Below are 54,977 nucleotides of genomic sequence, written 5' to 3' on the forward strand. Positions count from 1 at the left end.
TAATAATAACGTTCCCATTTATGTGAAAAGAAAAAACATTTCTTTGTGAAGTAAGGGCTTGAAAATTAAAATTTAAGACTTATATACAAGAAATAAAATACAGGTTTTGAGGAGAAAAGATTATGGGTAAAATTATTGGTATTGATTTAGGTACAACAAATTCATGTGTTGCTGTAATGGACAATGGTCAAGCAAAAGTATTAGAAAACGCTGAAGGCGATCGTACAACCCCTTCTATTATTGCTTATACACAAGATGGAGAAATCTTAGTTGGCCAACCAGCAAAACGTCAAGCAGTAACCAATCCACAAAATACACTATTTGCAATTAAACGTTTAATTGGTCGTCGTTTTGAAGATACCGAAGTTCAACGTGACGTTAGCATCATGCCATATAAGATCGTAAAAGCTGACAATGGCGATGCATGGGTTGATGTTAAAGGTCAAAAAATTGCACCACCACAAATTTCTGCTGAAGTATTGAAAAAAATGAAGAAAACAGCAGAAGATTATCTTGGTGAAGCGGTGACTGAAGCGGTTATTACTGTACCTGCTTATTTTAACGATGCGCAACGTCAAGCAACTAAAGATGCTGGTCGTATTGCAGGACTTGATGTAAAACGTATCATCAACGAACCAACAGCTGCAGCGCTTGCTTATGGTTTAGATAAAGATGTAGGTAACCGAACTATAGCGGTTTATGACCTTGGTGGTGGTACATTTGATATTTCTATTATCGAAATCGACGACGTTGATGGCGAAAAAACCTTTGAAGTATTAGCAACAAATGGTGATACTCATTTAGGTGGTGAAGATTTTGACTCACGCTTAATCAATTATTTAGTTGACGAATTTAAACGTGAACAAAACTTCGATCTAAAAAATGATCCGCTAGCAATGCAACGATTAAAAGAAGCGGCAGAAAAAGCGAAAATTGAATTATCATCAGCGCAACAAACTGATATTAATTTACCTTATATCACTGCTGATGCAAGTGGTCCAAAACATTTAAATATTAAAGTGACTCGCGCTAAATTAGAATCATTAGTAGAAGATTTAGTTAAACGTTCAATGGATCCTGTAAAAACTGCATTACAAGATGCAGGTCTTTCTGTTTCTGACATTAAAGACGTTATTCTTGTTGGTGGGCAAACTCGTATGCCAATGGTTCAAAAAGCGGTTGCTGACTTCTTTGGTAAAGAGCCACGTAAAGATGTAAACCCTGACGAAGCGGTTGCTGTTGGTGCGGCTGTTCAAGGTGGTGTACTTGGTGGTGATGTTAAAGATGTTTTATTACTTGATGTAACTCCATTGTCTTTAGGTATTGAGACTATGGGTGGTGTAATGACAACTTTAATTGAAAAGAACACAACTATTCCAACAAAACATAGTCAAGTGTTCTCAACAGCTGAAGATAATCAATCAGCAGTAACCATTCATGTATTACAAGGCGAACGTAAACGTGCGGGTGATAACAAATCATTAGGTCAATTCAACCTAGACGGTATTCAACCTGCACCTCGTGGTATGCCACAAATTGAAGTTACTTTTGATATTGATGCTGACGGTATTTTACATGTATCAGCTAAAGACAAAAATACTGGACGTGAACAAAAAATTACGATTAAAGCCTCTTCAGGATTAAGTGAAGAAGAGATTCAAAAAATGGTAAACGACGCAGAAGCAAATGCCGATGCAGACCGTAAATTTGAAGAACTAGCTCAAACTCGTAACCAAGCAGATCATCTAGTTCATTCAACACGTAAACAAGTGACTGAAGCAGGTGATCAGTTATCAGCTGATGATAAAAAAGCAATTGAAGATGCTGTAAGTGCTTTAGAAGTTGCCACTCGTGGCGAAGATAAAGCAGAAATTGAAGCGAAAATTACTGCATTAATGGAAGCTTCTAAAAAATTGCTTGAATTAGCACAACAACAAGCTCAAGCAGCTCAAGGTGCGGAATCAAATAGCGGAAGCTCTACTGCGCAAGATGATGTTGTTGATGCAGACTTCAAAGAAGTTGATGATAATAAAAAATAATCATTAGTTACTATGTTTTTTAATGAGTTATTCCAACAAGTTTTAAACATGTAATACATTAAACGGGCGAGAGGTAACTCAAGCCCGTTTAGTTGTTTATGAAAACAGATAAAAATAAAGGTTAATTATGGCGAAGAAAGATTATTATGAAACATTGGGCGTTAGTAAAAGTGCCAGTGAAAGTGAGATAAAAAAAGCCTATAAACGCCTAGCCATGAAATATCATCCTGATAAAAATCAGGATAACAAAGCTGAAGCTGAAGAAAAATTCAAAGAAGTTAAAGAAGCTTACGAAGTCCTAACCGATCCGCAAAAAAAGGCGGCTTATGATCAATATGGCCATGCTGCTTTTGAACAAGGTCAAGGCGGCGGTGCAGGAGGATTTGGAGGCTTTGGTGGATTTGGCGGCGGAGCTTTTGACGATATATTCAGTGATTTCTTTGGTGGTGGTCGAGGTCGTGGACAAACTGCATCTCGCGGCAATGACTTACAATACAATATCACACTAACATTAGAAGAAGCTGCTGCAGGTGTTAGTAAAGAAATTAAAGTCCCAACATGGGTAAGCTGTGATACTTGCCATGGACAAGGAACCGAAAAGCCTTCTGATGTGGTAACGTGTAACACATGTCATGGTGCTGGTGTTGTACAAATGCGCCAAGGCTTTTTTGCTGTGCAGCAAGAGTGCCCAACTTGTCATGGTCGTGGTAAAGTAGTTAAAAATCCATGTAAAAAATGTCACGGTGAAGGCCGAGTACAAAAAACAAAAACATTATCTGTTACTATTCCTGCTGGTGTTGATACAGGAAATCGTATCCGACTTTCTGGTGAAGGTGAAGCTGGATTAAATGGTGCGCCATCTGGTGATTTATATGTACAAGTACAAGTCAAACCACATGCTATTTTTGAGCGAGATGGTACAAACTTACATTGCGAAATTCCAATCAATATTGTATTAGCATCACTTGGTGGCGAAGTTGAAGTGCCAACACTTAATGGCAAGGTCAGCTTAACAATTCCTGCTGAAACTCAAACAGGAAAAATGTTCCGACTACGAGGCAAAGGCATAAAATCATTGCGTGGTAATGCTGTCGGTGATCTTTACTGCCATGTTGTAGTTGAAACACCAGTTAATTTAACCAGTAAACAAAAAGAGTTACTAAAGGAGTTAGGTGAAAGCTTTAAAGCTGATAAAAACTCTAAACACAGTCCCAAAGAAAAAAGCTTCTTTGACAAAGTGAAAAAGTTTTTTGGTTAATTGGATATAGTAAAAGCACGATTGAACAGTAAAATCACTTGTTCAATCGTGTGTTAGCCAACATTAACACCTCTACACCCATCCCTATTTATTCACAAAAACAAAAAACTTTTAGGCAAAAATTAGTTAATGCAGGTATTAACTTTATTAAAGTTTTTGGTGTTTTTTAGCCAAATTAACCGTTTATGCAATTATTTCGTTTTTACTACGATCCTGTTTTTTGCTTGTGATATTTTTCGGTCAAAATTGCGACATAAAACTTACCGTCAGTTTCTCGGGATAGATGTAAAGCGTAGTTTATAGCTCCATATTTTATCCCCTACTATGTTTTTATATTCTTCTTTACCATATTTTTGGGTTAATTCTTTATAAACTTTCTGCTCTATTTCTGCTGTGTATGTCATTTTTTTATAAACATTGAACACAACTAATTTGGTAGGGTTACGCTCTAAGTCATCTTCAAGTCTAATTGTTAATTTTTCGTCTTGATTGTTGGCATTTAAAGTTATTTCATAGCTTTTGATTGTGCCTTCGATTATCGATTTTTTGCCTATTTTTGATGGCGGTAATCGCATTTTCATTTCACTAATTTTTATGTCATTTTCAGAAAGGTGATATTTGTTTTTGAGTAATTCAACCAGTTCCGGTTCGGTTATTCCAAGCTTAACCCCTGCAAGTTCAAGGTTTTCCGCCTGCTCTTTTGTTAAACCATCAGTCCAACAGGTTGGGATGCAAAATAACAAAGCAAGGCTAAGCTGACAAATATAAAAGTTTTTCAATATGTTAAAATATTTTTCAGAAGGTTAATTTGCTATAACCTTTAAATCTTTTGCAAGAAGTTTATTCGAAAAAATAGCTAGAGCTTTAACAAACAGCAATGCTCTCACTGATTTAAAAAATCAGCTTATTAAGTAACTAAAAATAAGAAACTAAATAAAATACTTGAATAAGTAGTAGATAGGATGTTATGCACTATAATTCTAGATACTGGCAAATCTATGTCTTGAATCTTTTTAGAACATTTTCAAAATAATTTGAAGTTAGCACTAAATTATAACAAGATAATGCTATTGATTTAACACTTTAGTCTGATATTGATAATCATATTGCTGAATATTATATCGTTAATATTTTAATTAATTATCTTATTAGATGATTAATAGTTATAAAATTTAAATGAATATAGTGTATTATTAATACTAGTTTTGTATGATTCTTATTGAGTTGATAGGGTAAAGTATATGTTTTTCAAAAAGTTTTGGAAAAAATCACCACCTGATATTAAAAACACACCAAAAGAGCAACAAAGCACACAAGATTATTTAAGTGCGATGATTCGAGATTTTTGGCAACAAGTAAAAAATTCTGAACAATCTCTTAATGAACTTGATATTTTAGATATAATGAAAAATATTAATAATCTATTAGATGAAAATCAGTTAGATGTCATTGCTGAAATTACTGTAGGGGATACTAAGAAACATAAAATTATTTTTACTGCGGATGGAAAAATTGAACGCTTCGAATATGTAATAGAAATTTTCCGACAAGCACCTGATCTTCAGTTTTTCGAAGTAGAAGCATTTCGTCAGCGCATTAATAATGTAGATACATTTGTTATAACATCTAAAGAGAGTTCTTTTTCATTAGGTGCAACTGATTTATTAATTCAATACAAAGAAAGTCGTCGTAAAATATCTATCGGTATTATGTTTGCTAAGACAGTCCCTGAAGAGATGATAAAACAGGCAGAAACGATGGCATTAATCTATCTCGATCACCTATTAGGTGAATATGATTTTGCTGTTAGAGTAGAAGCTGTTGAGTTTTTAAAGATAGATCAGAGTGCTACCACAATTCCTGCTAACCAATTTGTAACTATTTTTGATCGGTTATGGAAAGAAGATTTAAAACATACCGGTATATTTAATATTCAAGAAGATCAATGGATTGTATTTGAATTAACAGATCTTAAAATGTTAGTGCATCGTAATGAAGCGGCTAATTCTTTGTTAGGAAATGAAAATTATTGTTATGCACTTAATGTTATAGTTGATGTTGATAGTAAAGAGACACTTTCACTTGTTTATGAATTAGAAGATGCTATTAATCTTGCTTTACGTGCTGATGAGAGGGGAATTCATTGCCAAAACAGTTTTAGTGAAGGTGTAAGAAATATGCTATGGTATGTAGGAAATAAACAGTCAGTACTCCAATTAGTTAAACAAATAACAAACCGATATAATACATTATCAGTTAAAATTGAATGTGAGTTCGATCCTTTTTGGTTACAGTACTTACGCTGGGTTGAGTGTTATCAAGCATAAAAAGTATCTATGATTAATGGATACTTTTTTGCACAATAACTATTGTAGCAGGGGATGTTGAGATACTATTCTAAATTTTGTGTATTTACCTGTTAAAGGTGACGGTTTATATGGTTACCAAATTCTGTAATAGATGGACTCAATGCATTTTCCCTGTTTTAGAGGACATAGCACATTTTTTAAAAGCTTGCTGTATTGCTGAAATAGATAACTTTTTAACCGATCGGTCGGGAAAACTTACTTTCATTAGGAAACCACAGCGTAAATGTTTTTCAGCTATATCGTTTAATACCAAAGTAATCATCCAATAACTTAGGTTGATAATAGTAAGAGCTCATGACAATTGGATTGATTTAGTGGCTTGTAGCTCTTTTGCCCATGTTTTTGTTCCTTGATGGGCATACATTCTTTTATGATTTCTTCCTGAAGCTGTGATTTTAAATTTAATTCGGCAAACATCTGTTTAAGTTTGTGATTTTCGGTCTCAAGTTCTTTTAAGCGTTTGATATCTGAACTTTCTACTCCACCGTATTTTTTCCGCTATTTATAAAAGTTAAATTACCCATATCATATTTTCGGCAGTGGTTATAGTATACTACCCATTTTTTAAGCATAACCACCGCTTTCTATTCGCATTACACTCGGAATTATTGCATAATACAGAGCGTATAAACTATAAAAATTGAGTTAGGAATAATTATGGAACTTCTTTGTCCAGCGGGATCTTTACCATCATTAAAAGTGGCTATTGATAATGGCGCTGATGCTGTTTATATTGGTTTGAAAGACGATACCAATGCCCGTCATTTTGCTGGTTTAAATTTTAATGAAAAGCGATTGATTGAAGCTTCAGATTATGTACACAAACACGGCAAAAAATTGCATATTGCTATTAATACTTTTGCCCATCCAGAAAATTTTCAGCGTTGGCAATATGCGGTTGATACTGCGGCTAATATTGGTGCTGATGCTTTAATTATTGCCGATCTTGCTATGCTTGATTATGCGGCTGAAAAATACCCTAATCTTGAGCGTCATGTTTCTGTACAAGCGTCGTCGACCAATGAAGAGTCGATTAAGTTTTACTATAATAATTTTCAGGTACATCGCATTGTTTTACCTCGCGTACTTTCGATGCATCAAGTTAAACAGTTATCGCAAGTTTCACCCGTTCCGCTTGAAGTGTTTGCTTTTGGTAGTTTGTGTATTATGGCGGAAGGTCGATGTTATTTGTCATCTTACTTAACTGGCCAATCCCCTAATACCGTTGGCGCTTGTTCGCCTGCCAAATTTGTTCGTTGGGAAGAAACCGAGAAAGGACTGGAGTCAAGACTGAATAATGTGTTAATTGATTGTCATAAGAAAGGTGAGAATGCTGGCTATCCAACACTATGTAAAGGTCGTTATTTTGTTGGAGATGAGCTTTATCATCCGATCGAGGAGCCAACAAGTTTGAATACCATTGAGCTATTGCCTGAACTGTTTGCCGCAAATATTGCATCAGTCAAAATAGAAGGCCGTCAGCGTAGCCCTGCTTATGTTGAGCAAGTCACTAAAGTGTGGCGACAAGCCATCGATCGCTATAAAGCCAATCCGCAATCATTCCAAGCCGAACAACGCTGGATCGATACGCTTGGTTCGGTGTCAGAAGGCACACAAACAACATTAGGCGCTTATCACCGTAAATGGCAATAAGGTGTGAGTTAGCAATAGGTAATGTGCTAACAGCATCAACGTAAATCATTGAGAAAGATCTAACATAAATATAGTGAGCAAAACCATGAAATACGCATTAGGACCAGTGCTTTATTATTGGCCTAAAACTGAAACAGAAGCGTTTTATTACGCCGCTAAAGAGAGTCAAGCGGATATTATTTATATGGGCGAAACGGTTTGTACCAAGCGCCGTGAAATGAAAGTACCAAACTGGATTGAATTAGCAAAAGAGATTGCTAAATCTGGTAAACAGGTAGTGCTTTCTACATTAGCTTTACTTGAAGCACCATCAGAATTAAATGACTTACGGCAATTGGTTAATAATGGGGAGTTTTTAGTCGAAGCAAACGATTTAGCTGCCATTAATGTTGCGCATGAGCATAAATTACCCTTTGTTGCAGGTCCGGCTATTAACTGTTATAACGCTTTAACTTTAAAATTATTACAAAAACAAGGTATGGTTCGCTGGTGTATGCCGGTTGAACTTTCTCGTGATTGGTTGAGTAATGTGCTTAAACAGTTTGAGAGTTTAAATATCGCACGAAATTTTGAAGTTGAAGTGTTTAGTTATGGTTATTTACCTTTAGCTTATTCAGCTCGCTGTTTTACCGCAAGATCGGAAGATAAGCCTAAAGATAAATGCGAAACTTGTTGTATTAAGTATCCTGTTGGACGTGAGGTGTTTTCACAAGAACAACAGAAAGTATTTGTGTTAAACGGTATTCAGACTCAAAGCGGTTATTGTTACAATTTGGGAAATAATCTAAAAGAGATGAAAGGGTTGGTTGATATCGTTAGGATTTCACCACTTGGTATTGAAACACTTGATATTATTAAGCAATTTAAAGCTAACGAAGATGGATTAAATCCACTACAAATTGAACATAACCGAGATTGTAATGGTTACTGGAATGGGATTGCCGGACTTGAACTTACCCAATAAGCATTTTCTGCCTGAACAGTTTCGGGTAAGTTTTCCTGCACTTAATAGTGAAAGCGTATATCTTGATTCGGCAGCAACAGCACTTAAACCACTAGCAATGATTGATGCGACACTTGCGTATTATGCCCAGAATACTGCTACTGCAAAACGTAGTTTACACCAAGATGCTTTGCAAGTAACTGCAAAAATTGATAAGGCAAGACAAAATGTTGCCGATTTGGTTCACGCTAATAGTAGTGCTGAAATTATCTGGACACGAGGTGCAACCGAGTCAATTAACTTAATTGCGCAAAGCTATGCTCGATCGTTGTTACAACCCAATGATGAAATTATTGTGAGTGAATTAGAGCATCATAGTAATTTGTTACCTTGGTTGATTGTGGCTAAGCAAACGGGGGCTAAAGTCGTTAAGTGGTCGTCGGATGTTAATGAGTTATCGTCGTTAATGTCAGCTAAGACCAAGATTGTTGCAGTGACTCAAATGTCAAACGTCACTGGATTTTGCCCTGATTTAGCTACAATAAGCAACATTGTTCATCAATATGATGCGGTTTTAGTGGTGGATGGTGCGCAAGGTGTTGTTCATCATGCAATTAATGTTAACCAATTAGATATCGATTTTTATGCCTTTTCTACCCATAAATTGTATGGTCCAACGGGGCTTGGCGTTTTATATGGTAAAAAGGCATTACTTGAGCTAATGTCGGTTTGGCATGGTGGCGGTAAAATGCTAAAAAGTGCTTCGTTTGATGATTTTATTCAAGAAGATCTTCCTTATAAATTTGAAGCTGGTACGCCTAATATTGCAGGTATTGTTGGTTTTAATTCCGTACTTGAGTGGTTAAAAAGTTGGGATAATGAGCAAGCTGAAAACTACACAAAACAGCTAGCTTATTATGCAAAATCACAACTAAACCAATTTGCCGATATTCAATTTTATAGTGTGGATGATAGCCCGATAATCACTTTTAATATCAATAATATTCATCATAATGATATTGCTATTTTGTTAAGTGAACAAAATATTGCCATCCGTACTGGTGAGCTTTGTGCCCAGCCTTTGATGAATAAATTAGGATGCCACGGAGCGGTTCGTGTTTCATTGATGCCATATAATAATCAGCAAGATGTGGATAAATTTATTTCAGTATTGCAAAATGTAATTGAAATATTAGTGTGATTTTATACTGAAACGTATAGTTTCCTGAAACTTTTTTACAAACATTTAATCGTAAATAGGTCAATATTATGCTATCACAGCAAAGCTTAGCCGAATTATTCGCAAAGCAACATAATTGGCAAGATCGTTATCGACAGTTAGTGATGTTAGCAAAGCAATTGCCTGATTTTCCTGAAGAGCAAAAGACAGCGCAAAATCAAGTCAATGGCTGCGAAAACCGAGTTTGGTTGACTTATCAAAAACAGACAGATGATACCTATGTTTTTAGTGGTGATAGTGAAGGTCGAATAGTGAAAGGATTATTGGCAATCTTAATTATTATTGCTAATAATAAAACAGCGCAAGAAATTGCAACGCTCGATTTTCAATCCTTATTAAGCCAATTGAAAATTTCTGATGAGTTAAGCCAATCTCGTTTGCAAGGGGTTACTAAATTAATTGAGCGTATTAAATCAGTTGTATAAAAAAGGGGGCTAATCGCCCCCCTGTCTTTTGTATAGTCACTATTTAATCTTCAGTATACGTATATAATGTGATCACTTTTTTTACACCACGGACTTTACTTGCAATTTCGGCTGCTACTTTACCTTCTTCTGACGTAACAATACCAATTAAGAAAACTTCGCCATTTTCAGTTACTACTTTAATTTTGCGAGCTTTTGTTTTGGCATCTAAAACTAACTGAGATTTAACTTGAGTCGTTATCCATGTATCATTGGTAATAGTCCCTGCACCAACAGGCTCTCCAATACGAATTTGGTTATAGACTTTTTTTACTCCTTCAACTTGGTAAGCAAGACTTTCAGCTTTTTCAACTTGTTCATTATTTGCTTGTCCAGTTAACAGAATATTACCACCATAAGCACTAGTAACAATACGAGAACCAATAAAAAATGGTCCATTATTTTTTATTTTCATGCTCATGCGTGAACTAAGTGTTGTATCATCAACTTGAGTACCCGCAGTACGAGGATCGGTTGCAACTTTTGCCGTAGCCCCTGCACCAATTCCTATAACGGCAGCAACGCAGCCTTGTAATGTTAATGCGCAAGAAATTAACATTACTATTAAGCTAACTTTTTTCATTATAACTCCTTATGATTTATTACTCTGTAATAATCAAATTTCAATAAATTGTTTGTATTATGCCTTGTAGATATTGATTTGCAAATAATTTTATGATTTATGCTAGCTTATAGCAGTATTTATATTTTATTAAACTTAACCATACCATAGATTTCTGTTTGAATTTCAATTGTTATTTTAGTGTAAAATCTGCTATCTTTTGATAATAAATAAAATAAATTAGATGATTGGAATACAAATATGAATCAAGATTGTGTCGATTGGCTATATGGTTTATCTGCACCAATGGTTGTAATAAACATAGAAAATGGAGCAAGTTATACTTCGCCATTTTTTTATCCAGATCGAGATTTTGTTGATATGAAAGAGAGTTGGGGGATTGATTCCCGTGAAACTTTACTTAACTGTGTGTTCGACATGGTTGATGATGGGCACGCTTCAGCATTGTCTAAATATTATTTGATGTATTCTCGACTTTCCGAATTTGATTGGTGTGACCATTATCAAGAACAAGATGACTATCAAAAAGTTTTGCTTGATTTTGTCAAACAAACCTTTCCTGTGTGCGGTACTGCAGGTATCCGTAGTTGGGATTATGCTCGAATGGGATATATCTTACGAAATGGTATCACTAATAAATATATCACCGAACAAGAGGCCTTATGGGTTCTTTCTCGAATAGGACTCCGTTGTCAATATTATTATAGAAACTGGCACCATTACTTTTCAGGCTGGTTTGTTGGCTATCAATATTGGATATCACTCAATAGAAAAGAAGACTTAGAAACATTACGTTGCGAATTGACTCGAGCATCACGCGCTCATACCATGGCAAATTTACATGAAGATAAAGATGCCCCACATAATCGTTTATCTTGGTATATAGATATTGAAGAACTAGAAAAACCTGAGTCACTAATGGAGTATGATTGGTCATGAATGAAAATATTTGGCAACTGTTAGGCATTGAAAAAACAACCGATCAAGCGGCTATTCGTCAAGCATATCGAGCACAATTACCTTCATATCATCCTGAAACTGATCCCGATGGTTTTAAAGCATTACGCGAAGCCTATGAGTCAGCAATAAAATATGCACAATCGCCCGAAACAATGGCCGATGAACCTAAGTCTGAATCAGAACAACAAGAAGTATCAGTATCTTTAACAGAAGAACAGCTTAAAGCCAATGAAATTTGTGAGGCTTATCAAACATTATTAGATGATCCTCGACGCTGTTTTAATGTTAACGAGTGGCAAAAATTTATTGGTTCATTTTATGACTACTCAATGGCAGTTATTGATTCTGTAAAATGGCGATTGTTAGAAATAAGTTATGAATCAAAAAATATATCAGAGTCATGTGTCAAACTATTAGCCGATAGTTTACGTTGGCGGCAACTGCTAATGATTCAATTTACCGATGATTTTGAAAAGTATGATAATTATTTAAATCATATTGATCGTGGTGATTTGTTCAATTACACCTATTTACCGACAACAAGTAAAACACTGCAAAATGTAACTATCGATTATATGTACTATACTAGGTGGTTATTTTGGGAGCGTAGATCTGAGGATATTTATGCATTCTTATCACAAGATACGGTCATTTATCTTCCTGATGATAAAAATTTGATGCTTAAATTTTCCTATTGGCATTGTATAGCTAATATAAAAAATCAAGCTATTTTGGATTACGCTTTAAAATGTATTTCCCAAAATGATCAAGATGAAAATATCATTATCGAATGGAAATATATTGCCGCTATTCAATATACGCTACTTGATAATAAGCAAGAGTCCTTACAATCTTGGCTAGATCTTTATAGTTCTGGTCATTATCAAGATAAAGCAGCCAGCTGGATAGCTGGTTGGTGCGAATATTATAATAAAGATTATTTCCCATTATTAATCATGGCACTTAATAATTCTTACTGTATTGATATAGATAACACTGAAAATTATTTAAATGCAATACCTCAGCTAACAGCAACAACTGTTTCACGATTGGCGGAACTAGAGGCTAGTGATTATTCCCCTGAAATAGCCAATTTTATTGATTGGGCGTTAAATGTAAATTGGAATTATAGACAAGTTTTATCCATGCTGTTACTTGATGACGGTACCAATCGATTGTATCGCTTATATCGCCATGCCATCATGCTTCGCCACGGTAATGAAAGATTATTGCAAGAAATCCTTGATGAACGCAGCGATGATCCATTTGAACAATTTATTTTGCAAAATTTACAAAGGCAAGCACGACAAAACCTAACATGGTTATCAGAGCTACCGCCCGTACAAGAGTTTAAAGCTTGGCTATATGATAGTGATGAAAATGCGCCTATCCCAGCTAAATTTGATCCTAACTCTGAAGATAATCATTGTTTTTATTGTCGTTTATGGCTAGATAGGCTTGATTATTTGCCTTATGTTGCCATATTTCATCTTTATAATAATTTAGATTATTCATATATGGAAATGTATGATTGGGTAGCTTTTCTTACAATACGAATACCTTACAAACTACCAGCTCCTCCAGATGCTTCTATCTGTTCAAGTAATAAAAATGCCTATTGGCAATGGTATCGTAATTGTTTATTAGTTATATCAATTGCCAGTCAACCCTTTGCAACGGCCAAATATCTTCAAACTGAAAATAATACATTCCAACTACCGGATGATAATTTGCTATCCCCTCTTATTAATATTTTTAAACAAGGAAACTGGCAAAATGAAACAGAGTTATATAATCTGATTAACAATGACAGTAAGTTAATTGATTGCATTTTAATAAATTATCCAAATTCAATTGAATCGTATATTGATGATACACCTGATAGCATTGATTTTAACGAAATTGAGCAAAAATTTGAACAAGTATGGCATCCTAAATTAGCGAAACAAAATCCTCTCTACTTGATGATTTTATACACCATAGTATTTAATAAGCCCAATCAAAAAACAAAATTAAATACAATGTTACAAGATATTACTGGCGATAATAAAGAGTTAATAAAAATATCAACAGCTCTACCAAAAAATTGGGAGTCACTATCATCTGATGATAAAATAAAATACAATTATACCGAACTGGTTGATGAAATAGTAACCATTGCTAAACGTTTATCTAACTCTTACGGTATATGCGATGAAAGTGAACTTGAAAGGTTATACAAGTTTAAAAACAACAGTGACAATGATTTAGTCTTACGGCTTTGTGCGTCATTACTTATAGCAAAAAATCATGAAAATCAACAAAAACTGGAATCACAGCCATTACCTAAAAATAAATGGTGGCAGTTTTGGCGTTGGAAAGGGCGAACTAATATAAAAGGTTTTATTATACAATTATGTTGTAGCTTCATTGTGTTAGGATTGATGACCGTATTTAACAACAATTTTGAATTGAATAGCCCTACTTTTTCTATGATTTGTTATTCTATTGCTGTAACCAATATGGTTTTTGCTTTAAAACGACGTTTTAATGATATCGATAAAGGTGAACCGCTCATCGGTTTTTTGGCCGAAATATTAGTTTTTTTCTTATTTTTTGCGCCATTTTGGGTTTCTGGTGTCAAATACACTAACCGTTTTGGATCACCCGTAGAAGAAACAAGCAAAGAAAAGGAAAAGTAAACAAATTAAAGTCCTCTTTTTTATGTCTAAAAAAGAGGACTTTTTATATTTTTTAAATTTTATTGGTTATCGATTCAGATCTTGTAGATTAGATTCAATTTCACAACGAATTTCGTTAATTTCTTCAGAATTTTGTCTATTTAGTACTTCCATAAAAACTTCGATATATGATCCAATTAATAGCCTCTCATCACCCAATGATTGTGCCCATGCATGTTCTAGCCTTGCTAATAAAGTACGATTCGGCATTTCGTCGCGAGGGTGAATTTTAAGTGCTTTCAAGCGATCATGACTGTCTTGTTTTTGTTTGTCTGTTAATCCAATTGGACTATGATCAATTACTTTTCCATGTTGCTTACCTGTTTCAAGCAAAACCACATCAACTTCTAATAAGCCATTTAGATCATAACTAAAGCGGACATCAATTCCTTGTGTTCTTTCCATTGGTGTTAAAGGCACTTCAAACTCATCAATTAAAACATTATTTTCAACGCGTGGATTTTCACCTTGATAAACCGAAATACATATCGCTTTTTGCTGAGGGTGCGTTGTGTAAAATGTTTTTACTTTTGATGTCGGTACAATGGTATTACGTTCAATAATGGGTGAAAATAACCCACTGACATTATTTGAACAACTTTCAATCCCTAGCGTATAAGGGCACACATCAGTTAAAATGACTTCTTCAACATCGGCATTTCGCAATCGACAAGCCGCTTGAACTGCGGCTCCTTGTGCAACAATCGTTGTCGGATTGATATGGCGATACGGTAATTTACCAAATAATTTGGTTACCAGCTCTCGTACCACTCCCAATTGTGATGAACCACCCACTAATACAATATGTTCAAGTTGATTAGGTTTTAATCGGGCATCACTTAATGCCTGTTCAATTGGTGCTCGTAAGCGATTAAGTAATGGTAACCATAGTGTTTTAGCTCGGCTTTCGTTTAAGGAAAATTGCCATTGCTTATCTTGCCAAACCCAAGTTAAGGTGTGTGATTGTTCACCGTTTAATTTACATTTTAGTTGTTCGGCTAAATCTAATAAGCGAGCATAATCATCGGTCGGAATATCTTGTTGTTTAAGATTCCATTCACTTAAGCAAACTTTAACAAGCTCTTGAGTAAAATCTTCACCACCTAAATAGTTATCACCAGCAGAAGCATGCACTTCAATAATGGGCATTGAATATTCAAGCACTGTTACATCAAACGTACCACCACCTAAATCAAATACTAAAGTATTACCCGATTGATCTTCATGTAATCCGTATGCCATAGCGGCTGCTGTTGGTTCATTGATTAAGCGTACAGCATTTAATCCAGCTAACTCGGCAGCAAAGCGAGTTTGCTTACGTTGTTCATCATTAAAATAAGCAGGAACAGAAATGACAACATCACGAACTTCTTGGTTTAAAAAAGCCTCTGCATCTGCTTTCAATGATTTTAAAATTATGGCTGAAAGCTCAGTTGGCGTAAATTTTTTGTCACCTAATTCGAAAACTTTATTTGAACCTAAAAAGCGTTTAAATGCTGCTGCACTGCGATTTGGATGAGTAGTTAAACGAGACAATGCCGCATGTCCGACTAAAATAGAATCGTCTTCATCAACACTAACTACAGATGGTGTAACAACTTCACCAATTGAGTTAGGAATGAGGACAGTTTTACCATCTTGCCAAACACAAATTAAACTGTTTGTAGTGCCTAAATCAATACCGATTGGATAATGCATAAACTCTCTAAATAATATAATAATTTCCTATTGTTTAGATTATATACTAGCGATCACCAGAATTGCAAAAATGATACTAAAGATTAGTAAAATAGGTTTATCTATTATCTTTAAATATAATTATTTTATTCGTTAATTTTTGTAATTTGGCTAACAAGTTTACCTTTTTTCAGCTTTGTTACGATAATGTCACCCACCGTGACTTGTTCAGAGCGACGAACCACTGTGTTGTTTTGGTCGGTGGTAACTGAATAACCTCGTTCGAGAGTAGCTAGCGGACTAACGTTGTTAAGTTGAGAGGTTTGTAAAACAAATTGATGTTGTGATTTTATTAACTTTTGTTTAATTAAATTAATTAATTGTTGCTGTTTTTGCCAAGTAAGTTGCCCTAAATAGGTAATATTATTTTGTGGAGATACTCGTAATAGTCTTTTATCGAGTGAATTATGGCGATTTGATAGTCTGAGCAAATATTGCTGAATATTTTCAGATAATGAATGGCGATAAGCTAAAAGTTGATTTAATTGTTTTTCTAGCTTTGTTTGTGGATGTTGAGTCTGTAATTGATGTCGCCATTTATTGAGTTTTTCTCGGCATTGCATTAAATAATAATCCATTGCCATGGATAAATGCTGCTGTTGAACTTGCAAACGTTTTACTTGTTGTAAACTGTCTCGACTAACAAGCTCGGCTGCTGCAGATGGGGTTGCCGCTCTAACATCAGCCACAAAATCGGCAATCGTAAAATCAATCTCATGCCCAACCGCACTCACAATAGGTATTTGACTAGCAAAAATAGCTCTGGCTACCACTTCTTCATTAAATGAACATAAGTCTTCAAGCGAGCCACCACCTCGTCCAACAATTAATACATCACATTCTTGACGAATGTTGGCAATGTGAATCATGTTAGCGATTTGCCCTGCCGCTTCATTGCCCTGAACTTGTGTTGGGTAAATAATTAAATGCAAACTTGGATCTCGGCGTTTTAATATCTGACAAATATCATGCAATGCCGCACCCGTTGATGAAGTGATAATTCCAACTGTGCAAATGTTTTCTGGTAATGGCTGTTTATTGGTAGAATCAAATAAACCTTCCTCAGACAGCTTTTGTTTTAGTTGCTCAAACTTTTGCTGTAATAATCCCGTACCTGCTGCTTGGATTTTATCAATAACCAGTTGGTATTCACCACGTGCCTCATATAGTGTCACTGTGGCCCTAACTAAAACTTGTTGCCCATTTTGTGGGGTAAAACCCGCACGAAAATTGCTATTGCGAAACATAGCACAGCGTACTTGTGCACTATCGTCTTTTAACGAAAAATACCAATGACCTGATGATGGACGTGAAAAGTTTGATATTTCACCTATTAACCAGATCTGGCCAATAGCATCACAAAGCAATTCTTTAACCATTTGATTAAGATCTTTCACTGATAAAATCGAATTGCTTTGCATGCTATTGTCCTTATTACAACTATATTATAACTATAAAGGTTTATACTAAATCAAATTGAGCCCAAATTGGTGCATGATCAGATGGTTTTATCATTGCACGAATATCATAATCAATACCCGTTTGTTTACAATAAGTCATCATTTTTTGACTAGCTAATATTAAATCAATTCTTAACCCATTATGGGTTTCAAAGCCTTTAGTACGATAATCAAACCAAGAATACTCAAGTTCAGTTGGGTGAGCATTGCGGTAAGTATCAATAAAACCGAGAGACATTAATTCGTTTATCCATTTTCGTTCTTCTGGTAAAAATGAACATTTTCCCGTACGAAGCCATCGTTTACGGCTATCATCTGGAATGCCAATATCTAAATCGGTTGGGCAAATATTCATATCGCCCATAACTAAAGTTAGTTGATTATTTAATTGATGATCTTGTAAATACTGTATTAAGTCATTGTAAAATTTACGTTTAGCTGGATATTTAATTTCATGGTGTAAACTTTCTCCTTGAGGGAAATAACCATTAATTATTGTTAGATTACCTTGACTAGTAGGTAACTCAATTATGATCAAACGACATTGAGCATCATCACTATCGTTTGGAAAGCCACATTGCACAGACAAAGGTTGTTGCTTGGTTAACAACGCTACTCCATAATGCCCTTTTTGTCCGTGATAATGTAAGTGATAACCAAACTGTGCTAATTCATCAATGGGAAACTGATCGTTATGAACTTTAGTTTCTTGTAAACCAATAATATCTGGTTGGTGTGTCTCAATAATTGCTGATAATTGATGAATTCGAGCGCGAAGGCTATTAATATTAAACGAGATAACTTTCATAATAAATTTATTATATTTAATTCCATGTTATAAACTAAATACGCATCGTAACAAAAATACGTTATACTGTTAAGCTATTACAATAAAAACCACCATTTGTGATAAAGGGAATCACTAAATATGTCTACGGAATTACTTGCCTTGCGCGATAAAATCGATGAAGTTGATAAATCCATTTTATCTTTAATTACAAAGCGATTAGCATTAGTTGCCGAAGTTGGCGAAGTAAAAAGCAAACATGGCATTCCGATTTATGATCCCAATCGTGAAGCGGATATGTTAGCTAAAAGGCGACATGAAGCTGAAAAAGTAGGTATATCCCCCAATTTAATAGAAGATATTTTACGTCGTTTAATGCGTGAGTCTTATATTAGCGAAAATGATAAAGGTTTTAAAAAAGTCTATAGTGGTCAAGGATCAATAGTGATTGTTGGTGGTAATGGGCAAATGGGACGATTGTTTGCTCATTTATTTACCCTATCTGGCTATCAGGTTAAAACATTAGGTTCTAAAACTATGCATCAAGCAGCCGAAGTGGTTACTGATGCAGTGGCTGTTATCGTGACAGTACCTATTAACAAAACCTGTGAAGTCATTAAACAACTACCACCATTACCCAAAGATTGTATTTTAACGGATTTTACATCTATAAAAGCCAAGCCTCTCCAGGCAATGCTTGATAAACATCAAGGGCCTGTAGTCGGTTTACACCCAATGTTTGGTCCAGATGTACCAAATTTAGCCAAACAAATTATTGTTTATTGTGAAGGGCGATATCCAGATAAATACCAATGGCTAATTGAACAAATGCGTATTTGGGGTGCCAATTTATGTGCGATTAATGCCAAGGAGCATGACAAATGCATGTCGTTCATCCAAGCATTACGCCATTTCACTTCGTTCTCATATGGTGTCAATTTGCAACGAGAACAGGCCGATTTAGAGCAATTGATCGCACTTTCTTCGCCAATTTATCGCCTTGAATTGATGATGGTTGGGCGCTTATTTGCTCAAGATCCTGAGCTTTATGCCGATATCATCATGGCGTCAGATGATAATATTGAATTAATTAAACGCTACTATGAACGCTTTGGGCAAATGGTCGAACTTATTGAACAACGTGACAAAACTAAATTTATTAAAAGTTTTAACGAAGTAACTCAATGGTTTGGTAGTTATGCCGAACGTTTTATTAAAGAGAGCCAAGGATTATTAAAATTTGCCAATGACAATCGAGAGTAGTTTTATATTAAAAGGTATACTTTCTTAAAAGTTTTTCACAAATTAAAATATACTTTTTATTAAAAGATAGTTGTTAGAGATAATAAATGTTAGTGTGAGGGAATATCATGTCTAATCGAAAATATTTTGGTACAGATGGGATTCGCGGTAAAGTTGGCCAGTATCCTATTACACCAGATTTTGCGCTTAAATTAGGCTGGGCTGCTGGGCGAGTGCTAGCCAAAGATGGTGTTAAAAAAGTATTAATCGGTAAAGATACCCGCATTTCAGGCTACATGCTTGAATCAGCACTAGAAGCGGGATTTGCTTCTGCTGGTGTTGCCGCTGCGTTTACAGGACCAATGCCAACCCCGGCAATTGCCTATTTAACCCGCACTTTTCGTGCTGATGCCGGCGTTGTTATTTCTGCTTCACACAATCCTTTTTATGACAATGGTATTAAATTCTTTTCAACCGAAGGGAAAAAGCTTGATGATACAATCGAACTAGAAATTGAAGCCGAACTTGAAAAAGAGATCGATTGCGTTGAATCCAAACAACTTGGTCGAGCTAGCCGTATTACCGACGCTGCAGGGCGTTATATTGAATTTTGTAAAAGCACATTTGACCATGATTTAAGTTTGTCTGGATTAAAAATTGTTGTCGATTGCGCTAATGGTGCCACCTATCACATAGCACCAAAAGTATTACGAGAACTAGGAGCACAAGTAATAAAAATTGGTTGTGAGCCAGATGGTGTTAACATCAATGAAAACTGTGGCGCAACTGACATAAAAGCGCTTGCTAAACGAGTTATTGATGAAAAAGCCAATTTAGGTTTTGCCTTAGATGGCGATGGTGACCGTATTATCATGGTTGATCACGAAGGTCGAAAAATTGACGGCGATTTAATTATCTATATCATTGCCCGTGAAGCATTAAGACAAGGTCAACTAAAAGGTGGCGTTGTCGGTACATTAATGAGCAATATGGGGCTTGAAATTGCCCTTAAAAATCTCGGTATCCCATTTGCTCGTGCTAAAGTTGGTGATCGTTATGTACTTGAAAAACTAATCGAAAAAAATTGGCGCTTAGGTGCCGAAAATTCGGGACATGTTTTATTATTAGATAAAACCACCACTGGTGATGGTATTATTGCTGGCTTACAAGTATTAGCAGCAATGATTCGTAATGATATGTCATTGGCTGACTTGTGCAGTGGTATGACAATGTTACCACAAGTATTAATTAATGTTCGATTTTCAGGTGAAAATGACCCCCTAAATAGTGATGAAGTGAAAGCGGCAATTAAACAAGCAGAAAAACAGCTTGGTCATAATGGTCGAGTTTTGATCCGTAAATCAGGAACCGAACCGCTAATTCGTGTTATGGTAGAAGGATGCAATGAAATTGAAGTGCAAAAACTAGCAGAAACTATCGCTACAGCAGTTAAAGCTTAAAAATACCCCCAATCATGCCCATTAATTAAGCCATTAATTGAGCTGTATTGAGGTTAGAATAGTAAGAGAAGTTGCGTGCATTTACGTAAAATTAGTAAAAAGTGTCTAAAATTTTAATTTTGTTAATCAAAGGTTGACTTGTTATAGGCAATTAGGTTTAAAATAGTAACTTCAGATTATTACAGCAATTGCTTATATCTTTCAAGTGAAAACATGAGCAATATTTTTTATTTTTAAAAATAGGTTAAGAGGGTTATATGTCAGTTTCCTCTCCAGCTTCACCACAAGCTTATATCAAGCATCATCTTGAGAACTTGCAAGTAGGTTCTGGTTTTTGGACCTTAAATCTTGACTCATTGTTCTTTTCGATCTTACTTGGTGTTATCTTTTTATGGATATTCCATCGTGTAGCAAGAAAAGCCACTAGTGGCGTCCCAAGTAAACTGCAATGTGCAGTAGAAATGATTTTCGAATTTGTCAATAATACTGTTAAGGATATGTTTACTGGTCAAAATAAACTCATTGCGCCGTTAGCATTAACAGTGTTTATTTGGGTTTTCTTGATGAATTTAATGGATCTTATCCCTGTTGATTTTCTACCTTATGCTGGTCAGTATTTAGGTCTGTCACACTTGCGAGTTGTACCAACAGCAGATGTAAGCATTACTATGTCAATGTCCTTAGGTGTGTTTGCACTTATCATCATTTACTCAATCAAGTACAAAGGAATTTCAGGATTTGTTAAAGAATATACCTTGCATCCATTTAATCACTGGGCATTTGCACCTATTAATTTAGTACTTGAATTAGTTAGCCTATTAGCGAAACCTGTTTCTTTAGGGCTTCGACTTTTCGGAAATATGTATGCAGGTGAACTTATCTTCATCTTAATAGCTGCATTATTACCTTGGTGGTCACAGTGGGTATTATCGTTACCATGGGCCATTTTCCATATTTTAATAATTACGTTACAAGCTTTTATTTTTATGGTGTTGACGATCGTCTATTTAGCTATGGCGTCGGCAACGGAAGATCATTAATTTTAATATTTTTTTGTTAATAAACTGGAGTATATAATGGAAATGTTATTTGTAGCCGCAGGCATTATGATGGGATTAGCTGCAATTGGTGGTGCAGTTGGTATTGGTTTATTAGGTGGTAAATTTTTAGAAGGTGCTGCTCGTCAACCAGAATTAATGCCTATGTTACGTACTCAATTCTTTATCGTTATGGGTCTAGTTGATGCAATTCCAATGATCTGTGTAGGTATTGCGCTTTACGTTATTTTTGCTGTTGCAGGTTAATAAAAATTTAAGAGGAATCGTGTCATGAATATGAACGCAACTCTCCTCGGCCAAGCAATTACATTTGTATTGTTTGTTTGGTTCTGTATGAAGTTTGTTTGGCCTCCTGTTATTGGCGCGATTGAAAAACGCCAAAAAGAGATAGCCGAAGGACTTGCTTCAGCAGAAACAGCAAAAAAAGATTTGGAATTAGCCAAAGCAAATACATCTGACATAATGCAACAGGCTAAGGTTGAGGCTAATGCAATTATTGAGCAAGCGAATAAACGCAAAGCAATCATTCTTGAAGAAGCAAAACAAGAAGCTTCTCGCGAAAAAGAACGAATTGTTGCTCAAGGGCTTGCCGAAGTAGAAGCTGAACGCAAACGAGCAAGAGAAGAGCTTAAACAGCAAGTCGCTACACTCGCTATTGCTGGTGCGGAAAAAATTATTGAACGTTCTGTTAATGAAGCCGCAAATAGCGACATCATTGATAAACTCGTAGCTGAACTATAAGGAGAATAGAGCAATGGCTGACTTAATTACGATTGCTCGCCCTTATGCTAAAGCCGCTTTCGAATTTGCGGTAGAAAATAACAGCATCGAATCATGGCATAAAATATTAGTGCTAACATCTGAAGTGAGTAAAGATACTCAAATAAGAAGTGTCTTAACATCTGATATGAAAACTGATTCGGTGGCTAATTTACTCATCAACATCTGTAAAGATGTGTTAGATGAGTTTAGTACTAATTTTATTAAGATTATGGCTGAAAACAAACGATTATCACTTCTTCCTGAAGTGTTAATCTTGTTTGAACAATATTGTTTAGATAGAGAATTGCAAGCAGATGTTGATGTAATTTCTGCTAGTGAACTAACTAATGAGCAACTTAATAAAATTTCTGTCGCTGTCGAAAAACGTTTATCACGAAAAGTAAAACTAAAATGTCATATAGATAAATCGCTCATTTCTGGTTTTATTATTCGTACGGGCGATATGGTTATTGATAGTAGTATCAGAGGGCGTTTAAATCGTTTAAATAACGCTCTACAGTCTTAAGGGGACTGATAATGCAGCTAAATTCAACTGAAATAAGTGAACTAATTAAAGAGCGGATAGCTCAGTTCAATATTGTGAGTGATGCTCACAATGAAGGAACTATCATATCTGTAAGTGATGGTATCCTTCGAATCCACGGATTAACTGATGTAATGCAAGGCGAAATGATTGCATTACCAGGTGGCCGATATGCAATGGCATTAAACCTTGAAAGAGACTCCGTTGGTGCGGTAGTCATGGGACCATACGAAGACTTGTCTGAAGGTATGAAAGTACAATGTACTGGACGTATTTTACAAGTACCAGTTGGTGAAGGTTTATTAGGTCGCGTTATTAACACACTAGGTGAACCAATTGATGGTAAAGGCTCACTTCAACATGACGGTTTTTCACCAGTAGAAGTAGTTGCACCTGGTGTTATCGATCGTAAATCCGTTGACCAAGCATTACAAACTGGTTATAAAGCCGTTGACTCAATGATTCCAATTGGACGTGGTCAACGTGAACTTATCATCGGTGACCGTCAAACAGGTAAAACAGCACTTGCTGTCGATGCAATCATCAACCAACGCGACTCAGGTGTAAAATGTATTTATGTTGCCATTGGTCAAAAACAATCAACTATTGCCAATGTTGTACGTAAACTTGAAGAGCATGGTGCACTTAAAAACACAATTGTGGTTGTGGCATCAGCGTCTGAATCAGCTGCGTTACAATACTTAGCGCCATATGCTGGTTGTGCAATGGGAGAATACTTCCGCGATCGTGGTCAAGATGCATTAATTGTTTATGATGATTTATCTAAACAAGCTGTTGCTTATCGTCAAATTTCGTTATTACTTCGTCGTCCGCCTGGACGTGAAGCTTATCCTGGTGATGTATTTTATCTTCATTCTCGCTTACTTGAACGCGCAGCGCGAGTCAACGAAGCCTATGTTGAAGAGTACACTAAAGGCGAAGTTAAAGGAAAAACAGGTTCATTAACAGCATTACCAATTATTGAAACTCAGGCTGGTGACGTTTCAGCATTCGTACCAACTAACGTAATTTCGATTACTGATGGTCAGATTTTTCTTGAAACTAGCCTATTTAACTCAGGTATCCGCCCTGCGGTTAACCCTGGTATTTCGGTTTCACGTGTGGGTGGTGCTGCACAAACTAAGATAATGAAAAAATTATCAGGTGGTATTCGTACTGCGCTTGCACAGTATCGTGAATTAGCTGCGTTCTCTCAATTTGCATCAGACTTAGATGAAGCAACAAGAAACCAATTAAGTCACGGTGAAAAAGTAACAGAATTGTTAAAACAAAAGCAATACTCGCCAATGACTGTTGCTGAACAATCAATAGTACTTTACGCCGCTGAACGTGGTTATCTTGAAGATGTAGAATTAGCTAAAGTATTACCATTTGAAACAGCACTACTTGCTTATGCCCATAGTCAATATGCCGATTTTGTTAAATCAATTGATGAAACAGGTAATTACAATGATGAGATTGAAACTAAGCTAAAAGAATTACTTGAAAGCTTTAAATCAACTCAAACATGGTAAGGGTGAGGTAAAAAATGGCTAATGCAAAAGAGATTAGAACAAAAATTGCCAGTATCCAAAGTACGCAAAAAATCACTAAAGCGATGGAAATGGTTGCCAATTCTAAAATGCGTAAGACGCAAGATAGAATGGTGGCTAGTCGACCATATGCTGAAATGATTCGTGAAGTAATTGGACATTTAGCGTTAGCTCAGATAGGCGCCAAACATCCTTATTTAGAAGAAAGAGATGTAAAGCGAGTTGGCTATCTTATCATTTCAACCGATCGTGGTTTATGTGGTGGTTTAAATATCAATCTTTTCAAAACTGTCATTGCTGATATGTCAGCATGGCAGGAAAAGGGAGTTGAAGCTGATGTCGCTTTAATTGGTTCGCGTGGTGTTTCGTTTTTCTCATCAGTGAAAGCGAACATCTTAACTCAAGCTACTAATTTGGGCGATGAACCAAATTTATCCGATTTAATTGGGCCGGTAAAAACAATGCTTGAGGCATATGACAACGGTAAAATTGATAGATTATATATTGTCACAAACAAATTTATTAATACGATGTCACAAAAGCCGACAATTCAGCAATTATTACCTTTACCACCATCAGAAGATAAAAAACTCAAAGCTTCATCATGGGATTATATTTATGAGCCTGATGCTAAATCACTATTAGACGTGATTTTACGTCGCTATATTGAATCACAAGTTTATCAAGCAGTGGTTGATAATTTAGCGAGTGAACAAGCAGCAAGAATGGTGGCCATGAAAGCGGCAACGGATAACGGAGCAAACCTAATTAATGAGTTACAAATTGTGTATAACAAGGCACGCCAAGGTGCTATCACTAATGAATTAATTGATATTGTATCCGGTGCAGCCGCTGTTTCAGGTTAGTGCTAAATATTGGCTTATAGTTAAGAAAAAGACGTAGAGGATTAAAAATGGCTACTGGAAAGATTGTCCAGATCATCGGTGCGGTGGTTGATGTCGAATTCCCAGAAGATGCAGTACCAAAGGTATATGATGCATTAGAAGTGGAAACAGGCACTGAAAAATTAGTTCTGGAAGTTCAGCAACAATTAGGTGGTGGCGTTGTATGTTGTATCGCAATGGGTTCATCTGATGGTTTAAGACGTGGACTTGACGTAGTAAACACAGGTCACGGCATTGAAGTACCTGTTGGTACAAAAACACTAGGTCGTATTATGAACGTACTTGGTGATCCTGTTGATAAAGCAGGTCCTATTGGTGAAGAAGAACGTTGGGCGATTCACCGTGCTGCCCCAACCTATGAAGAGCTTGCAAACTCAACTGAATTACTTGAAACAGGTATTAAAGTTATCGACCTAATTTGTCCATTTGCTAAAGGTGGTAAAGTTGGTCTGTTTGGTGGTGCTGGTGTAGGTAAAACCGTTAATATGATGGAGTTGATCCGTAATATCGCTATTGAACACTCAGGTTACTCAGTGTTTACTGGTGTGGGAGAACGTACTCGTGAAGGTAATGACTTTTACCACGAAATGAAAGAATCAAACGTACTTGATAAAGTATCATTAGTTTACGGCCAAATGAATGAACCACCAGGAAACCGTTTACGTGTTGCGTTAACTGGTTTAACTATGGCTGAAAAATTCCGTGACGAAGGTAAAGATGTTTTATTATTCATCGATAATATTTATCGCTATACATTAGCTGGTACTGAAGTATCTGCGTTATTAGGTCGTATGCCATCGGCAGTAGGTTATCAACCAACATTAGCTGAAGAAATGGGGTTACTACAAGAACGTATTACTTCAACTAAGACCGGTTCGATTACTTCAATCCAAGCGGTGTATGTGCCAGCAGATGACTTGACTGACCCATCACCAGCAACAACCTTTGCTCACTTAGATGCGACAATCGTATTAAGTCGACAAATTGCTTCTTTAGGTATCTATCCGGCAGTGGATCCATTAGATTCAACTAGTCGTCAATTAGATCCTTTAGTTGTTGGTCAAGAGCACTATGATTGTGCCCGTGGTGTTCAGTCAATTCTACAACGTTATCAAGAATTAAAAGATATTATTGCTATTCTTGGTATGGATGAGTTATCTGAAGATGATAAATTGATCGTTGCTCGTGCACGTAAAATTCAGCGCTTCTTATCTCAACCATTCTTTGTTGCAGAAGTATTTACTGGTTCACCAGGAAAATATGTACCTTTAAAAGATACGATCAGTGCATTTAAAGGAATCATGAATGGTGATTATGACCATATCCCTGAACAAGCATTCTATATGGTTGGTTCAATTGATGAAGCGATTGAGAAGGCAAAATCTCTCTAAGAGATTCATTGAACGAAGATCGTATTAATGGAGATCGTATTATGGCACTAACTTCCTATCAATTAGAAGTTGTTAGTGCTGAATCTCACCTGTTTTCGGGTGATGTTCAGCGAATCAGAGTCACAGGTAAGGAAGGTGAACTTGGGATTTATCCTGGCCATACCCCTTTACTCACAACCATAAAACCAGGCATGGTCGGCATTGTGAAAGCGGATGGTGAAGAAGAGTTTATTTATCTATCTGGTGGCATCTTAGAAGTACAACCTAACATCGTAACTATCTTGGCAGATACTGCAATTCGTGGTGAAGATTTAGATGAAGCAAGAGCACAAGAAGCAGTAAGACAAGCACAAGAACATATCAATCACCCAAGTGATGATATGTCATTTGCACAAGCATCTGCTGAATTATCAAAAGCTTTGGCAAAAATTCGCGTTATCGAATTGACTCGCCGCATGGGTCAATAGTTTGCTTTTTGATGTTTTATCATACACAAAAGGCTATTTGGTATTACAAGTAGCCTTTTTTAACTTTCCGATAAGTTGATTGCTAAAGGGCTTTCCAACATTTAACCTGTGAGTTGTACCCATTCTATATCCAAATTAAAGCTAAAAAAGATTAGGGGCTGTTGATCTTCGCTGTACATAAATTACTCAACAATACATTGGCAGCCACATTAACATAAATGCCAGTGATACCATACTGGCATAATTCCTTTCTAACTTATCGTATCTAGTTGATATTGAACGATATTGCTTGATTCTAGCAAAGGCATTCTCGACTAAATGACGATAGCGATAAAGGCACCTATCCATACTGCTTTTATCTATATCCTTACCATAATTACGTTTAGCAATCACCGTTCGTCCGCCTTTTTGACGAACAAAGCACCGAAAAGGCTCGCTGTCATAACCTTTATCGGCTATCACTGTATTGACTTCATCGAGCTTTTCAACTAGGTTTTCTGCATAAGTGATATCATGTCGTTGTCCTTCAGAAAGCTCAAAACAAATAGGCAAACCACCACTATCAACCGCAAGATGAATTTTAGTTGAATTACCACCACAGCTCTGACCTATTTGCTCGGAATACTCCGTTGCAGCGCCTGTACTATGTTGATGAGCCCTGATAATCGAGCCATCTAGGAACACCCATTGAAAATCCGCTAGTTGTGATAAATGTTTGAAAATATCAACTAATATTCCTTTTTTAGACCACAAATTAAATCGCCTATAGACAGTGCTCCATTCACCAAACTCTTCTGGCAAATCTCGCCAAGGAATACCGGTTCTCATTCGGAAAAGGATCCCTTCAAACGTCATCCGATGCTCGGATTTATTATAAACTCGGCCGGTATTTTTCATTATTTGTAGTAGCTTTTCCCACCGTTTATCTGTTAGCATTGTTCTTGGCATGATGAATCGAGTTATGGTTGTTTTTGGCTGAATTATTATAACTCACATCATGCCGTCTAAAAAATAATCATGAAAGATCAACACGCCCTAGCCATTGCGTACAATTTTTTATAAAAAGCAGAATAGGGATATTCTGCTTATTTTTTATATTGTAAATATCAATCCTCTTATTATGAAATTAGTGGATAGTGCGTTTATTTTTATTTAGCTTAGAAAAATAAAAAAACGCTTGATTTTGTTAATGATAATCATTATCATTATTTTGTACTTTGTTAGAGCTTTAGAGGCTTTTGAAAAAGTATGACATTGCTCACATTGCTTCCAATGTTTACCAGCTTGACGTTATCGCTAAGCTGGTTTTTTTGTTTTATGTTATTAACAACTATTTTTTAAACATTATTCTTTAGTTAACGTTATTTTATTTTTTGTTTTTTATCTACATGCTAATGTCATCACAAAGGTTTAGATGAAAATTGACGGAAGAAGAGTAAAAAATTATTTTTATGATTATCTAGATAGTTAAGTTTTCAAAAGCTAACTATTTATTAGTTTGTTCTCGATATCAAATAAAATGAGAAGTGCTGCGTTGCCACCAAATTCTTTAGGCGCTTGATGAAAACAGATAACATGAGGATGTTGAGCTAGCCACATGGGTGTTTGTTTTTTTAAGATGTTTTTCCCATGTCCATACATGATACAAGCACAATGCGCTCTTTCATGTAAACATGCTGCGATAAGAGCTGCAATTTCTTTTTTAGCCTCTTGTTGAGTTAACCCATGTAGGTCTAAAAAGAATTCTGGTTCATAAAATCCACGACGCAATTTTTTTACTTCGTAGGGATCTGCATTTTCTCGACTATAGCGAATAGGGTCTTCTTGCAATAGCGGCTGATAATCATCAGAAAAATAAAATTCAGCATTAATTTTTTCATATTGCTGTTTTTGGGTTTCTATTGCTTTTTGTGAACGTTTTTGTGGTTTATGAACGACAATATCTTGTTTTAGTTTTTTGGTGATGTTACCAATACTATTTTTAAACAAGTTTATATCATCTTGGTCTAAATTAAATTTATTTGGCATTGATTTCTACTCTGGGTAAATTTTTTCTTTAAATTCGCACAAATCTTCTATAACACAGGATCCACATCTAGGCTTTCTAGCAATACAGGTATAACGGCCATGTAATATTAGCCAGTGGTGACAATTTATTTTATATTCTTTGGGTACGACTTTCAGTAATTTTTCTTCAACAACCTCTACCGTTTTACCTGGTGCAAAACCTGTACGGTTGCTTACTCTAAATATGTGTGTATCAACTGCAATGGTAGGCCAACCGAAAGCGGTGTTTAACACAACATTTGCCGTTTTACGACCAACACCCGGTAATTCAATTAGTGCATCAAAACTTTCAGGAACTTCACCCTGATATTTATCTACCAAAATTTGACACGTTTTTATTATATTATCCGCTTTACTGTTATAAAGCCCAATGGTACGGATATAGCTTTTTAGTTTATCAATACCAAGAGCCAAAATTTGTTCAGCCGTATTTGCAATAGCAAACAGTGGTTTTGTGGCTTTGTTTACACTAACGTCAGTCGCTTGAGCAGAAAGTACTACTGCGATTAATAGTTCAAAAGGTGTTTCATACACTAGTTCTGTTGTTGGATCTTTAATATGATCCTTTAATCTTTCTAGAATTTGAATTCGGGTAGATTGTTTCACAAAATAATTTTATTAAAAAATAGTAAGGTGCATATTATATACTTTTATTTACTGTTTATCTGTAAGTTGCCTTTATTTTTTATATAGATGGGAACGATGAAACATACTGATTAATAATTGTAAGACACTTTTATTTTTAATGTTGCTTAGTTTTTTATTATTTGTGTATTCACATTCATACTCACTGACTTTTTAGCATAGTGATTTTATGATAAGCTAGAGTACTATTTCTTAATTTTATCAAATAAGGTTTTTTAAAGATATGCCCTTACCAATGATTGTCACCTTTGCTGTATATATTTTAGGCATGATTGCCATAGGTTTTTTTGCGTTTCGCTCAACGCAAAATTTTGGTGATTATATTTTAGGTGGGCGTCGTATCGGTAGTGTTGTGACTGCGCTTTCAGCTGGTGCATCAGATATGAGTGGTTGGCTATTAATGGGATTACCTGGTGCTGTTTTTTTGTTTGGTATTTCACAAAGTTGGATTGCAATCGGATTGATTATTGGTGCTTATTTAAATTGGCTACTCATTGCAGGACGATTACGAGTCTTTACTGAAATCAATCATAATTCACTAACTTTACCCGATTATTTTGCTCGTCGGTTTGATGATAAAAGCTCACTTCTACGTATTATTTCAGCTATTATTATTCTAATATTTTTTACTATTTATTGTGCTTCTGGTGTAGTTGCGGGTGCAAAGTTATTCGAGAGTACATTTGGTATGAGCTATGGCTGGGCGATGTTAGCGGGTGCAGGTGCAACAATTGCCTATACGTTTATCGGTGGTTTTTTAGCAGTAAGCTGGACTGATACTATTCAAGCTAGTTTAATGATGTTTGCACTTATTCTAACGCCAATTATGGTTATGGTGAATGCTGGTGGGCTTTCTGATGCATTGATATATATTGAATCGCTCAATTCAGATTATACCAATTTATTTGCTCATATGGATTTTATTGCCATTATTTCATTATTAGGTTGGGGGCTTGGATATTTTGGGCAACCTCATATTTTAGCCAGATTTATGGCTGCTGATTCACATGAAGTAATGAAAAACGCTAGACGGATTAGTATGACATGGATGATTTTGTGTTTAGCTGGCGCAATCACGGTTGGTTTTTTTGGTATCGCCTTTTTTGCTCATAATCCAGATTTATCTTACTTGATTAATGATGGTAAACATGAACGTATTTTTATCGAATTGTCGAAATTACTCTTTAATCCTTGGATTGCTGGTATTTTGTTGGCCGCTATTTTAGCAGCGGTAATGAGCACATTAAGTTGTCAATTATTAGTTTGTTCAAGTGCTCTAACGGAAGATTTTTATCGTGCGTTTTTTAGACCAAAAGCAAAACAAAAGGAACTGGTATGGGTTGGTCGTATAATGGTGCTATTAGTTTCAGTTATTGCTATTTTATTAGCTATTAATCCAAATAATAGCGTACTTGATTTAGTAAGTCATGCTTGGGCTGGATTTGGTGCGGCGTTTGGTCCTATAATCGTATTTTCTGTTTTTTGGTCGCGTATGACACGTAATGGAGCACTAGCTGGAATGATAACTGGTGCCGTAACTGTGTTGCTATGGATTAATTTTAATTGGTTTAATTTGTATTCGCTTATCCCTGGATTTTTATTTGCTTCTATAGCTATTATTATTTTTAGTCTTTTTGATAAAAAGCCAAACGAGATCGTAGCAGATCATTTTAAACAAGCGTATAAACGTTATCACAACAAAATAAATTAGAATAAATCTTATTTAAACTAGAATATAAATGTAATAAATTTAATAGGTAAAATATCATGACAAAAAATGTGATCAAACAACTACAAGAACGTGGGCTGATTGCTCAGCTTACTGATGAAAAAGCACTAATAGAACAAATTGAACAAAATCCTATTGCGCTTTATTGTGGTTTTGATCCAACAGCAGATAGTTTGCATCTTGGTCATTTAGTTCCATTACTTTGTTTAAAACGTTTTCAGTTAGCTGGTCATAAACCTGTTGCGCTTGTAGGGGGAGCAACAGGATTAATTGGCGATCCAAGTTTTAAAGCTGTTGAACGAAAACTTAATACTGAGGAAACAGTTATTGAGTGGAGTGAAAAGATCAAACAACAAGTGTCACCATTTTTAGATTTTAATTGTGGTGAAAATTCAGCGATTGTGGCTAATAACTATGATTGGTTTAGTGACATGAATGTACTGACATTTTTACGTGATGTTGGTAAGTATTTTTCAGTTAATGCGATGATTAATAAAGAATCAGTAAAACAACGTATAGATCGTGATGAGGTGGGTATTTCATTTACTGAATTTTCTTATAGCTTGTTACAATCTTATGATTTTGCTTGTTTGAATAAATCACATGATGTTGTTTTACAAATTGGTGGGTCTGATCAGTGGGGTAATATTACTGCAGGTATTGATTTAACTCGCCGTTTACATCAAAAACAAGTTTATGGCTTGACTGTACCGTTAATCACTAAATCCGATGGGACCAAATTTGGTAAAACTGAAAGTGGTGCCGTATGGTTAGATCCGAAAAAGACAAGTCCTTATAAATTCTATCAATTCTGGATAAATACTGCTGATGCTGATGTTTATCGATTCTTAAAATTCTTCACATTTATGCCTCTAAGTGAAATTGATGCATTGGAAGAAGAAGATAAAAATAGTGGTGTTGCACCACGAGCTCAATATGTACTTGCTGAGCAAGTTACACGCTTAGTTCATGGTGAAGAAGGATTGATTGCAGCAAAACGTATTACAGAAAGCCTATTTTCTGGTAAATTAACTGACTTGTCTGAAGCTGACTTTGAACAATTAGCTCAAGATGGTATGCCAGCATTAGCTGTTGAGGAAAGTATTGATTTACAACAAGCAATTGTTAATGCGGAATTTGCACCATCAAGAGGACAAGCTAGAACGATGATTGAATCTAATGCTATTGCTGTTAATGGTGAACGTAACACTACAACTGATTATCATTTTACTGATAGCGATAAACTATATAATCGTTATACTTTACTTCGTCGTGGTAAAAAATATTACTGCTTGTTAATTTGGAGTTAATTTCATGAAAAATATTTTATCGATTCAGTCACATGTTGTATTTGGTCATGCAGGGAATAGTGCGGCTGTATTTCCTATGCGTCGAATAGGCGTAAATGTTTGGCCTTTAAACACTGTACAATTTTCTAATCATACTCAATATCGACAATGGACTGGAACGGTAATGTCTGCATCGCATTTAACCGAAATTGCTGATGGAATTAATGAAATTGATGAATTGAAACGGTGTGATGCAGTATTAAGTGGTTATATGGGATCACCTGAACAAGGTAATGCGATTATTGAAATAGTTAAAAAAGTAAAAGCTGTTAATCCTAATGCTATTTACTTTTGCGATCCTGTAATGGGACATCCTGAAAAAGGATGTTTTGTTGCACCAGGTGTTTCTGAGTTTTTATGCAATACAGCATTGCCTATGGCTGATATGATGGCACCGAATATTTTGGAGCTTGAAGAGCTTAATGGAAAACAACGTATTAATAATGTTGATGAAGCAATTGTAGCTTGTCGAGAGTTATGTAAAAAAGGGCCTAAAGCGATTTTAGTTAAACATTTAAGCAGAGCTGGATATAAAATTGATCGCTTTGAAATGTTGCTTGTAACTAGCAACGAAGCATGGCATATTGACCGACCACTAGTTGACTTTGGTGTAAGACAACCCGTTGGTGTTGGTGATATGACAAGTGGACTTTTTTTAGCTAATGTTTTACTTGGGAAATCATTGGTTGAAGCTTTAGAACATACTACTTCGGCCGTGTATGCGGTTATGCTTGAAACCTTAAAACAAGATGAATATGAATTACAATTAGTTGCAGCTCAAAATGAAATTGAAAAACCAGCACAATGGTTTAATGCAAATAAAATTGATTAATTGTAAAAATATGTAACTGTTTGTAAAGATTAAATTAGCTAACGATTAGTATTAAATGAGGGTATGATGGATAATATTTCATTAGGAGTGATGCTCGTTGATTTACGAGAACAAATGGGATTAACTCAAGATGATATTGCCAATAAAATTCATGTGCGAAAGACAGTAATTGTTGATATCGAAAATGACCAATTACCTAACGCCCCACTTGTTTTTGTAAAAGGTTATATTCGTTCTTATGCCGAAATTGTTGGCTTATCATCAGAACACTATCAACCATATTTCGATGAATTAACTAAACAATCTAAGTCTCAACAAAAGAAAGTTCAAACGCAAGCATTTAAAACAAAAAGAACTAGAAAAGCTCCTTTTATTTTTTGGGGGATATTTATAATTCTTTGTGTGCTTGGTGTAATTTTATATTATGCCAATAAAGATAATACAAGTAATCTTATTGAAGTAAGTCATTATATTTCTCCAGCCTCTGCTACTCGTGTTAATAGTTAGCAAATTTTCTTATTCTCATACAGACATTTGTCTTAAATCTTGTTAAGATCATTACTAGTTATTTTGTAAAATGGTTAAGTATGTATGAGTCATCAAGATTCACCAATTGTTAGACGAGAATCTACCCGAATTTATGTCGGCAATGTTCCTATTGGTAGTGGAGCTCCGATTGCAGTTCAATCAATGACAAATACTCGAACCACAGATGTAGAAAAAACAGTGGCCCAAATTCAAGCTCTTGAACGTGTTGGTGTAGATATTGTGCGTGTTTCTATACCTACAATGGATGCAGCTGAAGCTTTTAAATTTATTAAGCAGCAGGCAAAAGTTCCACTCATTGCTGATATTCATTTTGATTATCGTATTGCATTGAAAGTTGCCGAATATGGCGTTGATTGCTTAAGAATTAATCCTGGCAACATAGGTAATGAATCAAGAATTCGAGCTGTTGTTGATTGTGCTAAAGATAAAAATATCCCGATACGAATTGGTGTTAATTCTGGTTCTTTAGAAAAAGATATTCAAGAAAAGTATGGTGAACCTACACCAAAAGCGATAGTTGAATCAGCGATGCGCCATGTCGATATACTTGATCGACTTAATTTTGATCAGTTTAAAGTCAGTGTAAAAGCATCTGATGTGTTTACTGCAGTTGATGCTTATCGATTGTTAGCTAAGCAAATAAAGCAACCATTACATCTAGGTATAACTGAAGCAGGCGGTGTTCGAAGCGGTGCTATTAAATCGGCCATTGGATTGGGATTATTGCTATCAGAAGGCATTGGCGATACACTTCGAATTTCCTTAGCAGCTGATCCTACAGAAGAAGTGAAAGTTGGATTTGATATTTTAAAATCGCTGCGTATACGGTCTCGTGGTATTAATTTTATTGCGTGTCCAACCTGTTCTCGCCAAGAGTTTGATGTGATTAACACAGTCAATACATTAGAACAACGATTAGAAGATATTATTACACCAATGGATGTATCAATTATTGGTTGTGTGGTTAACGGTCCTGGGGAGGCATTAGCTTCAACTATAGGAGTTGCTGGAGGTCATAACAAAAGTGGTTTTTATGAAGATGGTGTGCGTATTGGTCGTATTGATAATGAACAAATGATTGATGAATTAGAAGCAAGAATTCGTGCTAAAGTATTAATATTGAAAAACAGAATTGCAGCAACTGAATTATAATTTTATTAGATAGCGAATAAATAAATGACAGAGAAAAAGATCCAATCTATACGAGGGATGAACGATTTACTCCCAACAGATAGTGCAAGTTGGCAACAGATTGAAAAAATCGTTAAAGGTGTACTAAACAGTTATGGCTACAACGAAATTAGAACACCTATTGTTGAAGATACCGCACTATTTAAGCGAGCGGTCGGAGAAATTACCGATATTGTTGAAAAAGAGATGTATACTTTCAATGACCGTAATGATGAAAGTATTACTTTACGTCCAGAAATTACTGCAGGTTGTGTTCGTGCAGGAATTGAACACGGTCTTTTTTACAATCAAGAACAACGTCTTTGGTATTTAGGACCAGCATTTCGTTACGAAAAACCACAAAAAGGGCGTTATCGTCAATTTCATCAATTTGGTGTTGAAGTCTTTGGACTTGAAGGGCCCAATATTGACGCCGAGCTGATTTTATTAACGGCTCGTTTTTGGAGAGCTCTTGGTATCGAACAGCATACTTCTCTTGAACTTAATTCAATTGGTTCGCTTGAGGCTAGGGTCAACTATCGAAATGCATTAGTTACTTTTCTTGAACAATATAAAGATAAATTGGATGAAGATTGTTTACGTAGAATGTATACTAATCCGTTGCGCATACTTGATTCAAAAAACCCAGTAGTTCAAGAGCTGCTGAATCAAGCTCCAAAATTGTTTGATTATTTAGATGAGGAGTCCAAAATTCACTTCGAAAGCTTATGCCGACTATTGGATAGTGCTGGGATAGAATATAATATTAATCAAAGATTGGTACGCGGTTTGGATTACTATAATCGAACAGTTTTTGAATGGGTAACTAATAGCCTAGGGGCACAGGGAACCGTTTGCGGTGGTGGAAGATATGATGGTCTTGTAGGTCAACTTGGGGGAAAACCAACACCAGCAGTTGGTTTTGCAATGGGAGTTGAACGTTTAGTCTTATTAGTTCAAGCGGTTAATCCATCATTTAATGGTGATAATTCGATTGATATTTATATGATCACCTCTGGTGAAGAAAAAACTATTTCAGTTGCTCAGAGTGTTGCAGAGCAATTGCGTGATGGTCTACCTGATTGGCGAATCATGACAAATTATGGTAGCAGTAATTTTAAGAAACAATTTACCAAAGCAGATAAATTAGGTGCTAAGATAGCAGTTATTATTGGTGAAAATGAATTAGCTAATCAAGCAGTAATGATTAAAAATTTACAAACAGGCGAACAATTTGAAGTGGCACAAGCAGATATTGTCCAAACTTGTTTGTCTATTAAGTAAAGGAAATAGGAGAAAAACGTGAGTCATCAGTTATCCAGTGAAGAACAAATTGAAGAGATAAAAGGTTTTTTTGCTAAAACATGGAAAATTATGGTTGCCATTATTGTGATTGGATTATTGGCCTTTTATGGCTGGCGTTATTGGCAATCATATAAAGTTGAAAAGGCGATAGCATCATCAGATAAGTATGAACAATTAATTGCTCAATTAGATGATAATAAACCAGATTCTGTTAATGAATTAGTATCTTTTGCTAAAAACAATGATACTATTTATAGCGTGTTTGCTAATTTGCGTGCAGCAAAATTTTATGTTGAGGTATTAAAAGATTATTCTGGAGCTCAATCTTTGTTAGTTGATGCATTAAAGAAAACTGATTCAGAGCCAGTTAAAGCGATTACCAATATTCGTATAGCACGCTTACAGTATCAACAAGGTCAATATCAAGAAAGTCTAACATCTTTAAGTAATGTAACTAATGAAAGTTGGGGTGCCGTAATTAATGATCTCCGCGGTGATGTGCTTGTAAAAATGACTCGTTATGCTGACGCAGTTAGTGCTTATAATGTTGCTTTGACTTCTTCACCAACTAAAGATTTAGAAGAAAGTATTAAAATGAAGTTGAACCAAGCTGAATATTTAAAAGCAAAACAACAAGTTGAACAAGAAGCTTTAGCTACTAAAGAAAAGGCAGAAAAAGAGGCTCAGGCAGCCAAAGAAAAAGCAGAGCAAGAAGCTAAAGCGAAACAAGCTGCATCTGAAGAAAGTAAAAATTAATTTATCCTGCTATAAGGGTCTATACAATGAAGTTATCAAAATATCTTTTTGTTGGTGTTTTTGTTTTTTCACTAGCTGGGTGTTCTTTATTCGGTAAAGAAGATGAGATTGTACAAATTGCACCGTCACCGAAAGTAGATAATCAATTTTCTATCCAACAAGTATGGAAAAATAGTACTGCTGGTAATACTCATATTTATTCATTATTAGGTCCGATTAATTATGATAATGCTATCTATGTAGCGAGTCGTAGTGGACAAGTTAAGGCAATTGATTTATCAAGCGGTAATACTATATGGGATGCTAATTTATCTAAAAGTACACTTTTCAGTAGTAAAACTGCACTATTTTCAGGTGGTGTAAGTGCTGATGATAAATATGTCTATGTAGGTAGTGAACGTGCCATTGTCTATGCGTTAGATCGTCTCAACGGTAAAGTTGTTTGGGAAAAAGCAGTGAAAGGGGAAGTACTTGCTCGCCCGGTATCTTCTGATAATAAATTAATAATTCATACTGCTAATGGTGTTCTTCAAGGTATTAATCGTGACACTGGTGATTATTTGTGGGATGTTTCCTTCGAAGTTCCAACATTATCAATAAGAGGTAACTCTACACCCACTATCGCTCATGGTGCAGCAATCGTTGGTGATGATAATGGTCGAGTAAATGCTTACTATATTAATGATGGCCAATTAATTTGGCAGCAACGCATTTCACAGCCATCAGGCTCTACAGAAATAGCAAAATTGAATGATGTTGATTCTACTCCGGTAGTTGAAGGTAATTTAGTTTATTCTGTTGGTTATAATGGTAGTGTTGTTGCGCTTGATTTAAGTAATGGTCAGACTGTTTGGCGTAAAGTACTAGGATCTATTCATAGCTTTGCTGTTGATACCGATAGATTGTTTGTTATTGATCAGGATGACAATGTTCGAGCCATCGCTAAGAGTGGTGGCGGAGAACTTTGGACTCAGTCAAACTTTACTCATCGTTTGTTAACTGATCCTGTCATCTACCAAAATTATGTCGTGTTTGGTGATTTTGAAGGTTACCTATATTGGTTAAATGCTGAAAGTGGTGAACTTGTTGCTAAAACACAAGTGAGTAGTAGCGGATTAATATCTAAACCATTAGTTGTAAGCAATAAGTTAATTGTCCAAGCTAAAAATGGTGATATTTACGCCTTTACAAAGAATTAAAGTAATCTAGAGAAGAAACATGGTACCTGTTGTAGCGCTTGTTGGTCGTCCAAATGTTGGAAAGTCGACTCTATTTAATCGGTTAACACGAACTCGAGATGCCTTAGTGGCTGACTTTCCTGGATTAACTCGTGATCGTAAATATGGAAGAGCTGAGATCAAGGGCCATGAATATATCTTGATTGATACTGGTGGTATTGATGGAACAGAAGATGGGGTTGAAAGCTTTATGGCTGAGCAATCTCTGCAAGCAATAGAAGAAGCTGATATTGTTCTTTTCTTAGTTGATGCTAGAGCTGGTACAATGCCAGCCGATCATACTATTGCAAAACATCTCCGTTCTCGCGATAAAGCTACTTTTTTAGTAGCCAATAAAATTGATGGTATTGATGCCGATACTGCGATTTCTGATTTTTATGGTTTAGGATTGGGAGAAATTCATCCAATTGCAGCTAGTCATGGTCGTGGTGTAAGTTCATTAATTGAAACTGTATTAGATCCTATTTTCCAGTTCGATAATAACGCAGATGATAATCAACAATTAGATGATCTAACTGAATTATATGATGATTTTGTTGATGAAACAGAATCATTAATCAATCAACCTATCAAAGTTGCTATTGTTGGCCGACCAAATGTTGGTAAGTCAACACTAACTAATCGAATTTTAGGTGAAGAGCGAGTTGTTGTATATGATATGCCAGGGACAACTCGAGACAGTATCTATATACCAATGAATCGAGATGAACGTGAATATATCTTGATTGATACGGCTGGTGTACGTAAACGAGGAAAAGTTACTGAAGCAGTTGAAAAATTTTCAGTTATTAAAACGTTACAAGCAATTGAAGATGCTAATGTAGTTATTTTAGTTATTGATGCCAGAGAAGGTGTATCCGATCAAGACTTATCATTACTTGGTTTTATTATTAATAGTGGGCGCTCACTTGTAATAGCCGTTAATAAATGGGATGGTTTATCACAAGATATCAAAGAGCAAGTTAAAACGACATTAGATGATAGATTAGATTTTATTGATTTTGCTCGTGTGCACTTTATTTCTGCGTTGCATGGTAGTGGTGTTGGTAACTTATTTGATTCGATTCAAGAAGCATATGATTGTGCAACACGCCGTGTTAATACCGCATTATTAACCAAGATTATGCAAATGGCACAAGATGACCATCAGCCGCCTTTAGTTCGAGGACGACGTGTTAAACTAAAATATGCACATGCTGGTGGTTATAATCCACCAATTGTTGTGATTCATGGTAATCAAGTAGAAGATCTACCAGATTCTTATAAACGTTATTTGATGAACTATTTTAGACGATCACTAAAAATCATGGGGTCACCAATTCGAATTCAGTTTAAAGAAGGGGCTAACCCATTCGAAGGTAGAAAAAATACTTTAACTGCATCACAGCAACGTAAACGTCGTCGATTAATGAAGCATGTAAGAGGGCGAAATTAATTTATGTCAGGAAAATTAATAAATGATTCTGGGAAAGAAGGCCTTTGTCCAAAGTGTCATCATAAAATGAGTGTTGTTTCACCACAGAATTTTAATTGTCCTCATTGTAAGCAACATTATCTTGAACAGTATATTTGCCTGACTTGTTTGCAAAAAGCTCAAATGATCAAAGGTTGTGGAGCGGTTAACTATATTTGCCCAACTGATGGTTTGATATCCAGCAGTAAGGTGATATTTCATTACTTACCAGAATAGAAGCTTTATTTATATTAAAGCCATAAGAGGTTATTTTATGCGAATTATTTTATTAGGAGCACCAGGAGCAGGAAAGGGAACACAAGCACAATTTATTATGCAAAAATATGGTATTCCTCAAATTTCAACTGGTGATATGTTGCGAGCAGCAGTAAAAGCTGGTAGTCCACTTGGTTTACAAGCTAAGGAGTTAATGGATGCCGGTAAACTAGTTACCGATGAACTCGTTATTGCATTAGTTAAAGAACGTATTGCACAAAGCGATTGCGCTAATGGCTTTTTGCTAGATGGCTTCCCTCGCACGGTTCCACAAGCAGATGCAATGAAAACAGCTGGCATAAATGTTGACTATGTGCTTGAATTTGATGTACCAGACGCAGTGATTATTGATCGCATGAGTGGGCGCCGAATTCATGCTCCTTCAGGTCGTGTTTATCACATTCGCCATAATCCACCAAAGGTTGAAAATGTTGATGATGTGACTGGTGAACCACTTACTATTCGCAAAGATGATAACGAAGAAATCGTTCGTAAACGCCTTGTTGAATATCACGATTTGACTAAACCACTAATTAGTTATTATCAGCATGAAGCCAAAGAAGGGCGAACACAATATTTCCGTATTGATGGAACGCAAGCTGTAACTGAAGTAACAAAAGAATTAGTGAAAATTTTAGGATAATTTCTTCTCTATTAAAAGCGCAAGGCAGTTAATACTATCTTGCGTTTTATCATCTTGAATAAATTTATGTCACTGTTTATACAATACTAATTTGAAAATCGTAATAAAATACATTGATTCTATAATATTTTCTAATTAATTTTTTTGTTATAATAAAGATAAATCTTTGCTAAAATCATTCAGGTAGAGCATTGATTTTATTCAATTTTTCACTGTACAACAGGAAGTCTTATCTATACTGATAAGATTTTCAATTTTTAGCAAAAGTAAAACACTATAAAACCATTCTTACAATATCGATTTCGCCTAATTCTTTATAAAGATTTTCGACCTGGTCGATATGTGTTGCATTAATGGTAATTGATACAGAATGATAATTACCTTTACTACTTGGTTTGATTGATGGCGTATAATCGCCAGGAGCATGGCGTTGAATCACTGATACCACTTTGTCTACAAGCTCTGGTTTTGCTTCTCCCATTACTTTATAGGTAAAAGAGCATGGGAATTCTAATAACTCATTTAATTTTGTTTTTTGCATAATTTTATTTTTCTCGTTTATTTGATTTGGTGTATCGTTATGACTACCAAGAATAAACACTATATATAGGCAGTTTACTATTCTTCAAGTAACGAATAATAAACATTGCTTTTTAAAGTATATATTTTGATCTATGATAGAAAATTATAACATAGTGTAATTAACGTATCTTGCTATTTACTAATAAGGCTAAAATAACATGTCATCTAAGTCCAATAATAAAGAACCTTTTGGTACATTATTAGGGTATGCGCCAGGTGGCGTTGCCATTTATTCATCTGATTATGAAACTTTAGATCAAAAACAATACCCTAATGATGCATCTTTTCGTAGCTATTCTGGTTATGAATATATGGGATATAAATGGCAATGCGTTGAATTTGCAAGGCGATTTTTATTTTTAAACTATGGTATTGTTTTTACAGATGTTGGTATGGCGCATGAAATTTTTTCACTACGTTTTCTAAGGAAAGTTGTTAATGAAGCGATTTTACCTTTGCAAGCTTTTGCAAACGGAAGCAAAAAAAAGCCCGAGGCTGGTGCGTTACTTGTTTGGGATGATGGTGGTTTTTTTGACCGTACAGGTCATGTGGCTATCATTACTGAAGTATTTAAAGATAAAGTACGGATAGCAGAACAAAATGTCATACATAAGCGTTTACCAATTGGGCAGCAATGGACTCGTGAACTTAAAATGACAGTGACCAGTGACGGTTACCAACTACATGACTCGTTTGATGATACGAAAATCTTAGGGTGGATGATTCAAACTGACAAGACTGAATATAGTTTACCGCAACCTAAAATTCCTAAACCGTTACTTGAAATTCATAGCGCGCATATTGAAAACCAAGGTCAATTTGATAAAAATTGGTTAAATGAATCAGATCCATTAGAAAGTGCGTATGTTTCAGCGACAGGTCATGCTATTAGTCATGATGATCACTATCGCTATTTCACTATTTCTGAAAGTGCCGAACAAGAGCTTATTCGCGCAACCAATGAATTACATTTAATGTATTTGCATGCCACAGATAAAGTATTAAAGGACGATAATTTATTACTTAATTTTAATATCCCAGAAATATTATGGCCAAGATTAAGACTTTCATGGCAGCAGCGCCGTTACCAAATGATTACTGGGCGGTTAGATTTTTGTATGGATGAACGAGGCTTTAAAGTCTATGAATATAATGCTGATTCTGCTTCTTGTCATACTGAAGCAGGTCATATTTTGCAAAAATGGGCTATTCAAGCTGGACTGAATATAGGAACCAATCCTAGTAGTGGTTTACTTAATTCTTTAGCTAACTGTTGGAAGCATAGTGATGCTCAATCTTTTGTTCATATTATGCAAGATAATGATAGTGAAGAAAATTATCATGCATTATTTATGCAAACAGCACTTACTCAAGCGGGATTTAATAGCAAAATTTTACGAGGGCTTACTGGACTAAGATGGGATAAACGTGGTCGACTTGTTGATGATGAAGATCGCCAAGTAACTTGTGTTTGGAAGACATGGGCTTGGGAAACGGTATTAGAGCAACTTCGAGAAGAAAGCGAGGCACAAATTGCAGGATTACCAATTCGTACATGGCATCCTGAAAATTCAGTTAGATTGCTCGATGTGCTTTTGCGACCAGAAGTCTCTGTTTTCGAACCACTGTGGACGGTTATTCCAAGTAATAAAGCTATTTTACCCGTATTATGGTCTTTATTTCCTAATCATCGTTACCTATTAGAGTCTACATTTGAACTCAATGAAAGCCTAATTAAAAAAGGTTATGCAATAAAACCAATAGCTGGACGCCGTGGTAGTGATATTCAATTAGTGAATAATCAAGAACAGATCCTTGATAAAACAGTAGGTCGATTTGCTAAACAAGAAAATATTTATCAAGAACTATGGTGCTTACCGAAAGTCGAAGATCGTTATCTACAGTTATGTACTTTTACTGTTGGTGGACATTATGGTGGGACTTGCTTACGCTCCGATCCTTCTTTAGTTATAAAAGGTGAAAGCGATATGCAACCATTACGAGTATTAACAGATGATGAGTTCTTAAAATAATTTTGTAAAAAACTTTCAGGAAAGTATATGTTTTAGTATAAAAATTGAATTCATCAATTGTATCGTAATTATAAGTAAAGTTATTGTAATTCAATTGATTATTTAACTTTTTATAATTTGTATTAGTGATCCTATTTATGACATAATCTATTAAAAGATATGTTTAAAATTTAGAATATCCATGATGATATCAATTACAATAATGGCGTTTTCTGTTAAACTTGTCATAATTTTAAAAAGAAATTATAAGAAATAAAAATGATATAAAGGAATGAAAAGAAATATATGGCAAATACATTACTTCGAAGTGGTGATATTAAAGATTTCAAAATGCTTGGGCATGATGGAAAAGCTGCTTATTTAGTCGCAGCTCAAATTCGGGAAACGTTTAGAGTTAAATTAGGTAAACAATTTGCCGATTATTTAGCCATTCCTCAACGCAATGACCAAGGTAATATTATTGATTGGTATATTCCTTTTGATTCAAATCAACCAGATGGGCAATATGATATAGTCCCTTGGACATCGGCTAGTGAATCCGAACAAGAATCCGCCCTTAAGCTTTTAAAGGAATTTGAGCGAAAAGTTGTGGCTCTAGGTGAGCAACTAGCTAGTAACTCAAATATTAAAGGCGATCAGCTATTGTTCAGCCGCCTTATTTATGATCCAAAACACAATTCACAAAGTCTAGAACCTAACTTGATGGCAATACGCTTTCCTAGTAATCAATTTGTTTATATTGTTAATGGTAAACCAGTGATTACTTTTTGGGGTTTTGTTTATCCACAAACGCCTCAAGTAAATTCTCCATTCTATTGTTTAGAGCCTGCAAAAAAAGTAACGCCAACAATCACAGAAGTAGTTACTCCACAAATTAATAATAGACCATGGTGGAAACGTTGGTGGGTATGGTTGTTAGGGTTATTACCTTTATTGTTACTTTTGTTAGCATTGTTTTTATTACGCAGCTGTTGGCTAAAACCTGAAATATCGATTAGCCCGAATGTATCTTTAGATAATAGTAATATTAGCCAACCAGAAAAAGATGAAAAACAAGATAGAAAAGATCCAGAGCCAAAAAATGTTGTCGTTGATAATCGATTAGGTGTCACCAATAACGCTATACCAAATGGTACGATTTTAGACAATGCAAATAATATTCCTACCAATAGCAACGTGGCTGGTGATTCAGTTGATCATTCTTTACCTACAGACAATGGAAATGATAGTAATAATATTCCAGAGCCTAGTGTCAAAGATAATAAAAGCGAGCAAGATGCAACAAAAACGGATGATAAAGATGACAAATCTACCCCTTTAGATCCTGATAAAAAAGATGATACAAATGTCCAAAATGATCAAAGCGAACAAGATAAAGATAGCGCTGAGCAGGCATCTTCGCCATCGGATAAAGATAATAAATCAGATTCTAATTCAGCTGTTGATCAAACTAATCATTTAGCTATGCCAGCTGATGCAATTAAACAAGGATCGACAAAATTCTTAAATGGTCAATGGTCTGTAAATGGTGGTATTCAAGATAAAGCCACTGGTAAACCATTACAATTAAGTTATAACTTTAATGATGGGAATGGCGAAGTCACTGTAACACGTAGTGATGGTGTCAAATGTACAGGTAATGTGGGTACAAACATTAAAAATGCCAATTTAGATATAACGGGTAACACTGAGGCTGTTTGTAGTGACAATACCAAATATCAATTACCAAAGATTCAATGTACACCAGACAAAAATAATAATGCTAATTGTCAGGGAATTTATAATAATGGGACTTCATTCCCAATAACAATGAAAAAACAATAAAGGTTGTATATGCTTCCAGAATTACGCAATTATGGTCAAGAAGTGACACTTATTATGAATAGTGGTATTCAGTTTCTTGACTTTGCACTTAAAATCGATTGGAAAGATAATGAATGGCGCAGTAAAGTTAATGGGTGCTTTATTGATCCATCTGAGAGTGGTGCGCTAATTAGGTTGGTTGAAGATGTGGAAAGTGGTCAATTTTTTACACCCGATAATCCCACATTTGCTGTTAATCCAACACAGGAAATTAGTGTTGAACAGTCGTTAAAACTATACGATGGCATTTGGTTACCAGTTCCTATGTTACGTTCAATACCTTCAAATCGTTTTGATAAAGGACCACATAACTGGAGCCGAGTTCGAATCGTTAGTATTCCTGAAGGTGAAGATTCTGATGGTAATACACACCGAATCACTTTTGCATTTGATACAAAAGTATTTGCTAACTTACAAGATGTTGCTTATCTTGCGCCAACCGAAAACGATGTGATGACTGGTGCAGTATTTAGTTTAGCACATCGCTCAGATCACGTTTCATGGTATTTAGAACTCAAATGGATAACCAGTTGGTTAATTGATCTCTTTCAAGAACTCGCGCCACAACCTGAACGTTTAAAGATACATAAAGATGATATTAATAAAGAGATTAAAAATAAATCTTATTATGCGCATTACCTAAATATCATCCACTTACTTGCCGACTCCTTGCAATTGCCAACAATTAAAATTGTGTCAAACAATAAAGATGATGTTGTTAAATCAATTCCTGTTGATATGATTTTAGATGTGGGTAATTCACGCACTTGTGGCATTTTAATTGAAGATCATGCCCAAGATAAAGATAGTTTAAATCATCATTATGAGCTTGAAATTCGAGACTTAACCCAGCCAGAGCATATTTACAGTGAACCGTTTGAAAGCCGAGTAGAATTTACCCAAACTTTTTTCGGTAAAGAACATTTTTCATTACAAAGCGGTCGACGAGATACATTCCGTTGGCCAAGTATTGTCCGTGTAGGTCAAGAGGCAAGTCGGCTTGCAAGTCGGCGAGAGGGTAATGAAGGTGCAACGGGTCTTTCAAGCCCTAAACGCTATTTATGGGATCAAGATAAATATGAGCAAGGTTGGCGTTTTAATTCTCATTATGTAAAAAGTGATCATGAACCATTTGCAACAGCAGAACCTTTTTCAAGCTTAATTAATGAATACGGTGAAGCATTACATATTTTAAGTAATGATATTGAAGAAGAGTATGACCGTAAAATGCCGGTTTTCCACCCCATTTCCATTTCTTTAAATTATTATAATTGCGAATTATTGTTGCATCGCTAAGTTTATCTGATTCAATTTTTTTTATGATTCGTTTATATGTTAGTTTACTCATAAAACGTAGGTAATATATAAAGCAGAACCATAAAGCCACTATTAAAATAAGTACCAAAATAATTTGTAAAAATTCCATGATTTCCAACTCCTAATTATTAAAAGTAAATTTTTGTTTATTATTTTTATATCACTAACAATCCGTTTTAAAACGGAAAAAACACCGGTACTAAAGCAATATCTACCGCCATTACTAAAAACGTTAATGGTACACCAATTTTGACAAAATCGCTAAAGCTGTATCCTCCTGGTGCTACCACCATGGTTTTAATCGGTGAGGATACGGGCGTAATAAATGACGCTGATGTGGCAATTGCCACCGTCATGGCAAATGGATAAGGTGAGTAACCAAATTTTAGTCCTAAATCAATAGCGATTGGCGCAATTAAAATGGCTGTTGCAGTATTGGATATAAATAATCCAATTGTTGAGCATAATAAGAAAACAAATGTTAGCACCATGTATGGGCCGAAAGAGCGTAAGTGGACTTCAAGCCAAGCTGATATGAGCGAAATCCCCCCCGTTTTGTTGAGTGCTAGTGCAAAAGGCATCATACCTATAATTAGAATTAAGGTTGGCCAATGTATGGATTTATAGGCATTAGCCATGTCAATGCATCGTGTTGCTCCCATCAGTAAGCAGGCGACTAATGCCGCAACCACATTAGGCACAATACCTGTCACCATTAAAATAATCATAATGGCTAGGTTAATTAAAGCCGCTGGTGCTTGTGAGCTTGCTGGTGCAATGTCGTCGATATCGGCCGGAAAGTCTAATACAACAAAGTCATTGGTTCGAGTTTGTAGTTTTTGGATCGAACCCCAGTCACCACAAACTAATAATGTATCACTCATTTCTAAACGTTCTTGGAATAAGTTGTTTGTTTCAACTGGTGCATGATTACGCCAAATACCAATTACAGTTAGGAAATATTTTCCTCTAAAATCAATTTCATTAAGTGTTTTTCCACACAGTGTCGATTCTGGGAGCAGGGCAACTTCGGCCATGCCGACTTGTTTAACCTGTTCTGAAAAATATTCACCGCGTAAAACTTTGGGTTCAAGGTTATTAGTGGTTAAGAAGGTTCGATAATCCGCTTCAGAGTGCGACATATCGAGTAATAAAATATCATTTTCACGAAATTCGGTTGAGCCATTAACGGGGATTAGTACTTTGTGGAATTTGCGCCAACGTTCAATACCAATAACATTTACACCATGTTCACTACGCAAATGTAAGCCATCAATTGTGCGCCCAACAAAAGGTGAGCCAGCTAGTATTTGTGCTCGATGGGCTCGGCCAATTAATTTATAGTCTCGAATTAAATCGGTGATTTTTCGTCTTTGTGGTTGGGTATTAGTTGATGTAACTTGTTCTGCTGTGAGTAACCAATTGCGTGTTAATATGCAATAAATAACCCCGACAACTAAAACACCAATACCAATTGGGGTAATCGAGAAAAAACTGAATTCAGTCAAAGCGGCACGGTTTAATTCACTGTTTACCACAAGGTTTGGTGCGGTGGCAACCAGTGTCATCATGCCACTTATTAATGCCGCAATACAAAGTGGCATCATTAATTTTTTTACATGAATACCGGTATGGTTAGCAATGCTAATGGCAACAGGTATAAAAATTGCAACTACGCCAGTTGAGCTCATCACTGAGCCAAGCAAAGCAACGCCTAACATAATACAGGTGATAATGCGAATATCGTTTTTGCCTGCGACTTTTAATATGTATTCGCTCATTTTGTATGAAATGCCTGTTCTAACCAAGCTTTCACCAATAATAAATAGAAGGGCAATTAAGATAATATTAGGATCGCTAAACCCAGCGAGGGCTTCAGCTGGTGTTAATACGCCTGTGATGGTGATTGCTGTGATTGTGAGCAATGCAATAATGTCCATTCTTAGTTTGCTAAACGAAAACATTAAAATTGCTATTAATAATAATATGCAGACAGTAATAAGTGGGTAATATTCAATAAAATAATTAGGTAAGAATTTAGCGATTGATGATACTAAACCATCCTCAGATGACAAATGTTCCACAAAAAGTAGCTCTATGATACAGATTACATTTTGTACATAATACCTTGATTTATTGTAATAGGGAATATCTCTAAATAAAGTTTATATGGCTATAATTACTTTATTGTTAATTTTTTTTACGTTATTTTTCGTTTTTTAACATTTTCTGCTATTTTCTTTATGACATATTCGCATTATTGAAAAGTAGGTGTAATTTAAGCAACTAAACCTATTTAATCGTTAACTCTTTAGGAGAGAATATGTCATCAAAGAAATCTGTTGCACAAATTATAGTTGATGTTTTGTCTGAAGCGGGTGTTAAACATTGTTATGGTATTGTTGGCGATACTTTAAATCATATTACTTCTTCTATCAAAAAAAGTAATATTGAATGGGTACATGTTCGTCATGAGGAAGTCGGTGCTTTTGCCGCAGGGGCAGAAGCTTATTTAACAGACCAAATTACAGCTTGTGCAGGATCTTGTGGTCCAGGAAGTTTGCATTTTATTAACGGTATTTATGAAGCACACCGTAATAAAGTACCTGTTATTTTATTGGCGAGCCAATTGGGGACCGCGCAACAAGGTACCGATTTTCCACAAGAAGTTGACTTTGAATCTATTTATAAAAATTGTTCTGTATTTTGTCAGCAAATCAATGATCCAACCCAAGCAAGACAAATAACAACCGCAGCCGTTCAAGCAGCAATTAATCAACGAGGTGTAGCTGTTTTAGTGATACCTTATAATATTAGTTTAATTAAGGTTGAAGATAATAGTGGGCATAAGATTTATCACCCTAAACCTATTATTCGTCCGTCAAATGAAGAATTGAATCAAATCGTAGAAATACTTAATAATAATCATAAAATAGCTATCTTTGCTGGGCAAGGAGTGTGTGAGGCTCACGATGAGCTTATTGCCTTTGCTGAAAAATTAAAATCACCTATTGTGCATACCTCAAGGGGTAAAGATTTTGTTGAGTATGATAATCCTTATAACGTTGGTATGACTGGTATGTTTGGTATGGAGTCAGGAACAACAGCGATTAAAGAGTGTGATGTGTTAATTATGTTAGGTGCTGATTTTGCGTGGTCACAATTTTATCCTGATAAAGCGATTATTATTCAAGTTGATATTGATGCCAATCATCTTGGGCGGCGTCATCCAGTGAGTGTGGGGGTTGTTGGTAGTAGTAAGCCAACGTTAGCTGCTTTAATTCCTTTAGTTGATAAAAAACAAGATTCTAAGTTTTTAGAAAAATGCCACCAATTGTATATAAAAGCAATGGATAAATTGGATAAGAAAGCTGTACCTTCTCAAACAATGATTCATCCTCAATATTTAACCGAGCTTGTTGATAAATATGCGACACAAGATGCTGTGCTTTGTGCTGATGTTGGCTCGGCTATGGTTTGGGCTTGTAGGCATTTTAATACCAATGGAAAAAGACGTACGGTAATTAGTTTGAAACATGGCACAATGGCAAATGCAATGCCGCAAGCGTTAGGCGTGCAAAAAGCATTTCCTAATCGTCAGGTAATTACTTTATCAGGTGATGGTGGTATTAGTATGTTATTAGGCGATTTGTTAACTACAATTCAAGAAAATTTGCCAATTAAAATTATTGTGCTTAATAATAGTTCACTTAATTTTGTTGAATTGGAACAAAAATCAGAAGGTTTAGTTGATCACTATACCGATTTACAGAATCCTAATTTTGCAAAAGTTGCTGAGTCGATGGGATTATTTGCGATAAGAGTCGATAATTCTGATTCTCTTGATGAAGCAATGCAATCATTTTTATCACATCAAGGTCCTGCATTATTAGATGTTAAAACTAGCTCTAATGAATTAGTTATGCCGCCTGAAATTCAAGCATCGCAGGTTATGGGGATAGCGCTTTACAGTGTAAAAGCTTCTTTGCAAGGGAAAATGGGCGATGTAGTAAATCTATTGGTGGATAATTTTATCAAGAAATAGTTTATATTATTTTTTATATTTATTTTAAATGACAAGTTTACAGAGAGTTTTTGTTAAAAACTATTCAGGAAATAGGGGTGTTTCAGTATAATTTGGGGGGAGCTGCCGCTGATTTGCGGCAGAATAAATGAATTAAAAACTAACGGCGCCTTCTTCTGCGGAAGTTAAATTTTCTCGGATAACGGTAAATAGTTCACGCCCATAACCTAGATGTGAATCCGTTAAGTCGAAAGAATAAGGTTCACGTTTGGCTAATTCTGCTTCGTCTACTAATAATGTTATTTCGCCAGTTTGACCATTAACACGGATCATGTCTCCATTTTGGATTTTACTGAGTAAACCTCCATCATAAGCTTCGGGGGTGACATGAATTGCGGCAGGTACTTTACCCGAAGCCCCCGATAATCGACCATCAGTTAATAACGCAACTTTATAATCTTTATCTTGCAGAACACCTAGCGGTGTTATTAGTTTATGTAATTCTGGCATACCAATTGCTTTTGGTCCTTGATAACGGACAACAACTACGCAGTCTTTATCTAGTTTGCCAGCTTTATATTCGGCATCTAAATCATATTGGCTATTAAAGATGACTGCTGGTGCTTCAATAATTTGATGTTCAGGTGCAACGGCTGATGTTTTCATAATTGCACGGCCAAGATTACCTGACATCACTTTTAATCCACCATGAGAATTAAATGGTTTTTTGATTGACGCAATGACGCTGTCATCTAATGATTTTGTTAGACCTTCACGGAAAGTAAGTTTGTCATTTTCTAAAATAGGTTCTTGAGTATAACGACTAAGTCCACGCCCTACTACAGTTTCAACATCTTCATGTAATAAACCACCCGATAATAATTCGCGAACCAATAAAGATGTCCCCCCAGCTGCTTGAAAGTAGTTTATATCGGCTGGACCATTCGGGTAAATTCGGCAAAGTAGTGGTACTGCCGTTGATAGGTCTGAAATATCATCCCAATTAATAATTATGCCAGCAGCTTTAGCCATCGCCACAATATGCATGGTTAAATTAGTTGAACCGCCAGTTGCGAGTAGTGCAACTAGACCATTGACAATCACCTTTTCATCTACCATTTTACCAATAGGCATATAGTTGCCTGATTGGTTAGTTAGGCGAGTAATTTGTTTAGCAGCAGCATTGGTTAATTCATAACGTAATGCTGTTTCAGGATGAACAAAGGCCGTCCCTGGCAAATGTAGTCCCATTAATTCAATAACCATTTGGTTACTATTTGCTGTACCATAAAAAGTACAAGTACCACTAGTGTGATAAGATGCTGATTCTGATTCAAGTAAGTCTTCATGTGAAGCTTTGCCTTCTGAGTAAAGCTGGCGAATACGCACTTTTTCTTTATTAGGTAAGCCCGATGGCATTGGTCCTGCAGGTACAAAAATAGCTGGTAAGTGACCAAACGTTAATGCGCCAATAAATAGACCTGGTACAATTTTATCGCATATTCCAAGATATAGAGCACCATCAAACATATTATGTGAAAGCCCGACAGCAACCGACATTGCAATCACATCACGGCTCATTAATGATAGCTCCATTCCAGGCTCGCCTTGGGTTACACCATCGCACATGGCAGGTACTCCACCAGCCATTTGTCCAACTGCACCAACTTCGTGAAGTGCTTTTCGAATTTGTTCAGGATAAAACTCATATGGTTTATGAGCTGATAACATGTCATTATAAGAACTAATAATCCCTATGTTACTTTTTAAAATGTTTTTTAGATCACTTTTATCATCGCTACAACAAGCGGCAAAACCATGGGCTAAATTACTACATGGTAAACTAGATCGAGTTACTTTTTTATGCATAGCTCGTTCTATTTTTTGCAGGTAAGCGGTACGAGATGCCCTAGAACGCTCAATAATACGTTGAGTTACAGCCTGAATAGTCGGATTCATATTGACCTCGTCTTATTTTGTTTCTATTTTTTTAACAATGACATATTGTGCGTATTACTTTTTCAGTATCGTGCACAACCTTTTCTAATGGTTGTTCAATATTGATGTTGTAGACATCTTTTTCATCAGTAGTTGGTTCTTCTAGAGTATCGAATTGAGATTGAAGCATCCCTGTTTTTTGGTAGTGTCCTTTACGTTTAGCTAGTCTTTCAGCGATTACATCGAAACTTCCTTTCAAATAAATAAAATGTACGTTTTCATTCTCACCGCGAATAATATCTCGATATTTTCGTTTTAATGCCGAACAGATAATAATTGAGACATCGTTGACATTACTCATGGCAAAGGCAGCATTACTGATTAAGCTAAGCCAAGGCATTCTATCTTCATCGTTTAAAGGTGTACCGCTCCGCATTTTTAAAATATTAGCCTTTGGATGTAAAAAATCACCATCTAAAAAAGCAGCATTTAGGTTGTAAGCAACTTGTTTGGCAACCGCTGATTTACCACAACCTGATACTCCCATTAATACAAAAACTTGTTTGTTTTTTTTAGTCATTATTGATCCTTAGTACATCCAAATAGTTACGGGTAACATTTTGACATGATAATCTCCATTTGCAATATAAAAAAAGTTTTTTTGTGATCTGGATCAGGTTTTGCTTTTAATATCTTAATAAATAGAAAATTACTTATTGGTTGATCGTTACTGTTGAAAAATAGATTCCGATCACAAAAATATAAAATCTTATTTGCTTTTCATCCAAGTTGTTATTGATACCGCTAAACAGATGCAATCTCCCGTGATACTTGCTGCAAAGCCAGCAACTTATAGTTACGCAGGAATACAATATTTAATCAGTATTTGTGAAACAGCAGCAAGCATTCACTATTTTCCTTTTGCGTTACATTTGGATCATCATAAAAATATCAGTGATATTCAAACAAAAATAGAGGCAAGAATTCGCTCGATTATGATTGATGCCTTGTATCACCCATTTGAAGAAAACATTGACATAGTTAGTAAAATGGTTGTTTTTAGTCATAAATATAATGCCAGTGTTGAAGCCGAATTAGGGCGGCTTGGCGGGCAAGAAGACGATCTTATTGTCGATAACAAAGATAGTGCTTTTACAGATCCCAATGCGGCAAAAGAGTATGTCGAACGTACAGGAATAGATTCACTTGCGGTAGCTAAATTGTGTATCTTAATTTTTACTCCAAATTTTATATTTTTATCTAAAAGGGTTAATACGTCATATTAACACAACAAATTACCTTTTAAATCTATTACTTAATTGAGTAACTCATTCTATTAATGGCATAAAAAAGAGATAGCCCAGCTACTCAATAGACATCCTTCGACAATAAGTCGAGAGATAAAAAGAAACTCAAAACCTAATCAAGCCTATCAAGCACATGATGCGGTAACCCTAGCTAGGAAAAGGCGAAAAAACAGCGGTAATGGTAAGCCAATAGAGTCTTCGGTATGGCGCCAAGTTGAAAAATACCTCATGCTTTATTACAGCCCAGAGCAGATTGCTGCACGTTTAAAGAAAGTCAGCGTCCAATCAATCTATAACTATCTTTAT

At 35.6% G+C, this 54,977-nt stretch carries 46 protein-coding genes and 2 pseudogenes; 36 read left to right on the forward strand and 12 right to left on the reverse strand.

Annotation, left to right across the window (positions count from 1 at the left end):
* The first annotated feature begins 122 nt into the window (after positions 1–122).
* Together dnaK and dnaJ are read left to right on the forward strand one after the other, a co-directional pair.
* Positions 123–2,039, forward strand: coding sequence for a molecular chaperone DnaK (dnaK, locus tag A9G38_RS08710; protein ID WP_034911260.1), 1,917 nt, complete (start codon positions 123–125; stop codon positions 2,037–2,039).
* Positions 2,040–2,166: 127 nt separating this feature from the next.
* Positions 2,167–3,297: a molecular chaperone DnaJ gene (dnaJ, locus tag A9G38_RS08715; protein WP_034911257.1), complete on the forward strand. Its 1,131-nt coding sequence runs from the start codon at positions 2,167–2,169 to the stop codon at positions 3,295–3,297.
* 266 nt (positions 3,298–3,563) lie between these two features.
* Here dnaJ and A9G38_RS08720 read toward each other — a convergent pair whose 3' ends face one another.
* Positions 3,564–4,076: a hypothetical protein gene (locus A9G38_RS08720; protein ID WP_034911255.1), complete on the reverse strand. Its 513-nt coding sequence runs from the start codon at positions 4,074–4,076 to the stop codon at positions 3,564–3,566.
* Between the two features lie 462 nt (positions 4,077–4,538).
* On the opposite strand from A9G38_RS08720, the gene A9G38_RS08725 reads away from it, so the two are divergent.
* The 5 genes from A9G38_RS08725 (at position 4,539) to csdE (ending at position 9,927) form a co-directional block, all read left to right on the forward strand.
* Positions 4,539–5,624, forward strand: coding sequence for a DUF695 domain-containing protein (locus A9G38_RS08725; RefSeq protein ID WP_034911253.1), 1,086 nt, complete (start codon positions 4,539–4,541; stop codon positions 5,622–5,624).
* A 699-nt stretch (positions 5,625–6,323) separates the two neighbouring features.
* A complete protein-coding gene (gene ubiU, locus A9G38_RS08730) occupies positions 6,324–7,319 on the forward strand; it encodes a ubiquinone anaerobic biosynthesis protein UbiU (protein ID WP_034911251.1) in 996 nt (331 codons plus the stop codon).
* 85 nt (positions 7,320–7,404) lie between these two features.
* On the forward strand, positions 7,405–8,283 hold the full coding sequence (locus tag A9G38_RS08735) for a U32 family peptidase (protein WP_034911249.1): 879 nt from the start codon (positions 7,405–7,407) through the stop codon (positions 8,281–8,283).
* Positions 8,252–9,463: a cysteine desulfurase CsdA gene (gene csdA / locus A9G38_RS08740; RefSeq protein ID WP_034911248.1), complete on the forward strand. Its 1,212-nt coding sequence runs from the start codon at positions 8,252–8,254 to the stop codon at positions 9,461–9,463. The genes A9G38_RS08735 and csdA overlap by 32 nt, the downstream gene beginning before the upstream one ends.
* Before the next feature lie 68 nt (positions 9,464–9,531).
* Complete coding sequence (gene csdE / locus A9G38_RS08745; protein ID WP_034911246.1) at positions 9,532–9,927, forward strand: cysteine desulfurase sulfur acceptor subunit CsdE; 396 nt, start codon at positions 9,532–9,534, stop codon at positions 9,925–9,927.
* 43 nt (positions 9,928–9,970) lie between these two features.
* On the opposite strand, the gene dolP is transcribed toward csdE, so the two are convergent.
* Positions 9,971–10,549 (reverse strand): division/outer membrane stress-associated lipid-binding lipoprotein, encoded by a 579-nt coding sequence (gene dolP / locus A9G38_RS08750; protein WP_034911243.1) that lies wholly within the window; start codon positions 10,547–10,549, stop codon positions 9,971–9,973.
* Positions 10,550–10,789: 240 nt separating this feature from the next.
* Between dolP and A9G38_RS08755 the strand changes: the two genes are divergently transcribed.
* Entirely contained in the window at positions 10,790–11,488 is a 699-nt protein-coding gene (locus A9G38_RS08755; protein WP_051634193.1) for a DUF1266 domain-containing protein, read from the forward strand.
* A complete protein-coding gene (locus A9G38_RS08760) occupies positions 11,485–14,190 on the forward strand; it encodes a hypothetical protein (protein ID WP_034911240.1) in 2,706 nt (901 codons plus the stop codon). Before A9G38_RS08755 ends, A9G38_RS08760 begins: the two co-directional genes overlap by 4 nt.
* Before the next feature lie 66 nt (positions 14,191–14,256).
* On the opposite strand, the gene A9G38_RS08765 is transcribed toward A9G38_RS08760, so the two are convergent.
* The 3 genes from A9G38_RS08765 to xthA all read right to left on the reverse strand — a co-directional run bounded on the left by A9G38_RS08765 (position 14,257) and on the right by xthA (position 18,234).
* On the reverse strand, positions 14,257–15,927 hold the full coding sequence (locus A9G38_RS08765; RefSeq protein ID WP_034911238.1) for a molecular chaperone HscC: 1,671 nt from the start codon (positions 15,925–15,927) through the stop codon (positions 14,257–14,259).
* Between the two features lie 125 nt (positions 15,928–16,052).
* A complete protein-coding gene (gene xseA / locus A9G38_RS08770) occupies positions 16,053–17,387 on the reverse strand; it encodes an exodeoxyribonuclease VII large subunit (RefSeq protein ID WP_034911236.1) in 1,335 nt (444 codons plus the stop codon).
* Between the two features lie 40 nt (positions 17,388–17,427).
* Positions 17,428–18,234 (reverse strand): exodeoxyribonuclease III, encoded by an 807-nt coding sequence (gene xthA / locus A9G38_RS08775; protein WP_034911235.1) that lies wholly within the window; start codon positions 18,232–18,234, stop codon positions 17,428–17,430.
* Positions 18,235–18,354: 120 nt separating this feature from the next.
* Here xthA and tyrA point away from each other — a divergent pair, with 120 nt between their 5' ends.
* The 10 genes from tyrA to A9G38_RS08825 all read left to right on the forward strand — a co-directional run bounded on the left by tyrA (position 18,355) and on the right by A9G38_RS08825 (position 27,595).
* A complete protein-coding gene (gene tyrA / locus A9G38_RS08780; RefSeq protein WP_034911232.1) occupies positions 18,355–19,476 on the forward strand; it encodes a bifunctional chorismate mutase/prephenate dehydrogenase in 1,122 nt (373 codons plus the stop codon).
* Between the two features lie 107 nt (positions 19,477–19,583).
* Positions 19,584–20,915, forward strand: a complete 1,332-nt coding sequence (gene glmM, locus A9G38_RS08785; RefSeq protein WP_034911229.1) for a phosphoglucosamine mutase — start codon at positions 19,584–19,586, stop codon at positions 20,913–20,915.
* A gap of 257 nt (positions 20,916–21,172) precedes the next feature.
* Positions 21,173–21,955, forward strand: coding sequence for a F0F1 ATP synthase subunit A (gene atpB / locus A9G38_RS08790; protein ID WP_034911226.1), 783 nt, complete (start codon positions 21,173–21,175; stop codon positions 21,953–21,955).
* Between the two features lie 36 nt (positions 21,956–21,991).
* Positions 21,992–22,219 (forward strand): F0F1 ATP synthase subunit C, encoded by a 228-nt coding sequence (gene atpE / locus A9G38_RS08795; protein ID WP_411588181.1) that lies wholly within the window; start codon positions 21,992–21,994, stop codon positions 22,217–22,219.
* 24 nt (positions 22,220–22,243) lie between these two features.
* Positions 22,244–22,714, forward strand: a complete 471-nt coding sequence (atpF, locus tag A9G38_RS08800) for a F0F1 ATP synthase subunit B (protein ID WP_034911222.1) — start codon at positions 22,244–22,246, stop codon at positions 22,712–22,714.
* Between the two features lie 13 nt (positions 22,715–22,727).
* Entirely contained in the window at positions 22,728–23,261 is a 534-nt protein-coding gene (atpH, locus tag A9G38_RS08805) for a F0F1 ATP synthase subunit delta (protein ID WP_034911220.1), read from the forward strand.
* 11 nt (positions 23,262–23,272) lie between these two features.
* Entirely contained in the window at positions 23,273–24,814 is a 1,542-nt protein-coding gene (gene atpA, locus A9G38_RS08810) for a F0F1 ATP synthase subunit alpha (RefSeq protein ID WP_034911218.1), read from the forward strand.
* Between the two features lie 14 nt (positions 24,815–24,828).
* A complete protein-coding gene (atpG, locus tag A9G38_RS08815; protein ID WP_034911217.1) occupies positions 24,829–25,698 on the forward strand; it encodes a F0F1 ATP synthase subunit gamma in 870 nt (289 codons plus the stop codon).
* A 47-nt stretch (positions 25,699–25,745) separates the two neighbouring features.
* Positions 25,746–27,128: a F0F1 ATP synthase subunit beta gene (gene atpD / locus A9G38_RS08820; RefSeq protein ID WP_034911215.1), complete on the forward strand. Its 1,383-nt coding sequence runs from the start codon at positions 25,746–25,748 to the stop codon at positions 27,126–27,128.
* 41 nt (positions 27,129–27,169) lie between these two features.
* Positions 27,170–27,595, forward strand: coding sequence for a F0F1 ATP synthase subunit epsilon (locus A9G38_RS08825; protein WP_034911289.1), 426 nt, complete (start codon positions 27,170–27,172; stop codon positions 27,593–27,595).
* Between the two features lie 186 nt (positions 27,596–27,781).
* Here the strand turns inward: A9G38_RS08825 and A9G38_RS08830 are convergent, their stop codons facing one another.
* The 3 genes from A9G38_RS08830 to nth form a co-directional block, all read right to left on the reverse strand.
* Positions 27,782–28,543: an IS5 family transposase gene (locus A9G38_RS08830; protein WP_065623240.1), complete on the reverse strand. Its 762-nt coding sequence runs from the start codon at positions 28,541–28,543 to the stop codon at positions 27,782–27,784.
* A gap of 534 nt (positions 28,544–29,077) precedes the next feature.
* A complete protein-coding gene (gene smrB, locus A9G38_RS08835) occupies positions 29,078–29,623 on the reverse strand; it encodes an endonuclease SmrB (RefSeq protein ID WP_034913275.1) in 546 nt (181 codons plus the stop codon).
* 6 nt (positions 29,624–29,629) lie between these two features.
* A complete protein-coding gene (nth, locus tag A9G38_RS08840) occupies positions 29,630–30,268 on the reverse strand; it encodes an endonuclease III (protein WP_034913279.1) in 639 nt (212 codons plus the stop codon).
* 262 nt (positions 30,269–30,530) lie between these two features.
* Here nth and putP point away from each other — a divergent pair, with 262 nt between their 5' ends.
* The 11 genes from putP (at position 30,531) to adk (ending at position 41,607) form a co-directional block, all read left to right on the forward strand.
* Positions 30,531–32,018, forward strand: coding sequence for a sodium/proline symporter PutP (putP, locus tag A9G38_RS08845; protein WP_155266132.1), 1,488 nt, complete (start codon positions 30,531–30,533; stop codon positions 32,016–32,018).
* Between the two features lie 56 nt (positions 32,019–32,074).
* Complete coding sequence (gene tyrS / locus A9G38_RS08850) at positions 32,075–33,346, forward strand: tyrosine--tRNA ligase (RefSeq protein WP_202961571.1); 1,272 nt, start codon at positions 32,075–32,077, stop codon at positions 33,344–33,346.
* A 4-nt stretch (positions 33,347–33,350) separates the two neighbouring features.
* Positions 33,351–34,217: a pyridoxal kinase PdxY gene (pdxY, locus tag A9G38_RS08855; RefSeq protein WP_034913287.1), complete on the forward strand. Its 867-nt coding sequence runs from the start codon at positions 33,351–33,353 to the stop codon at positions 34,215–34,217.
* A 63-nt stretch (positions 34,218–34,280) separates the two neighbouring features.
* Complete coding sequence (locus A9G38_RS08860; RefSeq protein ID WP_080702351.1) at positions 34,281–34,724, forward strand: helix-turn-helix domain-containing protein; 444 nt, start codon at positions 34,281–34,283, stop codon at positions 34,722–34,724.
* Between the two features lie 84 nt (positions 34,725–34,808).
* A complete protein-coding gene (gene ispG / locus A9G38_RS08865) occupies positions 34,809–35,918 on the forward strand; it encodes a flavodoxin-dependent (E)-4-hydroxy-3-methylbut-2-enyl-diphosphate synthase (protein ID WP_034913292.1) in 1,110 nt (369 codons plus the stop codon).
* Positions 35,919–35,942: 24 nt separating this feature from the next.
* Complete coding sequence (gene hisS / locus A9G38_RS08870) at positions 35,943–37,220, forward strand: histidine--tRNA ligase (protein WP_034913295.1); 1,278 nt, start codon at positions 35,943–35,945, stop codon at positions 37,218–37,220.
* An 18-nt stretch (positions 37,221–37,238) separates the two neighbouring features.
* Positions 37,239–37,997, forward strand: a complete 759-nt coding sequence (locus tag A9G38_RS08875) for a YfgM family protein (protein ID WP_034913298.1) — start codon at positions 37,239–37,241, stop codon at positions 37,995–37,997.
* Positions 37,998–38,023: 26 nt separating this feature from the next.
* Positions 38,024–39,196 (forward strand): outer membrane protein assembly factor BamB, encoded by a 1,173-nt coding sequence (bamB, locus tag A9G38_RS08880; RefSeq protein WP_034913301.1) that lies wholly within the window; start codon positions 38,024–38,026, stop codon positions 39,194–39,196.
* 19 nt (positions 39,197–39,215) lie between these two features.
* Positions 39,216–40,670, forward strand: coding sequence for a ribosome biogenesis GTPase Der (gene der, locus A9G38_RS08885; RefSeq protein WP_034913304.1), 1,455 nt, complete (start codon positions 39,216–39,218; stop codon positions 40,668–40,670).
* Between the two features lie 3 nt (positions 40,671–40,673).
* On the forward strand, positions 40,674–40,925 hold the full coding sequence (locus A9G38_RS12905; RefSeq protein ID WP_080702352.1) for a YfgJ family double zinc ribbon protein: 252 nt from the start codon (positions 40,674–40,676) through the stop codon (positions 40,923–40,925).
* 37 nt (positions 40,926–40,962) lie between these two features.
* Positions 40,963–41,607 carry an adenylate kinase gene (gene adk, locus A9G38_RS08890; protein WP_034913307.1) on the forward strand — a complete coding sequence of 215 codons (645 nt, stop codon included), beginning with the start codon at positions 40,963–40,965 and terminating at the stop codon, positions 41,605–41,607.
* A gap of 274 nt (positions 41,608–41,881) precedes the next feature.
* On the opposite strand, the gene ybeD is transcribed toward adk, so the two are convergent.
* Positions 41,882–42,148, reverse strand: a complete 267-nt coding sequence (ybeD, locus tag A9G38_RS08895; RefSeq protein ID WP_034913328.1) for a DUF493 family protein YbeD — start codon at positions 42,146–42,148, stop codon at positions 41,882–41,884.
* Positions 42,149–42,347: 199 nt separating this feature from the next.
* On the opposite strand from ybeD, the gene gss reads away from it, so the two are divergent.
* From gss to A9G38_RS08910, 3 genes are all read left to right on the forward strand, one after another.
* Positions 42,348–44,222, forward strand: a complete 1,875-nt coding sequence (gene gss, locus A9G38_RS08900) for a bifunctional glutathionylspermidine amidase/synthase (RefSeq protein ID WP_034913310.1) — start codon at positions 42,348–42,350, stop codon at positions 44,220–44,222.
* A 285-nt stretch (positions 44,223–44,507) separates the two neighbouring features.
* The gene (locus A9G38_RS08905) at positions 44,508–46,046 is read left to right on the forward strand and encodes an SrfA family protein (protein WP_034913313.1); all 1,539 of its coding nucleotides are present in this window, start codon (positions 44,508–44,510) and stop codon (positions 46,044–46,046) included.
* Between the two features lie 9 nt (positions 46,047–46,055).
* Positions 46,056–47,381, forward strand: coding sequence for a virulence factor SrfB (locus A9G38_RS08910; RefSeq protein ID WP_034913331.1), 1,326 nt, complete (start codon positions 46,056–46,058; stop codon positions 47,379–47,381).
* Between the two features lie 197 nt (positions 47,382–47,578).
* Here the strand turns inward: A9G38_RS08910 and A9G38_RS08915 are convergent, their stop codons facing one another.
* Positions 47,579–49,420, reverse strand: a complete 1,842-nt coding sequence (locus tag A9G38_RS08915; RefSeq protein WP_034913333.1) for an SLC13 family permease — start codon at positions 49,418–49,420, stop codon at positions 47,579–47,581.
* A gap of 305 nt (positions 49,421–49,725) precedes the next feature.
* Here A9G38_RS08915 and A9G38_RS08920 point away from each other — a divergent pair, with 305 nt between their 5' ends.
* Positions 49,726–51,447: a thiamine pyrophosphate-dependent enzyme gene (locus A9G38_RS08920; protein ID WP_034913316.1), complete on the forward strand. Its 1,722-nt coding sequence runs from the start codon at positions 49,726–49,728 to the stop codon at positions 51,445–51,447.
* 132 nt (positions 51,448–51,579) lie between these two features.
* Here A9G38_RS08920 and edd read toward each other — a convergent pair whose 3' ends face one another.
* The gene (gene edd / locus A9G38_RS08925) at positions 51,580–53,385 is read right to left on the reverse strand and encodes a phosphogluconate dehydratase (RefSeq protein ID WP_034913319.1); all 1,806 of its coding nucleotides are present in this window, start codon (positions 53,383–53,385) and stop codon (positions 51,580–51,582) included.
* A 31-nt stretch (positions 53,386–53,416) separates the two neighbouring features.
* Entirely contained in the window at positions 53,417–53,944 is a 528-nt protein-coding gene (gene gntK / locus A9G38_RS08930; protein ID WP_034913321.1) for a gluconokinase, read from the reverse strand.
* Positions 53,945–54,146: 202 nt separating this feature from the next.
* Here gntK and A9G38_RS08935 point away from each other — a divergent pair.
* Both A9G38_RS08935 and A9G38_RS12910 read left to right on the forward strand, forming a co-directional pair.
* Positions 54,147–54,581 (forward strand): annotated as a pseudogene (locus A9G38_RS08935) (class II fructose-bisphosphate aldolase); the annotation flags it as partial.
* 135 nt (positions 54,582–54,716) lie between these two features.
* Positions 54,717–54,977: pseudogene (locus A9G38_RS12910) on the forward strand (transposase); the annotation flags it as partial.

The sequence above is a fragment of the Gilliamella sp. Imp1-1 genome (assembly GCF_001690415.1).
Classification (GTDB): Bacteria; Pseudomonadota; Gammaproteobacteria; order Enterobacterales; family Orbaceae; genus Gilliamella; species Gilliamella bombi.

Excerpts from the sequence above, each read along its gene's own strand:
- dnaK (WP_034911260.1), top strand. The coding sequence starts at position 123 with ATGGGTAAAATTATTGGTATTGATTTAGGTACAACAAATTCATGTGTT.
- dnaJ (WP_034911257.1), top strand. The coding sequence starts at position 2,167 with ATGGCGAAGAAAGATTATTATGAAACATTGGGCGTTAGTAAAAGTGCC.
- A9G38_RS08725 (WP_034911253.1), top strand. The coding sequence starts at position 4,539 with ATGTTTTTCAAAAAGTTTTGGAAAAAATCACCACCTGATATTAAAAAC.
- ubiU (WP_034911251.1), top strand. The coding sequence starts at position 6,324 with ATGGAACTTCTTTGTCCAGCGGGATCTTTACCATCATTAAAAGTGGCT.
- A9G38_RS08735 (WP_034911249.1), top strand. The coding sequence starts at position 7,405 with ATGAAATACGCATTAGGACCAGTGCTTTATTATTGGCCTAAAACTGAA.
- csdA (WP_034911248.1), top strand. The coding sequence starts at position 8,252 with ATGGGATTGCCGGACTTGAACTTACCCAATAAGCATTTTCTGCCTGAA.
- csdE (WP_034911246.1), top strand. The coding sequence starts at position 9,532 with ATGCTATCACAGCAAAGCTTAGCCGAATTATTCGCAAAGCAACATAAT.
- dolP (WP_034911243.1), bottom strand. The coding sequence starts at position 10,549 with ATGAAAAAAGTTAGCTTAATAGTAATGTTAATTTCTTGCGCATTAACA.
- A9G38_RS08755 (WP_051634193.1), top strand. The coding sequence starts at position 10,790 with ATGAATCAAGATTGTGTCGATTGGCTATATGGTTTATCTGCACCAATG.
- A9G38_RS08760 (WP_034911240.1), top strand. The coding sequence starts at position 11,485 with ATGAATGAAAATATTTGGCAACTGTTAGGCATTGAAAAAACAACCGAT.
- A9G38_RS08765 (WP_034911238.1), bottom strand. The coding sequence starts at position 15,927 with ATGCATTATCCAATCGGTATTGATTTAGGCACTACAAACAGTTTAATT.
- xseA (WP_034911236.1), bottom strand. The coding sequence starts at position 17,387 with ATGCAAAGCAATTCGATTTTATCAGTGAAAGATCTTAATCAAATGGTT.
- xthA (WP_034911235.1), bottom strand. The coding sequence starts at position 18,234 with ATGAAAGTTATCTCGTTTAATATTAATAGCCTTCGCGCTCGAATTCAT.
- tyrA (WP_034911232.1), top strand. The coding sequence starts at position 18,355 with ATGTCTACGGAATTACTTGCCTTGCGCGATAAAATCGATGAAGTTGAT.
- glmM (WP_034911229.1), top strand. The coding sequence starts at position 19,584 with ATGTCTAATCGAAAATATTTTGGTACAGATGGGATTCGCGGTAAAGTT.
- atpB (WP_034911226.1), top strand. The coding sequence starts at position 21,173 with ATGTCAGTTTCCTCTCCAGCTTCACCACAAGCTTATATCAAGCATCAT.
- atpE (WP_411588181.1), top strand. The coding sequence starts at position 21,992 with ATGGAAATGTTATTTGTAGCCGCAGGCATTATGATGGGATTAGCTGCA.
- atpF (WP_034911222.1), top strand. The coding sequence starts at position 22,244 with ATGAATATGAACGCAACTCTCCTCGGCCAAGCAATTACATTTGTATTG.
- atpH (WP_034911220.1), top strand. The coding sequence starts at position 22,728 with ATGGCTGACTTAATTACGATTGCTCGCCCTTATGCTAAAGCCGCTTTC.
- atpA (WP_034911218.1), top strand. The coding sequence starts at position 23,273 with ATGCAGCTAAATTCAACTGAAATAAGTGAACTAATTAAAGAGCGGATA.
- atpG (WP_034911217.1), top strand. The coding sequence starts at position 24,829 with ATGGCTAATGCAAAAGAGATTAGAACAAAAATTGCCAGTATCCAAAGT.
- atpD (WP_034911215.1), top strand. The coding sequence starts at position 25,746 with ATGGCTACTGGAAAGATTGTCCAGATCATCGGTGCGGTGGTTGATGTC.
- A9G38_RS08825 (WP_034911289.1), top strand. The coding sequence starts at position 27,170 with ATGGCACTAACTTCCTATCAATTAGAAGTTGTTAGTGCTGAATCTCAC.
- A9G38_RS08830 (WP_065623240.1), bottom strand. The coding sequence starts at position 28,543 with ATGCCAAGAACAATGCTAACAGATAAACGGTGGGAAAAGCTACTACAA.
- smrB (WP_034913275.1), bottom strand. The coding sequence starts at position 29,623 with ATGCCAAATAAATTTAATTTAGACCAAGATGATATAAACTTGTTTAAA.
- putP (WP_155266132.1), top strand. The coding sequence starts at position 30,531 with ATGCCCTTACCAATGATTGTCACCTTTGCTGTATATATTTTAGGCATG.
- tyrS (WP_202961571.1), top strand. The coding sequence starts at position 32,075 with ATGACAAAAAATGTGATCAAACAACTACAAGAACGTGGGCTGATTGCT.
- pdxY (WP_034913287.1), top strand. The coding sequence starts at position 33,351 with ATGAAAAATATTTTATCGATTCAGTCACATGTTGTATTTGGTCATGCA.
- A9G38_RS08860 (WP_080702351.1), top strand. The coding sequence starts at position 34,281 with ATGATGGATAATATTTCATTAGGAGTGATGCTCGTTGATTTACGAGAA.
- ispG (WP_034913292.1), top strand. The coding sequence starts at position 34,809 with ATGAGTCATCAAGATTCACCAATTGTTAGACGAGAATCTACCCGAATT.
- hisS (WP_034913295.1), top strand. The coding sequence starts at position 35,943 with ATGACAGAGAAAAAGATCCAATCTATACGAGGGATGAACGATTTACTC.
- bamB (WP_034913301.1), top strand. The coding sequence starts at position 38,024 with ATGAAGTTATCAAAATATCTTTTTGTTGGTGTTTTTGTTTTTTCACTA.
- der (WP_034913304.1), top strand. The coding sequence starts at position 39,216 with ATGGTACCTGTTGTAGCGCTTGTTGGTCGTCCAAATGTTGGAAAGTCG.
- A9G38_RS12905 (WP_080702352.1), top strand. The coding sequence starts at position 40,674 with ATGTCAGGAAAATTAATAAATGATTCTGGGAAAGAAGGCCTTTGTCCA.
- adk (WP_034913307.1), top strand. The coding sequence starts at position 40,963 with ATGCGAATTATTTTATTAGGAGCACCAGGAGCAGGAAAGGGAACACAA.
- ybeD (WP_034913328.1), bottom strand. The coding sequence starts at position 42,148 with ATGCAAAAAACAAAATTAAATGAGTTATTAGAATTCCCATGCTCTTTT.
- gss (WP_034913310.1), top strand. The coding sequence starts at position 42,348 with ATGTCATCTAAGTCCAATAATAAAGAACCTTTTGGTACATTATTAGGG.
- A9G38_RS08905 (WP_034913313.1), top strand. The coding sequence starts at position 44,508 with ATGGCAAATACATTACTTCGAAGTGGTGATATTAAAGATTTCAAAATG.
- A9G38_RS08910 (WP_034913331.1), top strand. The coding sequence starts at position 46,056 with ATGCTTCCAGAATTACGCAATTATGGTCAAGAAGTGACACTTATTATG.
- A9G38_RS08920 (WP_034913316.1), top strand. The coding sequence starts at position 49,726 with ATGTCATCAAAGAAATCTGTTGCACAAATTATAGTTGATGTTTTGTCT.
- edd (WP_034913319.1), bottom strand. The coding sequence starts at position 53,385 with ATGAATCCGACTATTCAGGCTGTAACTCAACGTATTATTGAGCGTTCT.
- gntK (WP_034913321.1), bottom strand. The coding sequence starts at position 53,944 with ATGACTAAAAAAAACAAACAAGTTTTTGTATTAATGGGAGTATCAGGT.